At 39.4% G+C, this 57,671-nt stretch carries 48 protein-coding genes (1 of these 48 running past the window's edge); 23 read left to right on the top strand and 25 right to left on the bottom strand.

Going from position 1 to position 57,671, the window contains the following annotated elements; genetic code table 11:
• On the bottom strand, positions 1–663 hold the 5' portion of the coding sequence (locus H5120_RS18270; protein ID WP_182675695.1) for a class 1 fructose-bisphosphatase. The gene continues 306 nt to the left of window position 1, outside the view; the window shows 663 of its 969 coding nt (coding positions 1–663); the start codon lies at positions 661–663; its stop codon lies beyond the left edge, outside the window.
• Positions 664–817: 154 nt separating this feature from the next.
• On the opposite strand from H5120_RS18270, the gene H5120_RS18265 reads away from it, so the two are divergent.
• Complete coding sequence (locus tag H5120_RS18265; protein ID WP_182675694.1) at positions 818–3,247, top strand: zinc-dependent metalloprotease; 2,430 nt, start codon at positions 818–820, stop codon at positions 3,245–3,247.
• Positions 3,248–3,345: 98 nt separating this feature from the next.
• Here H5120_RS18265 and H5120_RS18260 read toward each other — a convergent pair whose 3' ends face one another.
• Complete coding sequence (locus tag H5120_RS18260) at positions 3,346–4,119, bottom strand: YggN family protein (RefSeq protein ID WP_024595182.1); 774 nt, start codon at positions 4,117–4,119, stop codon at positions 3,346–3,348.
• A 319-nt stretch (positions 4,120–4,438) separates the two neighbouring features.
• Positions 4,439–7,333, bottom strand: a complete 2,895-nt coding sequence (gene rapA / locus H5120_RS18255; protein WP_024595181.1) for an RNA polymerase-associated protein RapA — start codon at positions 7,331–7,333, stop codon at positions 4,439–4,441.
• 305 nt (positions 7,334–7,638) lie between these two features.
• Between rapA and H5120_RS18250 the strand changes: the two genes are divergently transcribed.
• Genes H5120_RS18250 through H5120_RS18240 form a run of 3 tightly spaced genes read left to right on the top strand, consistent with a single transcriptional unit; the run spans position 7,639 to position 13,780 of the window.
• A complete protein-coding gene (locus H5120_RS18250) occupies positions 7,639–9,036 on the top strand; it encodes a PhoH family protein (RefSeq protein ID WP_149603232.1) in 1,398 nt (465 codons plus the stop codon).
• 51 nt (positions 9,037–9,087) lie between these two features.
• On the top strand, positions 9,088–12,897 hold the full coding sequence (locus tag H5120_RS18245; RefSeq protein ID WP_182675693.1) for a PAS domain-containing hybrid sensor histidine kinase/response regulator: 3,810 nt from the start codon (positions 9,088–9,090) through the stop codon (positions 12,895–12,897).
• Entirely contained in the window at positions 12,881–13,780 is a 900-nt protein-coding gene (locus H5120_RS18240; protein WP_039488304.1) for a diguanylate cyclase, read from the top strand. Before H5120_RS18245 ends, H5120_RS18240 begins: the two co-directional genes overlap by 17 nt.
• Before the next feature lie 67 nt (positions 13,781–13,847).
• Here H5120_RS18240 and H5120_RS18235 read toward each other — a convergent pair whose 3' ends face one another.
• Together H5120_RS18235 and H5120_RS18230 are read right to left on the bottom strand one after the other, a co-directional pair.
• Positions 13,848–14,228 carry a DUF3192 domain-containing protein gene (locus H5120_RS18235; protein WP_024596200.1) on the bottom strand — a complete coding sequence of 127 codons (381 nt, stop codon included), beginning with the start codon at positions 14,226–14,228 and terminating at the stop codon, positions 13,848–13,850.
• Positions 14,229–14,413: 185 nt separating this feature from the next.
• Positions 14,414–15,358 (bottom strand): D-2-hydroxyacid dehydrogenase, encoded by a 945-nt coding sequence (locus tag H5120_RS18230; RefSeq protein ID WP_182675692.1) that lies wholly within the window; start codon positions 15,356–15,358, stop codon positions 14,414–14,416.
• Positions 15,359–15,747: 389 nt separating this feature from the next.
• Here H5120_RS18230 and H5120_RS18225 point away from each other — a divergent pair, with 389 nt between their 5' ends.
• Positions 15,748–16,881 carry a 1-acyl-sn-glycerol-3-phosphate acyltransferase gene (locus H5120_RS18225; RefSeq protein ID WP_039488367.1) on the top strand — a complete coding sequence of 378 codons (1,134 nt, stop codon included), beginning with the start codon at positions 15,748–15,750 and terminating at the stop codon, positions 16,879–16,881.
• Between the two features lie 105 nt (positions 16,882–16,986).
• Entirely contained in the window at positions 16,987–17,232 is a 246-nt protein-coding gene (locus H5120_RS18220; RefSeq protein ID WP_182675691.1) for a DUF1289 domain-containing protein, read from the top strand.
• Here H5120_RS18220 and H5120_RS18215 read toward each other — a convergent pair.
• A complete protein-coding gene (locus tag H5120_RS18215) occupies positions 17,229–17,927 on the bottom strand; it encodes an ABC transporter substrate-binding protein (RefSeq protein WP_182675690.1) in 699 nt (232 codons plus the stop codon). The genes H5120_RS18220 and H5120_RS18215 overlap by 4 nt on opposite strands.
• A 119-nt stretch (positions 17,928–18,046) precedes the next feature.
• Between H5120_RS18215 and H5120_RS18210 the strand changes: the two genes are divergently transcribed.
• Genes H5120_RS18210 through H5120_RS18200 form a run of 3 tightly spaced genes read left to right on the top strand, consistent with a single transcriptional unit; the run spans position 18,047 to position 23,194 of the window.
• Positions 18,047–18,250 carry a DUF3283 family protein gene (locus H5120_RS18210; RefSeq protein WP_024596204.1) on the top strand — a complete coding sequence of 68 codons (204 nt, stop codon included), beginning with the start codon at positions 18,047–18,049 and terminating at the stop codon, positions 18,248–18,250.
• Positions 18,251–18,264: 14 nt separating this feature from the next.
• Positions 18,265–18,666: a GNAT family N-acetyltransferase gene (locus H5120_RS18205; RefSeq protein WP_024596205.1), complete on the top strand. Its 402-nt coding sequence runs from the start codon at positions 18,265–18,267 to the stop codon at positions 18,664–18,666.
• Between the two features lie 25 nt (positions 18,667–18,691).
• Positions 18,692–23,194, top strand: a complete 4,503-nt coding sequence (locus H5120_RS18200) for an EAL domain-containing protein (RefSeq protein ID WP_182675689.1) — start codon at positions 18,692–18,694, stop codon at positions 23,192–23,194.
• 16 nt (positions 23,195–23,210) lie between these two features.
• On the opposite strand, the gene H5120_RS18195 is transcribed toward H5120_RS18200, so the two are convergent.
• Entirely contained in the window at positions 23,211–24,164 is a 954-nt protein-coding gene (locus tag H5120_RS18195; protein ID WP_182675688.1) for an ion transporter, read from the bottom strand.
• The gene (locus H5120_RS18190) at positions 24,164–26,833 is read right to left on the bottom strand and encodes a bifunctional acetate--CoA ligase family protein/GNAT family N-acetyltransferase (protein ID WP_182671394.1); all 2,670 of its coding nucleotides are present in this window, start codon (positions 26,831–26,833) and stop codon (positions 24,164–24,166) included. Before H5120_RS18190 ends, H5120_RS18195 begins: the two co-directional genes overlap by 1 nt.
• 114 nt (positions 26,834–26,947) lie before the next feature.
• On the opposite strand from H5120_RS18190, the gene H5120_RS18185 reads away from it, so the two are divergent.
• Both H5120_RS18185 and H5120_RS18180 read left to right on the top strand, forming a co-directional pair.
• Positions 26,948–27,664 carry an SIMPL domain-containing protein gene (locus tag H5120_RS18185; RefSeq protein ID WP_182671393.1) on the top strand — a complete coding sequence of 239 codons (717 nt, stop codon included), beginning with the start codon at positions 26,948–26,950 and terminating at the stop codon, positions 27,662–27,664.
• An 8-nt stretch (positions 27,665–27,672) separates the two neighbouring features.
• Complete coding sequence (locus H5120_RS18180; RefSeq protein WP_182671392.1) at positions 27,673–28,116, top strand: hypothetical protein; 444 nt, start codon at positions 27,673–27,675, stop codon at positions 28,114–28,116.
• On the opposite strand, the gene H5120_RS18175 is transcribed toward H5120_RS18180, so the two are convergent.
• The 8 genes from H5120_RS18175 to H5120_RS18140 form a co-directional block, all read right to left on the bottom strand.
• Complete coding sequence (locus H5120_RS18175) at positions 28,099–28,767, bottom strand: hypothetical protein (protein WP_002962577.1); 669 nt, start codon at positions 28,765–28,767, stop codon at positions 28,099–28,101. The two genes, H5120_RS18180 and H5120_RS18175, sit on opposite strands and share 18 nt — an antisense overlap.
• Before the next feature lie 90 nt (positions 28,768–28,857).
• Positions 28,858–30,693: a DUF885 family protein gene (locus tag H5120_RS18170; protein WP_182675687.1), complete on the bottom strand. Its 1,836-nt coding sequence runs from the start codon at positions 30,691–30,693 to the stop codon at positions 28,858–28,860.
• A gap of 79 nt (positions 30,694–30,772) precedes the next feature.
• Positions 30,773–31,909: a radical SAM family heme chaperone HemW gene (gene hemW / locus H5120_RS18165; RefSeq protein ID WP_002962575.1), complete on the bottom strand. Its 1,137-nt coding sequence runs from the start codon at positions 31,907–31,909 to the stop codon at positions 30,773–30,775.
• On the bottom strand, positions 31,906–32,505 hold the full coding sequence (locus tag H5120_RS18160) for an XTP/dITP diphosphatase (RefSeq protein ID WP_182675686.1): 600 nt from the start codon (positions 32,503–32,505) through the stop codon (positions 31,906–31,908). Before H5120_RS18160 ends, hemW begins: the two co-directional genes overlap by 4 nt.
• A gap of 4 nt (positions 32,506–32,509) precedes the next feature.
• A complete protein-coding gene (locus H5120_RS18155; RefSeq protein ID WP_165723835.1) occupies positions 32,510–32,953 on the bottom strand; it encodes a DUF4426 domain-containing protein in 444 nt (147 codons plus the stop codon).
• Positions 32,954–33,013: 60 nt separating this feature from the next.
• Positions 33,014–33,547 carry a YggT family protein gene (locus H5120_RS18150; RefSeq protein ID WP_002962568.1) on the bottom strand — a complete coding sequence of 178 codons (534 nt, stop codon included), beginning with the start codon at positions 33,545–33,547 and terminating at the stop codon, positions 33,014–33,016.
• Positions 33,548–33,573: 26 nt separating this feature from the next.
• Positions 33,574–34,395, bottom strand: coding sequence for a pyrroline-5-carboxylate reductase (gene proC / locus H5120_RS18145; protein ID WP_182675685.1), 822 nt, complete (start codon positions 34,393–34,395; stop codon positions 33,574–33,576).
• Between the two features lie 17 nt (positions 34,396–34,412).
• Positions 34,413–35,126: a YggS family pyridoxal phosphate-dependent enzyme gene (locus H5120_RS18140; protein WP_182671387.1), complete on the bottom strand. Its 714-nt coding sequence runs from the start codon at positions 35,124–35,126 to the stop codon at positions 34,413–34,415.
• Between the two features lie 2 nt (positions 35,127–35,128).
• On the opposite strand from H5120_RS18140, the gene H5120_RS18135 reads away from it, so the two are divergent.
• Both H5120_RS18135 and H5120_RS18130 read left to right on the top strand, forming a co-directional pair.
• Positions 35,129–36,169, top strand: a complete 1,041-nt coding sequence (locus H5120_RS18135; RefSeq protein ID WP_039488318.1) for a type IV pilus twitching motility protein PilT — start codon at positions 35,129–35,131, stop codon at positions 36,167–36,169.
• 9 nt (positions 36,170–36,178) lie between these two features.
• Complete coding sequence (locus H5120_RS18130) at positions 36,179–37,315, top strand: PilT/PilU family type 4a pilus ATPase (protein WP_002961946.1); 1,137 nt, start codon at positions 36,179–36,181, stop codon at positions 37,313–37,315.
• 74 nt (positions 37,316–37,389) lie between these two features.
• Here the strand turns inward: H5120_RS18130 and ruvX are convergent, their stop codons facing one another.
• The 6 genes from ruvX to H5120_RS18100 all read right to left on the bottom strand — a co-directional run bounded on the left by ruvX (position 37,390) and on the right by H5120_RS18100 (position 41,817).
• Complete coding sequence (ruvX, locus tag H5120_RS18125) at positions 37,390–37,839, bottom strand: Holliday junction resolvase RuvX (protein WP_002961947.1); 450 nt, start codon at positions 37,837–37,839, stop codon at positions 37,390–37,392.
• A 37-nt stretch (positions 37,840–37,876) separates the two neighbouring features.
• On the bottom strand, positions 37,877–38,434 hold the full coding sequence (locus H5120_RS18120; RefSeq protein ID WP_002961948.1) for a YqgE/AlgH family protein: 558 nt from the start codon (positions 38,432–38,434) through the stop codon (positions 37,877–37,879).
• Between the two features lie 115 nt (positions 38,435–38,549).
• Entirely contained in the window at positions 38,550–39,500 is a 951-nt protein-coding gene (gene gshB, locus H5120_RS18115) for a glutathione synthase (RefSeq protein WP_154903711.1), read from the bottom strand.
• A gap of 54 nt (positions 39,501–39,554) precedes the next feature.
• Positions 39,555–40,289 carry a 16S rRNA (uracil(1498)-N(3))-methyltransferase gene (rsmE, locus tag H5120_RS18110; RefSeq protein WP_002961950.1) on the bottom strand — a complete coding sequence of 245 codons (735 nt, stop codon included), beginning with the start codon at positions 40,287–40,289 and terminating at the stop codon, positions 39,555–39,557.
• 69 nt (positions 40,290–40,358) lie between these two features.
• Entirely contained in the window at positions 40,359–40,859 is a 501-nt protein-coding gene (locus tag H5120_RS18105; RefSeq protein WP_182675684.1) for a hypothetical protein, read from the bottom strand.
• A gap of 64 nt (positions 40,860–40,923) precedes the next feature.
• The gene (locus tag H5120_RS18100) at positions 40,924–41,817 is read right to left on the bottom strand and encodes a hypothetical protein (protein ID WP_039488320.1); all 894 of its coding nucleotides are present in this window, start codon (positions 41,815–41,817) and stop codon (positions 40,924–40,926) included.
• A gap of 77 nt (positions 41,818–41,894) precedes the next feature.
• On the opposite strand from H5120_RS18100, the gene glnE reads away from it, so the two are divergent.
• On the top strand, positions 41,895–44,690 hold the full coding sequence (glnE, locus tag H5120_RS18095) for a bifunctional [glutamate--ammonia ligase]-adenylyl-L-tyrosine phosphorylase/[glutamate--ammonia-ligase] adenylyltransferase (RefSeq protein WP_138489655.1): 2,796 nt from the start codon (positions 41,895–41,897) through the stop codon (positions 44,688–44,690).
• A gap of 51 nt (positions 44,691–44,741) precedes the next feature.
• Here the strand turns inward: glnE and H5120_RS18090 are convergent, their stop codons facing one another.
• The 3 genes from H5120_RS18090 to tolC form a co-directional block, all read right to left on the bottom strand.
• Positions 44,742–45,314, bottom strand: a complete 573-nt coding sequence (locus H5120_RS18090; protein ID WP_024596226.1) for a toxin co-regulated pilus biosynthesis Q family protein — start codon at positions 45,312–45,314, stop codon at positions 44,742–44,744.
• 41 nt (positions 45,315–45,355) lie between these two features.
• A complete protein-coding gene (gene lpxL, locus H5120_RS18085; protein ID WP_154903706.1) occupies positions 45,356–46,285 on the bottom strand; it encodes an LpxL/LpxP family Kdo(2)-lipid IV(A) lauroyl/palmitoleoyl acyltransferase in 930 nt (309 codons plus the stop codon).
• Between the two features lie 110 nt (positions 46,286–46,395).
• Entirely contained in the window at positions 46,396–47,763 is a 1,368-nt protein-coding gene (tolC, locus tag H5120_RS18080; protein ID WP_182675683.1) for an outer membrane channel protein TolC, read from the bottom strand.
• A gap of 151 nt (positions 47,764–47,914) precedes the next feature.
• Between tolC and H5120_RS18075 the strand changes: the two genes are divergently transcribed.
• The 9 genes from H5120_RS18075 to rraB all read left to right on the top strand — a co-directional run bounded on the left by H5120_RS18075 (position 47,915) and on the right by rraB (position 56,980).
• A complete protein-coding gene (locus tag H5120_RS18075) occupies positions 47,915–48,541 on the top strand; it encodes an NUDIX domain-containing protein (RefSeq protein ID WP_182675682.1) in 627 nt (208 codons plus the stop codon).
• A 26-nt stretch (positions 48,542–48,567) separates the two neighbouring features.
• Entirely contained in the window at positions 48,568–49,026 is a 459-nt protein-coding gene (locus H5120_RS18070; protein WP_182675681.1) for a DUF1249 domain-containing protein, read from the top strand.
• Positions 49,013–49,798, top strand: coding sequence for a metallophosphoesterase (locus tag H5120_RS18065; protein ID WP_182675680.1), 786 nt, complete (start codon positions 49,013–49,015; stop codon positions 49,796–49,798). Before H5120_RS18070 ends, H5120_RS18065 begins: the two co-directional genes overlap by 14 nt.
• On the top strand, positions 49,783–50,343 hold the full coding sequence (locus tag H5120_RS18060) for a YqiA/YcfP family alpha/beta fold hydrolase (RefSeq protein WP_002961960.1): 561 nt from the start codon (positions 49,783–49,785) through the stop codon (positions 50,341–50,343). Before H5120_RS18065 ends, H5120_RS18060 begins: the two co-directional genes overlap by 16 nt.
• 107 nt (positions 50,344–50,450) lie before the next feature.
• Positions 50,451–52,340, top strand: coding sequence for a DNA topoisomerase IV subunit B (gene parE / locus H5120_RS18055; protein WP_002961961.1), 1,890 nt, complete (start codon positions 50,451–50,453; stop codon positions 52,338–52,340).
• Between the two features lie 29 nt (positions 52,341–52,369).
• Positions 52,370–53,464, top strand: a complete 1,095-nt coding sequence (locus H5120_RS18050) for a sorbosone dehydrogenase family protein (RefSeq protein WP_024605067.1) — start codon at positions 52,370–52,372, stop codon at positions 53,462–53,464.
• 10 nt (positions 53,465–53,474) lie between these two features.
• Positions 53,475–55,769 (top strand): DNA topoisomerase IV subunit A, encoded by a 2,295-nt coding sequence (gene parC / locus H5120_RS18045; protein ID WP_182675679.1) that lies wholly within the window; start codon positions 53,475–53,477, stop codon positions 55,767–55,769.
• A 162-nt stretch (positions 55,770–55,931) separates the two neighbouring features.
• Entirely contained in the window at positions 55,932–56,645 is a 714-nt protein-coding gene (locus H5120_RS18040; RefSeq protein WP_182671483.1) for a 1-acylglycerol-3-phosphate O-acyltransferase, read from the top strand.
• Positions 56,645–56,980: a ribonuclease E inhibitor RraB gene (gene rraB, locus H5120_RS18035; RefSeq protein ID WP_002961968.1), complete on the top strand. Its 336-nt coding sequence runs from the start codon at positions 56,645–56,647 to the stop codon at positions 56,978–56,980. Before H5120_RS18040 ends, rraB begins: the two co-directional genes overlap by 1 nt.
• The last annotated feature ends 691 nt before the right edge of the window (positions 56,981–57,671 follow it).

Here is a 57,671-nt window from a genome sequence, read left to right as displayed (position 1 = left end):
TGTATCGCCTGCTAGCAAATCATCGATGTAGTTTTGCATAGCTGGCTGCCAATGGCGTTGGTTAGACGTATTAATGGCAAATTCGTTTGTATCAGCAGGAATTTCGGCAAAATCTTGTGTAAGTAAAAAGCTGCCTTGTGTTTTATCAAGGGTAAACATGCGCGTGCCTTTACCTGTAGTCAGTGCAAGCATTGTTGATGGCCCGTAAAGTACGTAACCTGCTGCAACTTGCTTATGGCCGGGCTGCATAAATATACTTTGATCAGCAGCGTCAGAGCCTTCTGGTGCTTCCATTATAGAAAATATAGTACCCACAAGTGAGTTAATATCGGTATTTGACGAGCCATCGAGTGGGTCAAATGCCACTATAAATTTAGCGTCTGGGTTACCTGCTACTGTGTAGTCTTCTTCTTCAGACGCGATTGCTTTAACCGTACCTGATTCCAGTAAAATATCTTTTAACAGCTGATTAGATAATACATCGAGCTTTTTTTGAGTTTCGCCTTGAATGTTTTCATCAAGGGTTGAGCCTAATACGCCAGAAAGTGCACCTTGACCAACGCGAAACGAAATTTCTTTACATGCCGCTAGAACTGTTCGAATTAATGATAAAAGTTCTCTTGAACAACCGTCTTCTAGTAATACTGGAGGGAGTCTACGCATTCTATTTTCCTGATAACGTGTTAAAACCAATCATAATGTGAGAGAGATTAGCTTATAGCGCTGAAATTCGTCTTAAATAACTGTATTGTTTAAATAGCACCCTATAATGGGACCACCTAATCGTACTTAAAACACAAATAACAAAGATAAGATTATGAAAAAAATACCACTACTAAGTTACATATTCTTTACTGTGCTGTGCTCTATCATAACTCAAGCGCACGCAGCAATTAAGTCAATTGATGAATTTACTACGCAAATGAATCATTTTCCGGGCTACTATTCGTTTTTTTACGATACCCAAAACGGAAAAGTATATTTAAAGGTTGATAAGTTTGAACAGCAATTTTTACTGCAACAAAGCTTGCCTTACGGTATTGGCTCTAACGATATAGGCCTTGATAGAGGTCAGCTTGGTAATACTCACCTTGTGCAGTTTGAGCGTTTTGGCGACAAAGTAATGCTGCGGGCTGTAAATACTTACTATCGTGCTAATACAAGTAACAAGGCTGAACAGCAAAGTATTAAAGAAGCGTTTGCATCAAGTATACTTGCTGGTTTTAAAGTGGTTGCAGAAGATAAAGCTACAGCACTTATTGATTACACGCCTTATTTATTAAGTGATGTACATGGCGTAAGTCGCAAGCTTGCTGCACGTAAGCAAGGGAGCTTTAGCCTTGATGAATCACGTAGCGCCGTTTATATGAATCGCTCAAAAGCATTTGTAAAAAACACCGAGCTTGAAGCTGTACTTACATTTAAAGGCACAAAACCAGGTGAATTTGTTCGCCAAGTAAGTGCTGACCCTTATGCGCTTACTGTTCATATGCATCATTCACTTATTCAATTACCAGATGATAACTACACACCTCGTAAGTTTAATCCGCAATCAGGTTTTTGGAGTATAGAACATAAAGATTACGCAGCGCCACTTGGTGACTCTATGTACGTGCGTTATATACCGCGCCATCGTTTAACTAAAAAGGATTCAAGCTTACCTATTAGTGAGCCTGTTAAACCAATTGTTTATTACCTAGATCCTGGCGTTCCAGAGCCCGTTAAAAGCGCTTTGCTTGAAGGTGGAAAGTGGTGGAACGACGCATTTACGGCTGCAGGATATAAAAATGCATTTACAGTAAAAGTGCTGCCAAGTAGTGCCGACCCTATGGATATTCGTTACAACGTCATTCAATGGGTACACCGTGCAACGCGTGGTTGGTCATACGGAAGTTCTGTAATCGACCCACGTACAGGTGAAATACTTAAAGGGCATGTAACACTCGGCTCATTGCGTGTTCGCCAAGATATTTTAATAGCTGAAGCACTCGCTGCTCCTTATTTAAAAGGTAATGAAGTTGCTAAAAACTTACAAGCAATGGCGCTTGATCGCATTCGCCAATTAAGCGCGCATGAAATTGGTCACACGTTAGGTATTTCTCATAACTTTGCTGCATCGGTAGGTGATAGAGCTTCTGTAATGGACTACCCACATCCGCTACTTAGTTTTAATGAACAAGGTAAGCTTGATGTAACGCGCGGCTATGCAACAGGCATGGGCGTGTGGGATACCCAGGTAATTAAATATGGCTATAGCGATTTTACTAACCAAGATGAAAGCGCAGAACTCGCTGCTATTTTAAAAGAAAATAAAGCCAAAGGCCTTGAGTTTATATCAGATAGCGACGCTCGTGCTAAAGGTGGCGCGCATCCAACAGCTCATTTATGGGATAACGGCACTAATCCTTCTCAGGAACTTTTAAGAGTACTCGACGTACGTAAAAAAGCGCTTTCGCAGTTTGGTATTAATAATATTAAAACGGGCGATTCATTATCGCAATTAGAGGAAAAACTAGTTCCGCTTTATCTGTTTCACCGTTTTCAGGTTGAGGCTGCGGTTAAGCTTATAGCCGGTGTTGATTACGAATACGAAACACGTGGTGATTCACCCATAAAAGGTGCACAAGTCGTTAATAAAAAAACACAGCAAGAAGCGGTAAACGCTATTTTTGCAACGCTTAAGCCCAGTAACTTATTACTTCCTGAATCTGTGTTATCGCTAATTCCGCCAAAAGCATATGGCGAGTCTAAATCGCGCGAGAGCATAGTTGGGCGCACAGGGTTAACGCTCGATGCAATGGCATTACCCGAGGTTGCAGTGCAGCACAGCTTGTCGCTTTTATTAAATGCACAGCGTTTAAATCGCTTAGCGCAGCAACAAGCGCGTAGTAATGACTTTTATAGTTTAGATGAGTTACTTGAGGAGCTATATAGCCAAGTGTTTAACGTGTCATCACCTAATACAATGACAGGTAAAATCACTCAGCGCGTGCAATTTTTAACAGCAAAAGCTATGGCTGATTTAGTAGCAAGCGATAGTGCAAGCCCTGAAGTGCAAGCGCAGTTACGTTACTACTTAGTTAAGTTGAGTGAAGACTTTAACCAAAACTCAATGCTGAGCCATACAAGTACTGGCGAGAGTGCGTTTAAGCAATATTTAGCTGAGCAAGTAAATCAGTTTTTAATTAAAGGACAATGGCCAAACAACTTTAAAGTGCTGCCAATCCCACCGGGCTCACCAATTTAGAATAAAAAGTAGAAGCGCTTAGTTTTAATCAATTACAAAGCAAAACACCGAGTATATTTATACTCGGTGTTATTTTATTCTAAAACCGAATACGTACTCTAAGACTTTATTTGCACTAAATCGTAATCGGCCATACCAGGTACTATTGCCTGTAAGCGAGATTCGGTTACATCGAGTGCATTTAAACATTCGCAATACTCAGAAGCCTTAAGCTCTAATTGATGTGCCTTTTTTTGTAGCGATTTATCAATTTCTCTTGAGATAATATCCATGCGTTGCCCCATGTCGTTAATGCGATCTTCTATATTACCTTCACGCGATTTAAACGCATCTCCAAGTGATACCAAAATAGCACCTAACGATCCATGCACAGCAGAGTGAATTTGCTGGCTGATCTCTTTAGTAAAAAAGTCATCTATTTGCGAAAGTGATTGAGGGGCTATAAAAAAGAAGTCATCTCCGCGCTTAAACTTATCCATTAGCGCGCGCTCTACATACTGCAATTGTGTTTTAAGTACTTCAGGTTCTTTGTCTGACATACCTTCAACTACGTGTTCAATAGCGCTTAAACCTAAGTTAACACCATCGGTAGCAAGGTTTACTAATTCGGGGACTGTGTGGCGAATACCATTACTAAACTGTTCGAGTACTTTGCTTTCGTCATCGCTTAAATCAACCCAATAACCGCGAATAAACAGTTGGTTATTGTTATTAATTTGGACACGAGTTTGGCCTTTATCTAATATGCGAATTGCATCGTCAGTAATAATTAAACCATGACGTAATTCAACATCGCATTGGGCTTGAGCAAAGACACTAGTGCTTGAGAGCGCCATGGACAACGCCAATATCGAACGAGATAGAAACGCCATAAACACCTCAAAAAGACTAAAATGGAAGTCGAGTAGGTTAACAAAAAAACAACTTTATGCAAGGGAAAATAAACCTATCAACTATCTCACAGAATAGTTGTATAGAGTGCAGCTTGAGTTTTTAGATACGGTTATGTTGGGCAAAATCAACAGTCCAACAAAGGGCTTAATATATAGCTGGAGAGGGTAGAATTGGCTCATAGTAAAATAAGAACACGTCGTTTTTAAATGAAGTTTAAAAAGGTACAGTTATTTATATCAATTAAGCTTAATAGCCGACTCTAAATTCACTCTGGAGTCGGCTCAAAAAACTAAATATTTAGTGTGAAACCACTATTAAGCGAATTGCATCAAGTTGTAACTGCGTTTTTTCAATATACGTAGTTAGGTCGTTACGTTGCTTATCGTAGAAGGTAATTTCTTCTTGGCGAATATTCGGATTAATTTGCTTAAGGGCAACAAGTCGTTCTTGCTCTTCACTGAGTGACGTTTGCATTTTAGCAAGTGACGCTGCGCGAATAACTTCAAGTTTTTCTTGTGCCATATCTTTAGCGGTAGTGATCATCGGGTGAACAGCGCTTTGTAGTGCACCGGCAAGTTTACTTGCTGTTTGGCGGCCTACGGCTGATAACTGCTGATTAAAGCCTTCAAATGCCACGTTTTCACCTAGGTTATTACCTGCTTTATCGAGCAATATACGAATTGGTGTAGGCGGTAAAAAGCGACCAACTTGTAATACTTTTGGTGCCATTGCTTCTGCAACAAAAATAAGCTCAACAAAAAAGGTACCAGGCGGTAACTTTTTGTTTTTAAGTAAAGCCACCGATGCGCTACCAAAGTCGTCGTCACAAATCATATCCATGGTGCCTTGCACCATAGGGTGATCCCAGCTGATAAAGTGTACATCTTCTTGCGAAAGTGCCGTATCGCGATCAAAGGTAACGGTCATACCGTCTTCTTTAAGCGATGGGAACGATGCATTTAACATATGTTCCGTTGGCTTTAAGATAATGGTGTTTTCGCCTTTATCTTCTTGGCTTACGCCAAATGTGTCAAACACATTGATCATGTAGCTTGGCAATTCAAACTGGTTATCGAGTTTTTCGATATCAGTCACAAGCGAGTCAGCAGCACCTTGACCCGATGAATGTAGCTCTAGTAAACGATCTCGTCCGCTTTCCATTTTTTTACGCAGTACCGCATTTTGTTGTGCTACTTGCTCAAGTAATGGATCGAGTTCGTCTTCATCGCAGTTATGCGCAGAAATATATTCAAGTAGGTCATCACGGAACTCTTTATAAAGCATTTGCCCAGTTGTTGATGTAGATTCGAATGCATCTAGACCTTCGTTATACCAACGTAGCAGTACTTCTTGAGCGGTGTTTTCAAAATATGGCACATGAATGTTCACATCTTGTGTTTGGCCTATACGGTCTAATCGACCAATACGTTGCTCGAGCAAATCTGGGTTTAGTGGTAAATCAAACAACACTAAGTGATGCGAGAACTGGAAGTTACGACCTTCTGAGCCAATTTCTGAACACAGTAATATTTGTGCATTATCGTACTCGTCTGCAAAAAATGCAGCAGCGCGGTCACGCTCAATAATAGACATGCCTTCGTGAAATACCGACGCTTTAATTGCTTCGCGTTCACGCAGTATTTGCTCAAGGCTGATAGCTGTTTCAGCTTTAGCACATATAAGCAGTACTTTTTCGCGCTTAAGTGTTTTAAGGGTGTCGATTAACCAATCTACACGTGGATCGAATAAACCCCAGCTTGCGCTTTCGCCTTCAAATTCTTGAAATATTTTTTCAGGAAACAGAGCACGGTGTGCACTTAGTTCAGGGTTTTGAATGCCGCCCATGTTACCAAGAACCGACATAGCCGTTTTATACTGTTTTGGCAGTGCCATTGGGTAGGCGTGTAATTTACGGCTTGGGTAGCCGTCAATGCCGCTGCGGCTATTTCTGAATAATATACGACCTGTGCCGTGGCGATCGAGTAGCATGTTAAGTATTTCTTTACGCGCTGGTAAATCACCTTGCTGTGCTTTTTCAAGAATATCAGTAATGTCGGTTTCTTTTAATAACTCAATTAGCGTGGCTTTGGCTGCGTCGTCCAGAGCTTGCTCTTGCAGTAATTGATTTGCCGCTTGCGCTACGTCTTTATAATTTGCTTCTTCTTCTTTAAACACGTCGTAGTCGTAAAAACGGTCAGGATCGAGTAATTGTAAACGCGCAAAGTGACTGCTGTGACCAAGTTGATCAGGCGTTGCTGTAAGCAAAATAAGGCCAGGAATATCTTGGCTAAGCTCTGCCATACGTTGGTACTCTGAGCTTGGTTTGCCGTTATTTATACTTAGGTGGTGGGCTTCATCTATTACTAAAAGGTCCCAATCAGCAAGCGTTGCTTGTTCAAACCAACGTTTTTTCTTGGTTAAAAACTCAAGGCTGGTAAGTACTAGTTGCTCTGTATCAAATACGTTTGGAGAATCTGCAAACGCTTCGTCGCAGCGCTCTTCATCAAAAATAGAAAAACGTAAGTTAAAGCGGCGTAGCATTTCTACTAACCATTGGTGCTGTAAGTTTTCAGGCACCACAATCAGTACGCGGCTTGCACGGCCACTAATAATTTGTTGATGGAGTATCATGCCCGCTTCAATTGTTTTACCAAGGCCTACTTCATCTGATAAAAGTACGCGTGGGGCAAAACGTTTACCCACTTCTTGGGCAATATAAAGTTGGTGCGGAATAAGATTAGCACGCTGACCAATTAAGCCTTTAATAGGCGATTGCTCACGTTCAAATTTATGTAACCACGTTTGGTAGCGAAGTGTGTAGCGATCAAAACGATCGACTTGGCCTGCAAATAAACGATCTTGTGGTTTATTAAACTTAATAAAATGATCTAAAAAGGTCTCTTTTAACTTGGCTGTTTCGCCATTATCAACACGGGTGCCGTGATAACAAAGTAACTCGCCTTGTACTTCAATAGACTCTACTTCTAATTCCCATTCTTCAACGCTTTTGATCACATCGCCAGGATTAAATGCCACACGGGTAACAGGTGCTTCTGCACTAGAATAAACACGGTTTTCACCACTGGCAGGAAATAATATGCTGACCTGACGGCCTTCAATGGCAACAACGGTGCCTAATCCTAAATCTGACTCTGTATCACTGATCCAACGCTGACCTAAGGAAAAATTCATGTATGTCTCGTCTATGATGAAAAAGGCGGCTATGTTACCTGTAAGCTAACACCACTGCAAGGCGCTATTTGGCTCACTTTTAATTAATTTTGAAAGTGTTAATTATTACTATTAAAACAGCTTGTTTATGACTCTTTTTTAGGTAAATCAAAACTAATTACAGTTTGTAATAAAACGGACTTTTATGACAAATAGACTAAACTTACATTATGCCTTAGCAATTAAGTATTGCAGGTTTAAGTTTTGCCCGTTTTACTTAGTTATTTTGGTATAGCATAAAAATCATAAAACGTAAGGAAAGTGCTATGGAAAAAGCTTCGAACCTTGAAAGTAAAATGTATGTGCTAGATACCAACGTACTACTTCACGAACCACTCGCTTATTTGTCTTTTCAAGAGCATGACGTTGTAATTCCGATGACGGTGCTTGAAGAACTTGACCATATAAAAGATAGGAAACACGACGTAAGCCGTGATGCGCGCGTCGCTATTCGTGGATTAGATGAAGTTCTTAAAAATGCAACGCCCGAACAAATGCTACAAGGCGTGGCGCTGCCGAGTAACAAAAAGGCAAAAGCGAGCTCTGCCGGTACCCTCATTATTGTAAACGACCATTTATTTGCCGACTCCATTTCTGGTTTGCCTGGTAACGAAAACGACCATCGTATTATCAATTGCGCCGTGTACTTACAAAAGCAGCACAGTGATTCAAAAGTAATACTTGTTACAAAAGATATAAACATGCGTTTAAAAGCCAAAGGCGCCGGGCTTAAATATGTTGAGGATTATCGTACCGACCAACTTATTGACGATATAAGCCTACTCACTAGTGGTTATAAAAAAATTGAAGGGGATTTTTGGGATCATGTAGGGGAGTGTAATACGCAGCAGCACGGACGCGATACGTTTCATCATGTGCCTAAAAACTTAATACCAGATGTATTTTGTAATGAATATTTACTTGATGGAGGGGAGCATTTTGCGGCGCGCGTTAAATCGTACGATGACGAGCACATAACGCTCAAAGATATTGGTGTTGAGCGTTTAATGCATCAACAAGCATGGGGCGTTAAGCCCAAAAATATTTATCAAGGGATGGCATTAGATGCATTACTGGATACAGGTATTGAACTTGTTATTTTAACAGGACCAGCAGGGTGTGGTAAAACCTTGTTAGCACTTGCCAGCGCCCTTGAAATGGTCATCGAAAAAGGTATTTACGATAAAGTAATAGTTACTCGTAATACGCCAGAAATAGCAGAGTCTATTGGGTTTCTACCAGGCACGGAGGAGGAAAAAATGGCGCCATGGCTTGCAGCTATCACTGATACGCTGGAGGTATTGCACAAAGGCGACGAAAATCCAATATCGAGTCGAAATTACATAATGGAGAAGGCTAATGTACAGTTTAAATCGGTTAACTTTATGCGCGGGCGTAGCATTCAAAATGCGGTGGTAATTTTAGATGAGAGCCAAAATTTAACGGCATCTCAGCTTAAGACGATTATTACTCGCTGCGGCGAAGGTACTAAATTAATTTGTACAGGTAACTTGGCGCAAATTGATAGTAACTATTTAACGCCAGTAACATCGGGCTTGACGTACATAGTAGAGCGCTTTAAAAACTTTGAAGGCAGCGCAACAATAAACCTCAACGGTGTTGTGCGTAGTCGCTTAGCGTCATTTGCAGAAGAAAATTTATAACTTGCGCTTAACAAATTGGCTCGATAGTCTATCGATTGATTTTCGAGCCAAATGGCAGGCAGTACATTGAATTTTTTACCTCTGAAGCATTATTATCGTTCATTATTTATTGCGCTGTTAGTGCCATTGATTGTCGCTTTTTTACTGTGCTTGCACTTATATAATATAAAGCTTGAGCGGACGGTTGAAAAACGCCAAGCTGATTTTACAAATGTTTCAGCACAGGTTACTCACGGGATGGACTCGGTGAGTAATCTACTTACCACCATGTTTAACTTATACGAGCAAGCGACTTATCCCAAAATAAACCAAGATTTGCTCGAAGGCATAAATCAATATGATGGTTACTATTATCGTCATTTTATTGATCAAAGTACTGAAATAGTGGGTAAAGGTGAGTTTGCGTTATCTGCTAAGGCATTAATGCAGTGGCAGCAAGCTATTACATTAGGGCCTTCGTTTAATACAACGCTTGCGTTAATGCAGTCGTTATCTGCTGTAGCGTATGTTGATGATAATGGTTTTGCTTATGTAAGCAGGCACAACAAAAGCCAAAGTTTAATGCTTACTGAAATTTTAAATGGAAAATTTAAGCCAAAATTTGCGCAGAACAAACTTACTTCAAGTCCTATTGTTAAAGTGAATGACAATTCGTATTTTGCTATTGGTCGACAACGAAGCACTGGCTCAGCCGATTACATTATTTTAATTTATGATGTTCAAGCAATTTCTGGATGGTTAAAAAAGGTGTCACCGAACAGTGGTGAATACGTTTTTATGAACCAATCGCATCAAATTATCGCCAGCTCTAAACAGATAATAGAGCAAGCGACTGCGTTAAAAAATTATTGGCCAGACTTGGCCAATTATCAGAGTCAAAAAACAGTATTAACTAGTGATAGTAATTACTTTATGCAGCCTATGGATGAGTTACCTATTCACGCCGCATTTTACGAGCACAAACCCCAATTAATAAGCTCAATTAAGTATGAGATATTACTAGAGTTTACTTTTTTAACGCTATTTTTAAGTATTATGTTTGGCGTGTTTTTTTGGTTAAGTCAGCGCATTTTTATAAAGCCGATGACTCACTTAATGTCATACCTTGAGAGTAACGGTACACAGCAAGAAGAGCAGCTAAATTACAAAGTACCACTGAGCTGGCAACCTTGGTTTTCTAAAGTGAAGCGTGTATTTACTAAAAACAAACAGTTAGTTGATTCATTACAAAGTGCAAATAAAGCTCTGGACGACCAAGTTCAGCTGCAATCAGAAAAACTAAGCCGCAGTTACGAAGCGAAAGAGCGCCACTTAGCTTTGCTCAACACTATGCTAAACAGTGTGCCAGACCTTATTTACTTTAAAAATATTGATGGTTCATTCTTAGGATGTAATAAAGCATTTGAGGCGTATATTGGTAAAGATCAAACTGCATTAGTTGGTAAATATGTAGATGATTTAGGTGACAATGATCAGCAAATAAATGCGCTTGAAAAACAAGTATTACAAAACAGAAATAGTGTTGAACAGCGAATAGAAACCGATACAAAATCGTATCAACTTACTATTGCACCTTTTTATAACGAGCACCAACACCTGTTAGGAACCATGGGTATTGGCCGCGATATTACCGAGCAGCAACAAACATTATTGGCCTTAAAGTCATCTGAATCTAAATTTAGAAGTGCCATTGAATTTGCGGCTAACTGCGTGGTTTTACTCTCGCTTGAGCACACCATATTGCAAGTAAATAAAGCAGCAAGAAAGCAGTTTTCTGATCAGCCAGTACTAGTTGGGGAGCAGTTAAAAGCATTATTTGATGACTCCCAATGGCAGCAAATAAAAAGCACTTTAGCGCAATTGCTAGATGACAAAAAACGCGTTTACCATTTAACGCTTTCTCAAGGGGGCTTAACAAGCTGGTTGCAACTAAGTGTATCGCTTGTCTGGGATGAAAACCGCGATCCAGCTTATTATGTTATCCACATTCAGGATGTAAGTGCCTTAACTAAATCAAAACTAGATGCCGAACGAGCAACCCTAGCTAAAAGCCGCTTTATAGCCAATTTAAGTCATGAAATACGTACCCCTTTGAACGCTGTTTTAGGGTTGCTTGATATGTTAATTGAGCAAGGCTTAACGCAAAAGCAATTACAACAAACGGATCAAGCTAAGCATGCAGCACAAAGCTTGTTATTAATGCTTAATAGAATGCTTGATTTTGCACGTATTGAAGGTTCGCAAACCGATTTAAAACAAGCGTCTTTTAGCATGGTTGAGCTGGTGGATATTTGTGAAAGCTTAACGGCTCCATTGTGCGAAGGAAAAGGTATTGAATTTGTTATTGATATTGACCCGCTAATAGCACCTGATTTGATATGCGACAGTATACGTTTGCAGCAAATATTAGGTAACTTATTAACTAATGCCGTTAAGTTTACAAAAACAGGTTCCATTACTTTAAAAATGGAACTTATTGAAAGCGATAGCCTAGAGCAACAGCATATTTGCTTTAAAGTAATAGATACTGGCATGGGTATAGATGAAGCCGATCAAAGTCGCTTATTCGACGCTTTTACTCAAGGTGATGAATCTTCAACCCGCATACACCAAGGGGTTGGGCTAGGTTTAGCTATTGTTAAACATGCAGTATCGTTAATGGGTGGGGAGATAGCTTTAAAGAGTAAAAAAGGCCACGGCAGCGAATTTTATTTCAGTATTAGTTTTTTAGTTGATACCACTAAAAACACAGTGTTACCGACTAATACATTGGCTATTTTATCTGATCAAAGTAAAGAGCTTAAGCAGGTGACAAATGCATATAACGAACTTGCTAATATTAATTTAGATGAAGTACTAAAATACCCAATTAAGCTCTCTAATACTCAAAAAATAATAATTGATGCAGCTGACTTACCTGCACTTTTAAATGTTGAAGCGATTAATGATTCGTTATCAGCTAAAGAAACATCGGTAATTATTATTAATCATCAGCACACACTTAATTTACCGACAAGCGAGCACTTAGCTGCGCATCACGTTAAAGCATCGGCATTAGGGCAAAGGCTATTTAGTTTGAACTCTCAGCAAAAGCCCATAGTCAATACAAGTGCCGCAGTACACAGTGCAACTGAAAGTAAAGCTGATATATCGGGTCTACTTGTATTAGCAATTGATGATAATCAGCTTAACTTAGAAATAATTAGCAGTGTTCTGCGCCAAGCAAACGTAAATGTTGTTACGGCTTTAAGCGCATCAATTGGCATGGAATTATTGCAAGTTTTGAAGCCTGACTTAATATTGATGGATGTGCAAATGCCGAAAATAGATGGCTGTCAAGCAACCGCTTTGATTCGTCAACAGTTTGACGCAAAGCAACTGCCTATTTTTGCTTTAACGGCTCATTGCGAGCCTGCTGATGTAGAACGTTCTTTAAAGTGCGGCATGAATAAACATTTAACTAAACCGGTTGTTGCTAAAGTACTTATTGATGCAATTGCTGATTTAAACTTAGTTAAACCAAGCTTTTTTGAAAAATCATTTGCTTTAACGCAGTTTAGTATGGATGAAAAACTACTTAATACGATGATTGATAAGTTTGCTAGCTTGTGTGAAACCCAGCTATCGCAACTAGAAGAAACAACCAATAAGGATGATTTGGTACGTTTAGTGCATAGTATCAAGGGGGTAGCAGGTAATTTAGGTTTTAGACGATTATCACATTGTGCTTTATTGTGTGAAAGAACGCTTAAAACAACTAATAAGCCTATTGAGATTACACTACAAGAGCTTATCATACAGCTAGAACAGGTAATTGTTTTTATAAAAGGGCTAGGGGTTAGGGATGTCGAAAAGAGCTAAAGTACTTATTGTGGATGATGATCCAATCAACAGATTAGTACTTGAAAAAACACTTAAAGCAGAACACGACGTGTTCTTGGTTGAAAGTGGTGAAAAAGCACTGACCTTTGTAAAAACAGCGCAAGTTGATTTAATAATCCTTGATGTAATTATGCCTGGAATTGACGGCTATCAAGTACTTGTGGAGCTTAAAGAAAACCCAATAACTCAGTCTATTCCTATTATATTTATATCAGCCAATCGTAGCCATGATGATGAAGCAAAGGGCTTAGAGCTCGGTGCAATGGACTACATAACCAAGCCATTTAGTCCTTCTATTGTTCGCGTTAGAGTGCGCAACCAACTCCTCATAAAGCAAAAAAATGATTTGCTAGAAATGCTAGCTTCGATAGATGGCTTAACTGAGATACCAAATAGACGCTACCTTGATGAAAACTTATCTCGAGAATGGCGCCGCAGCAAGCGAAGTGGAACACCGCTATCGGTGTTACTTATGGATATAGACCACTTTAAACGTTACAACGATTGCTACGGACACCGTGCTGGCGATGAGTGTTTAAAGAATGTTGCGCAAGCACTTGCGGCTCAATGTGAACGTGGCAGTGACTTTATTGCTCGTTATGGCGGAGAAGAATTTGCTGCTGTGCTACCAGGAATTGATAGGCATGAAGCAATGGAGTTTGCTAATAAATTACGCAATGCTGTAAATGCTTTGAATATAGAACATAAAGCTTCATTAAATGCAGACCACATCACTATAAGTATAGGTATTGCCACTACACAAAGTGGTAAAGTGTATGCTGAGCAAGCATTGTTAGAAGAGGCCGATTTAGGCTTATATGCCGCTAAAGATGCAGGGCGAGATAGAATAGTCGCACGCTAAAAACTTAATATACAAAAAACGCCAATATTTATATATTGGCGTTTTTGTATCAAACATTTTTTATTGGTTACTGCGTGATCATACCTAAAGCGGTGTCACCAATGCCCACTAACTTATCATTTTTGAATACAAGTGGCGTACATTCATCTTTCGTTGTTTTGGAATCTGAATGCTTGCTATGCGTTACATAAAAAAGTACTTGGTATACATCATCATCTTTTTTTAATAGCTCTGTGAAATTAGGCGTTTTTAATTGCGTTAAAACAGACTGATAGCTGCTATCCATTTTTAGCTCTGATATAACTTCGCGATTATTTTTATGCTGTGCTTGCCAGCTTGATGAGTTTTTCCCTGCCCAATGAGTCTCAGCTTCGCCATCTGACACGGCAATAACACAGCCTGTTAAAAATGGAGCGATTAAAGCGGCTGCTAAAAGTGATTTTTTCATTTTTATTTACCTTAATAAGATTTTTAATTGGTTATTAACTGTATTAAAGCAAAGAGTAGACCATATTAATAAGTTGTTATGAATCAGTTTGTTAAGTGAGTTAAGCTGTTTTTATCTAATAAAATATTAAATATATTAGTAAAAACAGCCATTTTTTAGCTTATTTGATTACTACAATAAAATGATTAAACCAAGCGGTTGCGTGATTCACCTTTAGTAAATGCCGCAATATTTAAACTTACTTCATTAATTAAACGCACAATAGATTCAGTACTTGCCCATGCAATATGTGGAGTAAGTAATAAGTTATTGCCTGTGTAATTAGCAAGTGGATTTGAAGCTTCAGCAGGTTCTTTAGTTAGTACATCAACACCCGCTCCAGCAATTAGGTTTTGCTTAAGCGCTGTTGCTAAGTCGGCTTCGTTAATAATACCACCACGTGCTGTATTAATAATTATAGCGCTTGGCTTCATCATTTTAAGCTCATTAAGTGCGATTAAATCACGTGTTTCATCTGTAAGCGGGCAGTGTACGCTGATTATATCGGCTGTTTTAATGACGTCTTCAAAAGGCGTACGACCATCACGACATTTAACCCCTTTACGCTCTGCAACAATAACATTAGCGCCAAATGCCTCAGCCACTTTAGCAACGCCTTTGCCTAGTGTACCGCCGCCTATAATGGCAAATGTTTTACCTTGTAAGTCGTTAAAGCTGTAATCGAGTATGCAAAACATTTCACTTTTTTGCCATGCGCCTTGCTGGCAATCTGCCTGATAGCGGTGGGTGTTACCCAGTAAGTTAGTAATTAAAGAAAATGTATGTTGAACAACTGAAGGGGTTGAGTAGCCAGCTACATTAGTTACGGCAATGCCAAATTCTTTAGCGGCTTCTAAATCAACATTATTAGTACCGGTTGCACTTACGCAAATTAATTTCAGCTGTGTTAGCTGACTAATTGTATCGCGATTCAAAACTGCTTTATTAGTGATTAATACATCAGCGCCTTGGCAATGCTCAATAACTTGCTCTGGGCTGGTAAGTTCATAAGTCGTTAATTTACCAAGTTGTTCTATACACGAAAGAGATGTTTTAGCTAACGTTGCGTTATCAAGAATAGTAATGTTCATTATGAGCCCTAAAATAAGTGGATCTGAAAGAGTTAAAATCGTAAAAAAGAGGCTTACGATCCATCAAAAATCTAAAATATGGGCTTAAGGTACTACGAAAGAAAGGCTTTGTTAATGGTATTACTACCAAATGATTAGAGGGCTATGTAGTAGTGGTCTGCCCACTAGCAGATTGAGAACATGGTATTTTGCTAGACTGATCAGTTTTATTGCACTTATAAGCAAGCCTATGGTCATAGAAGGTAATTAAACTCGGCTTTAAAGCAAGTTGCTAAAATAAAAAATCGTTTTTTTGGTTATTTCGCATTTTAGATTGGCTGAGTTATAATCGGATATAGACATAAACGGTGCGCTTTAGCGTGCCGTTTTTTAACATTGTAGATGTAGTAATGAGTGAATTAGAAGATAAATACGCAGATATACGCCCATACAACGACGACGAAGTTGCGGCGTCGCTTACACGTTTGATTAACGATGATGCGTTTATTGATGTAATAGCAAAGTATAATTTACCGCGCTTTTTATCGGCAGTGCCTTTTATTGCACGTCCAATGGTAAGAAGTCAGTTACGCAAAAAATGGGGCAAAGTAAGCACCGTTGAAGATGTGCAAAATGAAGTGGCGCAATACTTAGATAAACTAGTGAAGCGCACCACATCAAAAGTTACCTTTTCTGGGCTAGAGCAGTTAGACGCTAATCAGGCCTATTTATTTATTTCAAACCACAGAGACATAGTGCTTGATCCTGCATTAGTTAATTGGGGTTTATATCAGCATAAAATGAAAACAGTGCGTATTGCTATTGGCGATAATTTATTGCAAATACCTTACATTACTGAGCTTATGCGTTTAAATAAAAGTTTTATTGTTAAGCGCTCTGCTAAAGCACCAAAAGAAATGTTAAAAGCATTAACCCAGTTATCGTCATATATCTATGACTCTTTAATCGGTGGAAATTCTATTTGGATTGCACAAAAAGAAGGGCGTGCAAAAGACGGTTTTGATCAAACAGATCCTGCCCTTTTAAAAATGTTGCAATTAAATGGACGTAAACAAAAGAAAGAATTTGGCGATTATATTAAAGAGTTAAAAATAGTGCCTGTTTCTATTTCTTATCAATATGAACCGTGTGCAATTGCTAAGGCTAAAGAGCTTTATCATAAACAGCATCATGGTGAATATATTAAGTCAGCGGGTGAAGATATTGCCAGTATTGTTGAAGGTTTTAGTTCAGCTAAAGGGCATGTGCATTTAGCATTTGGACAACCAATCGAATCTAAATGTGATAGTGCTGAAGAGCTTGCTAAAACAATTGATAGGCAAATTGTAGATTCGTTTTATTTGCACCCAGGTAATTACATTGCTGGTGGCTGTAAAGAGGCGGTAATAGACTCTCCAGATACAGCGACGTTTGAACAGCGTTTAGCCTGTGTACCAGAAGAGTTAAAACCGTTAGTGCTGGCCATGTACGCTAAGCCATTTCACCGTAAAACAGAGATAAATACCAATAGCTGTGAGTATTAATACTCCCAGCTCAACAAAACTAAGCAGCAATTAAATTGCTGCTTTTTTTTTGCTCAAAAATAACGCTATACTAATACCTCCTCTTCAACTGGGCGGTACTTATACGTGCAACAAATTGAAATATTTGATATTCCAAGTCCTTGCAAAAGTATTTGCTTAGTTAACAACAGAGGGTATTGCAAAGGGTGTTATCGTAGTCGCGATGAGCGCTTTTCGTGGAATACCTTATCGAACGACCAAAAAAAGAAGGTGCTTAGTTTGTGCCAGCAGCGCTACAAGCGCTACCTTCAAAAAAAGCAGCAAAATGCAGTGCCAAGCACGCAGTCGCAGCAGCAAGGGTTCGACTTTTAAAAGCTTAATCCATATTTGGCTCTTAGTGCGTACACAGTGCCATTGTTAGTTAGGTTAATTAATGACATTTTAAGCTTTTCTACTAAGTTTGCATTACGTTTATTTAAATAATGATAAAGCGGATAAGTATTCAACACTTCTTTTACAAAACAGCCTTGAGGTGACGGGGGCTCATTATTTTGCATTATAAAGTTAATCATTAAGGCTCCCTGTACTTTTTTCTGAGCAAGCAAATTAAGTTGGGTATTCATGCTTTTAACTTTAATAATATTCCCTGCAAACTGTGTGCGTGCTAAATAATGTTCTTGCACAGGGTAGCCATCAACGATTGCGACGCTATCGAGCTGTTCTAAACTGTTAGGTAAACAGTTTTTATATAATACTAAGTCAAACTTAAATAGCTCATAATCGACTCTAATTAAGTTTTCGTAATTTTCTTCAACGCTTGCATCTCTTCCTAACTGGCCATCAAGTACGCCATTATTTGCAGCGAGCAAAGCATTTTGGTGACTAAAATCGATTATATGTATTTTAAAACCGATATCTGCGTATGCTAACTTTAATAGCTCTAAGGCATAATCAGCTTGAGGTGTACTTTGCGGACGATTAAAAGTGAGGTTGTATTGATGACTAAAACAAGAGGCACTAAAAAATAAATTTACCAATAATAACAAGATACTAAAATGTCTATTCATTATCAGTTCCAATTACTACAGAAATAAATAAAATAAGACGCGTATAATAACAAGGAGATTACCTCTTGCCCAGTTTAGAGGGGGAATCAAATAATCTTAAAAGCGAATGAGGAAGTATTGTGAGTTTTAATTTATGCCTATTACCACGTGAAGAAAAATATCAAATTCAGTTAGATTATGAAGCGTCTTTTTGGGCGTATCAAATTAAGCGTAATAAAAAAACGAGAGAGCAAGTTTACAACACAATCCACAGCCGCCCAGTGGCAGAGCAAATGGTTTTGAAACAAAAATTTGAACAGTATTTAGCGCTAATGCTTAGCTAAATATCGATATAAAAATGTATAAAGTTGAAGTGTTAAATGAACTAAAAACCCCACTTGTGAATAAATTCTACAAAAAGCACAGCGTAAGAGGGCGTGCTAATAAACAAGATAAGGTATGGGTTACTTACTATAATAATGAAATAGTGGCAGCATGTAGGTTACAAGATAAAACAGAGTTTTTATTTTTATCTACCATGTTTGTTGCGCTGGAACATCGCGGTAAAGGGATTGCAAAACAATTGCTTTCAACACTCTTAAAGTCGCAAAATAGAGAGATAAAGACCTTCGCATATGAAAACGTAGCTGATTTATATTGTGCTATTGGTTTTAACCAGGTGTTAACATATACTCTTGCTTTACAAGTACTTTTTGATACTTACAAACATCGAAATATAGTCGCTCTAGAGTACCCATAATAATAAATAATAATATGGAATAAGCATGAGTAAATACGTTAATGGGATCATTAGTTGCTTTGTAGTTTTAATAACTATTCTAAGTTGCCAAGTAGGGGCACAAGTAAAACGTTTATCTCCTAGCGAAGGCTTATCGCAAAGCTACGTTAATACAATGCTTATAGACACTAACGGTTACCTTTGGCTTTCGACAGAGGCCGGGCTTAATCGTTATGATGGCTATCAAGTTATTCCAATAAACGGCCCTAATGGTGAGTTAGAAGAGGCGATCATCGATCGTATTTACCAAGACCCTCAAGGGCACATTTGGATAGCCTCTTTACTTGCAGGCCTATTTAGATACGACCCCGTAACAGATTCATATCAGCAATTTCTAGAAAAACCGACCAGTGAAGAAGAAATTATCAATCAGTCTGTTTTTAGTATGGTGGCCGTTGATAAAAAAACACTTTGGATTGGGCGAGGCCGCGATTTTGCAAAGCTTGATATAGCAACCGGAAAAATAACAACTATTTTTGAGCTTCCGGCTAAATATAAAAATACTCTTGTGAGAAAGCTGTTTGCCTACAATGGTTATATATTTATAGGTACAAGCCATGGTGCATACGTATTTGATATTGCCACCGAGCAAGTTAGACCTCTACAGCATTTAAAAGGTGAAGCTGAACATATTTACCAAAATAATGTGAAGTCTTTCGCATTAGGTGAAAATAAACAGTTGTTAGTAGGGGCGGTACAAGGCTTATACGAAGTTGATATTAGTAACTTATCAAAAATGTTTGAACGCCCAGATTTACCTTTTAAAAGTAAAGTATTACTAAGTGACTTAAATGTTTGGAGCATAGTAAACGAACACGGAACAATAGATTTAGCTACCGACAAAGGCTTGTTTAAATTTGATTTAAACACAAAAGAGATGATTAAAAATACTCGAATAGCCAAAAGTAAGTACACACTTGCCGATACCAGTATTATTGATATGGCTAAAGATAAATCGGGTGGTACATGGGTTGCGACTAAGACTGATGGAGCGTTTTACTTATCTCACGACAGCTATCATTTTAATAATGTCGATGGCACTTTGCTCGGAGGGGATGGTTTATCACATCACTCTATCTGGGGGATTACCGAATATAAAGACAAGCTTTGGCTTGCAACGCATAACGGTATTACCGAGGTTGATTTAAAAACAAATATTGGTAAAGCTTATTTAAAAGACTACAAAGTCGACTTACTCACCACTGAGTTTACCGTATATGAAATAACGCCCTATAAAGATAATTTATGGCTTTATACAAACCGTGGTTTATTTATTTTTGACCCTGTAACGCATCAAGTTAGCGAACCAAAAGTGCATAACCCTGCTGATCAAGAGCTGATTACTGGTAGAGTGCATGGCGTTACACTCATGCCAAATGGCGATCTATACTTTGTGCACTCAGATCATGGGGTATTTATATACAATATTGATTCTCAAGTAATAACGCGTCTGGGTGGCCAGTTTGACCAGTTTGAACCCTTTTTAGCTCATGGCTTTTTACCCGCGTTGAGCAATAAGCCAGACTCGCCACTATTTTTTAATGCTGGAATTTTATATCAAGTAAACCCAAGTGATTTAGCACTTAAAATGATTTACAAAGTGCCAAAGCAGCACGAAAACGTAGCCATTAGCGTGCTTTCTTATTTAATTGATAACAACAATATATTGTGGATATCACTCTCTAATTTTGGCTTGATAGGCCTTGACGCATCTACTTATCAATTAGTACATACAATCGATTTAGAGAAGAATAAATTAGGCACATTGCTTTACGATATGGTGCTAGATGATGATGGCATGATCTGGATGAGTAGCCATAAAGGCATTTGGCGATTAAACCCAGAAACACTTCATTTTCAACAATTTTCTACGTCAGAAGGGCTACTCTCTGCTGAGTTTAATAGTAACGCCATGGCACAGCTTAAAGATGGCCATATTGCGTATGGTAGCTTAAAAGGTTTTACTTATTTTCACCCAATGGAAAACCAAAATTATCAATCACTTATTGATCACGTAAATATTACGCGAGTTGATTTAATGTCACGAGATCTATCGCTTGATTTAAAACAGCCTCTTAACGAGGTTGTGTTAAACCATGATGATATTGGGCTTGAAGTGGCATTTTCGGCTATGGCATTTAGTAACCAAGAACGCATCATTTATGAGTATCAACTCGATAACGGACAAAAAAGTTATACTCGAAATAACAACCGCGTATTGTTTCCAAAATTGAATCCAGGTAATTACCAATTAAAAGTTTGGGCTAAAGACCCCCTGACTGGCGAATATACCTCGCCTGCTATTTTAAAAATAAAAGTAAAGTATCCGCTTTGGCGTGCACCTTATTTTATGGTGCTTTACGCCATGCTGTTTATTGGTTTTGTTGCTATGTGGGTTATGCGCCGTAATAAAATTCAGCGTATTTTATTGGCAGCAAATAAAGAAAGTAAAGAAAGCGAAGCGCGTTTAAAATTAGCACTTGAAGGCAGCGAATCGGGTGTCTGGGATTGGGAGTCGAGCAACCCAAGCATTTACCAACCCCGCTTAGCCAGTGAGTTAAGCTACGAAAATGAAACTGTAAGCCTTGATGAATATTTATCTAAAATTCATCCGCAGGACAAACAGCTATTTCGCTTAGAGTGGCTTGAGTTTTTATCTACCGATAAAGGTTACTTTAATTGTACCTACCGCCTGCGCCATGCAAAAGGCTATTGGCGCTGGTATAAGGACTTTGGAAAAGTAGTTGAGTGGGATGATAAAACTCCACAAAAAGTAGCGGGTACTTATACAAATATGACCCGTGAGATGGTGTTTGAAGAACACGCTTTACTATTTACGGCAGCATTTGAGCAAACACGTGATTGGGTGTTTATACTCGATAAAAACTTAAATATTCGGGCTTCTAATAAATCACTGCAAACCGCCTTTAATTTCTCCGCAGAGTCGTTATCTAGCCGGACTTTAAATTTAGGTATATCGCGCAGCAATCGTTTTGATTATTTACGTATTATGCAAAAGCTATCTGTTGGGGAGCATTTTTCGTGTGAAGACAGTGTGGTTCTAGCTAATGGTGAATCGCGTCATGTACTTGTGAAAATAAGTGCAGTGGCCGATAACGAGCAGCGCCTTAATAGTTATGTCATTATTTTAACCGATATAAACGCACAAAAATCAGCTGAAAATGAGCTGCACTTATTGGCCAACTATGATGCCTTAACTGGGCTGCCAAATCGTACATTATTTAATGACCGCGTTGAACATGCCCTTGAACAAGCAAAACTGCATGGATGCAAAGTGGCTTTGTTACATATCAATATTAAACGTTTTAAATACTTTAATGACTCATTAGGGCACGAAGCGGCTGATGAGCTAATTAAAGAAGTTGCTGAGCGCTTAAAGTGCTCTTTGCGACCATCGGATAGTGTTGCGCGATTTGGTGGCGATGAGTTTGTTGTGTTAGTAGAGGATATTCATCAGATAGAGCAAGTACTTATAATATGTACTAAGTTGATGGATTGCGTGAATCAAAATATTGCGATTAATGGTCAAGTTGTAAACGTTAATTTAAGTATTGGTGTGTCGATATCGCCAGATGACGCAGAGCAAGGCCCCGCACTTTTAAAAGCTGCGAGCATAGCGTTATATCATGCAAAAGACTCTTTAGAAGGGCGCTACCAGTTTTATAAGCAAGAGATGAACCAGCATGTTCAAAGAGCGCTGCATCTTGAATCTCAGCTTACTAGAGCGTATCGAGAAGAAGAGTTTTGTAATTACTATCAGCCTATTATTAATGCTAAGAGCCAAAAAACAGAAGGCTTTGAAGTGCTGCTGCGTTGGCCCGAAAATAAACTAGTACAAACTCAAGAGTTTTCGCTGGCTGCAGAGGGGATAGGCTTAATTACAAAAATTATGCTGCAGACCTTTGCGCGCGCTTTATTCGAGTTAAAAGAGTGGCGAAAAGCCTCACCTAACCTGTATTTATCTATTAACTTATCAGCACTAGATTTTGAGTTTAAAGACCTTGTTCCTGAAATTAGAAGAGCGTTAAGTAAAGCGGGTGTATCGTCTGAGGCAATTGTTTTTGAAATAACCGAATCAATATTAATGCGTGATTCAAAAGAAGCGCTGCATAGCATGGAACAACTTAAAAAGTTGGGTTGTAGATTGTACATGGATGATTTTGGTACAGGTTACGCATCACTTACCTATTTAAAACGTTTTCCTATTGATGTACTCAAAATAGATAGAAGCTTTGTACAAGACATAGGCATAGACTCTGATGATGAGGCCATTATCCAATCAACACTCGCGCTTGCAGATAGTTTAGGCAAAGAGTGTGTAGCTGAAGGCGTAGAAAGCTCGCATCAACTTGCTTTTTTAAAGGCGAGAGGGTGCAAGCATTTCCAAGGGTATTTATTTAGTAAACCGGTACCTAATACCGAAGTACTCGCGCTTATTAATCGCGATTGGAGTGATATATTCAATTGAGAATAGTCGCACGGATTTAGGGTCTTTTACCGCAGTGTCTGCAAAACAAATGGCTGTTATGCTCATTTAACTGCGTTTTAATGGCCTTATTAGCTTCAAGTTTACTCAAGCCTAGCTTATGGCGTAGCTCTTCTAGGTGTACTTGTTGGGTGTCATTAAGTGTGCCATCTTGAATTGACTCGTGCACAGCGTCTTCAAAAAACTGACGGCGTTTACGTATTTGTTCTGAAAAACTAGACGCCAGTAAACCGGTAGGTATTGCAACCATTCCCATGCTCAGTAGTGTAATAACCCCGCCGAAAAACTTACCCAATGGCGTTATAGGTACTACATCGCCATAACCAACGGTTGTTAGTGTTGCCATTGCCCACCACATAGCCGCAGGAATAGAGCCAAATTTATCGGGTTGTATGTCGTGCTCAATTAAGTAAATTCCGCATGAAGCTAAAATAAGCACGACGGCCATAATAAAAAAAGCAGCCATTAATGAACTACCTTCATCGTTAAAGGCTTTTAAAAGTAGCTGCATGGCGCGTGAGTAGCGAGTGAGTTTAAATACCCTTAATAGTCGGAGCACGCGTAAAAAACGTAAATCGAGAGGGAATAAAAACATCATTAAGCTTGGTAAAATCGCAATTAAATCAACAATTGCCAAAGGAGAGAAAAAATAGCTAAGCCGACGTTTGGTATGAGACCCTTCCATTGCTGCATATTGTGTTTTATCTACGCAAGCCCAAAGCCTGGCTAAGTACTCAATAGCAAAAATAGCGACCGAGACAATTTCTAAAACTAAGAATTCGTTGTAATACTGCTCTGCCACACTTGGGATTGACTCAATAACAATGGCTACAACGTTAATCATTATTAAGCTAATGAGTGCAATATCAAGAATATGTCCCGCTCGATGGTACTGACCTGTACCTTCAAACAGGCAAGCCATTTTTTGGCGTAAAGTTTGCGGTTCATTCATTATTTAAGTTTAAGTACCATGTTAATACTGCCTTCTTCAAAGTCGCGACTAATTTTAAAACCTAGCTTACGGGCAAGTTCAATCATCCCTGTATTCTCTGGTAAGGTTATGCCTTCAATCGACTCTACACCTTGGCGTTTGCAGTGATTAATTGCAGCGCTCATTAGTATACGACCAAGCCCTAAGCCTTGGCAGTCTGAGCGTACTACAATAGCAAACTCAGCATGTAGGTTATCGGGGTCCATAATGACGCGAGACACACCCAGTGTACGGGTTTTACCTTCAAAGCGTTGGCACACAATAAACGCCATTTCACGGTCGTAATCAATTTGCGTCATTTTAGCGAGTTGATCGTGGTTAAATTGTGGTAGTTCGCCAAAAAAGCGTTTATATCTGTCTTCTTTGTTAAGTGACTCGTCAAATACTTTATGAGCTTGTTCATCTTCCGGTTTTATCGGTCTGAGCGTAGCTTGAGTGTTATTTTTAAGTGTTACCACTTCAACAAGGTCAATAGGGTAAGGACGAATAGATAAGCGCTTACGATTGCTCTGAGCTTGATAGCGGTTAAGTGTCATAGTGGCATCGAGCACTAAAAACTGCCCATTGCTGGCAAGTATAGGATTTAGTTCCATTGAGCTTATATCGGGTTGATCAATAACTAACTGAGAAATACGCGTTAGCAGTGCACATAAACGATACTTATCAACTTTTTCGGGGAGTATGCGCTCCTTTAATACGCCTTTGTCGTGCGCTGCAGCAATTAAATACTTTGCCAAGTTCATATTCAGTGGAGGTAGAGCAACGGCGGCTTGTGCATATTCAAGGCCAGTGCCTGCTTCACCTAATAATATAACAGGGCCAAAATTAGGCTCGGTTTTAATAGCAATTCGCAGCTCATTAGCGCCTGCTCGCGGCGCCATTTTTTGTAATGAAAACCCTTCAATAACAGCATCCGGATAAGTGTTTTTAATACGGATAAGCATCGCAAAAGCAGTTTGTTCAACCTCGTTGGCGTCGTTTAAGTTAAGTACCACACCACCTACTTCAGACTTCGAAGCAATACTTGGGCTAATAAGTTTCAGCGCGACCGGAAAACCAAGCTCAATGGCTTGCTCTTTGGCTTCTGTTGGGGTGTAAGCGACCTCAGTTTGAATGCATTTAATACCATAGTGATTTAATACTTGGCTTGCCTGATGGGTAGGTAAGTAGCTTTGTCCATCATCTAAAAACTCATTAATAAGGGTTCTAGCTGCCACCTTATTTATTTTAGCGTCATCAGTGTTCGACTCAGGTGTTTGCGTTAAATGCTTTTGGTTACGACGATACGTTACCAAGTGCATAAATGCGCCAACAGCCCCTTCAGGCGTACGATAAGTGGGTATTGCGTTGTTTGAGCACACTTTTCTGGCAGCGTAAGATGCGTCTTCACCCATAAAGTTAGTTATAACGTAAGGGCGTGCCATTTTAGGTAATGTTTGTAAGGTTTCTACAATAATGTTGGCGTAGTCTTCGCTGGGCGCAAGCGCTGAGGGAGTATGGATAATCAGTAAGTTTTTAACTTCTTTTGCGTGCAGTAAAATTTCTAATGCTTGCTTATAACGCGCAGGTGCTGAGTCGCCAAAAATATCCACAGGGTTTGAGGTGGTTTCTGATTGCGGAATAACTTTATTTAGCGCATTTCGGGTTTCAATGCTTAGTTCTGCTAATTTACCGGAGCTTTGAATAAGCTCATCAACAGCCATAACACCCGGGCCGCCACCATTAGTTAAAATTGTCAGTTGTTCTACTTTTAATAATTTTGGATGCATGGCGAGTGTTTGTGTCGCTGCAAATAGCTCTCGTAAATCATTTACACGCAGCATACCCGCTCGTTGAAATAACGCATCGTAAACAGCGTCAGAGCTTTGCTTTCCGCCGGTGTGAATTTCGGCTGCAAGTGCGCCTGCAGTTGTTTTACCTGTTTTAATCGCAATTACAGGTTTACTAAAGGCCGCGGCTCTTGCTGCTGATATAAAGCCACGAATATCTTCAATGTTATCTATGTAGAGTAAAATAGCTTTTGTTTTAGCATCACGACCTAAAAAGTCGAGTAGCTCATTGAAGTTTATATCAAGGCAATCGCCTACTGATACAAAATATGAAAAGCCAATTTCTTTGTTTTTAGCCCAATCTAAAATGGTTGAGCATACTGCTGCTGATTGCGATACAAATGCTATTTTACCTGGGCTTGCCACGGTATGTGAAAAGCTCGCATTTAACCCAATATGAGGGATCAGCAAGCCTAAGCAATTGGGTCCAAGCAAAGTAACTTGCTTGGCTTGAGCGCATGCTTTAAGCGCGCTTTTTTGCTCCCCAGACAGCCCATCGGCAATAACAATAGCTGTTTTACAGCCAAGCTCTCCAAGCTGCTCAATAATATCAATTAAGGTGTTTTTGTTAGTACAAATAACAGCAAGGTCAGGTACTTTTGGTAAGTCAGCAATAGAGGGGTAAGCAAGTACGCCATGTACTGCGCTATGGCTTGGAGTAACAGGCATTATCGGCCCTTTAAAACCGCCCTGAAGTAAGTTGCGCATAACCACAAAACCAGCCCGAGTTGATATGTTAGAGGCGCCAATAATGGCCACTGAGCTTGGGTTAAAAAATTGGGTTATACGCTTAAGGCTCATGGTTTTTCCTAGGCTGATTAAATTTTGCGTTATTTATTGTCTCAATGTACCCTGTTTACTGTGTTATTTCGAGCGTCTCGATGCTTATTATTGATATCAATCAAGGAGATTATTGTGAATAAAAACCCCGGTTTTTACATTGTTATAGCGGCTATTTGTTTAAGTATAGGCTTAATTAGCTTAGGGTTTATTTTAAAAAGTACCGCTTTGAGTGTGAAAGGGATGGAACGTACTGTGCAGGTTAAGGGATTGGCCGAGCGAGAAGTAATAGCCGATACGGTAATTTGGCCTCTGCAATTTAGTGATGCCGACAATAACCTTGAAAAATTAGTAAGCCGAGTTGAGAAAAAAAATGATGCGGTAACTGCTTTTTTAAAACTCCATGGTTTTGACGACGATGAAATAACAATAGGTAGCCAGTCAGTTATTGATAAGCAAGCACGTGAATACAGTAATGAAAATCAACAATTTAGATACATAGTGCGCTCAAATATTATTGTTTATTCTGCTGCGCCAGATAAAGTGCAAAACGCGCTGAGTAAAGTAAGCCAGCTTGCTAAACAAGATATCGCAATAGTGCAAGATAGCTACGAAACAAAAGTTGAATACATCTTTACTGGCCTCAATGACGTAAAGCCTGCGATGGTGCAAGAAGCAACTGAAAAAGCGCGTGAAGTCGCTAATAAATTTGCTAAAGACTCTAATTCAAAATTAGGCAAAATAAAAACAGCTCGCCAAGGGCAATTTAGTATCAGTAATCGAGATTCAAACACACCGCAAATAAAAAATATAAGAGTGGTAACCAGTGTTGAATATTACTTAAATGACTAGGAAATAATATGTCAGAGTCTAAATATGGTCAGTTTGTGCTGGCGCCCCGTTCGTATTTTTTTACTGCTATAGCGAGCGTAGTATTTGCGTTTATAGGCTTTAGTTATAATGCATGGCGGATGGAGGCAAGTGAAGATAACAACAATACACGCATTGCTAGCTTTCAAATTTTACAAGAACTAGCCGAGCTTGAGCTTATTGTATTTGCAGCACATTACGATAATAACAAAATAGATGGCAGCCCCAGAAAAGGCTGGGTCAAAGTTAACTTAATTCATGACTTAAGCTACTTAGCCGTTGATAAAGCACATTTAAAAACAAAAGACTTACAAAAGGTCTGGCAAACAAATTGGCCAAATATGGTTGATCACGAAAGTGCTGCGCAATCTATTACACATGCCATAGACAGTGTGCGTACAGAAGTTGTGAGTGAATTAAAGCGCCTTGATTAAGTGAGCAACTTGCGCCGTTGAGCGTTGCAAGTAAGCGGCGCTCAGTAAAATTGTGGTCTCGTTAACTTTTTGCCCTTTTATTACGTTGGCAAGCTGTTGTTTTGCGTTAGGGTTTTGTTTTTGCTCTATTTCCATTAATGCTAACAAAGCTGAAAATTCATGCTTTACCGGTGTGCTAGGTTTATTTGCATAGGCTATGTAGCAGGCAACCGGTGTTAAGCCATGAGAGTTGGGCTGCGCCAGCGCTTTAGCTAACTCATCATTTGATTCAAACAACATCAAAGAGCGCACATAGTTAAATGGCAGCTTTGTCGCATCGGCATGCTTAAACACATTGTGCAGTACGTTATTTCCTTGTGTATCTTGTACTAAAAAGCCTTTATTTACTTTCAGCGCTGGGGTAAAAAAGCTCAATGCGTCAATATTAGTGAGTTGATTAATAAATGGAGAAGGCGCTGTGTTAGAGCTTAATATCCGCGTTGCTATGTTTTGCATAAAGTCATACTTAACACTCAATCGTTGGGCGCTGTCATATAAATGGTTAAGCTGCAAAGTTTGCTGAGCAGGGCTTAACTGCTTAAAGTCGTTATCGAGCTCATTTAACTGTTGCTTTGAAATACGCGCATTAAGTAGTTGTATGCTTAAATCCATTATTATTTCCAAAAATCTTTTTTACTACTATAAAACAAAAAAGGCCGCAAATGCGACCTTTCATATTTAAAGCAATTGTTTAAATTGGTTTTAAGCTTTTTTGCTTGCTACCCATTCATTAACAAAGTTCTCTAGTACATTTAGTGGTACAGGACCATTTTTAAGTACTACGTCGTGGAACTGGCGAATATCAAACTTATCACCCAGTTGCTTTTTAGCGTCTTCACGAAGCTCTAAAATCTTAAGCATACCCACTTTATAAGCCGTTGCTTGTGAAGGCATTACAATGTGACGCTCAACCATTTTAACACCGTCAGATGTTGCATTAGGCGTGTTATTTACGTAGTAATCAATACCTTCTTGACGAGTCCACTTCATCGCGTGAATACCCGTATCAACCACTAGACGACATGCGCGCCATAGCTCCATTGAAAGACGACCAAAATCTGAGTAAGGGTCTGAGTACATGCCCATTTCTTTAGGAATGAACTCTGAGTATAAACCCCAACCTTCAATATACGCTGTGTAACCACCAAATTTACGGAACTTAGGAACGCCTTCTAGTTCTTGCGAAATAGCGATTTGCATGTGGTGACCCGGAATACCTTCGTGGTAAGCAAGTGCTTCCATTTGATATGTTGGCATAGCTTCCATGTCATAAAGGTTAGCGTAGTAAATACCTGGGCGTGAACCATCTGGAGCTGGCTGTTGGTAAAATGCCTTGCCCGCTGCTTTTTCACGGAATGCTTCAACTGCTTTTACTTTTAAATCAGCTTTTGGTTTAACAATGAATAACTCATCTAAGCGTGTTTTCATTGTATCAATAAGTCCAGTGGCTTCATCAAGGTAGCGTTGCTTACCTTGTGCATCATTAGGGTAGTAAAATTGTTTGTCAGTTTTCATAAACTGCATAAACGCTTTTAAGTCGCCTTTAAAGCCTACTTTATCTTTAATTTCACGCATTTCATCATGAATACGTGTCACTTCAGATAAACCAATTGCATGAATTTCTTTAGCCGTTAAATCTGTTGTTGTAGTGCGCTTAAGTGCGTTGTTATAAAACGCTTCGCCATCTGGTAATTTCCATGCGCCATCGCGATCATCAGCACGTTTCTCAAGCTGCGCTAGGTAATTAATTAGCTTAGAGTAAGATGGTTTAACAGCCGATTTTAATGCATCTGATGCATCGCTGATTAACGAGTCTTTTTCGTCTTGGCTAATTTCAAGCGCTGTTACTTTGCGTTTAAAGTCAGCAAGCAATGTAGAATCATCGCCTTTTTCAAACGGTGCACCGTGAATAATGTTTTTGCTTGAATCAATAACATGCGGGAATACAAATTTAGGGGCTATGATGCCTTTTTCTGCACGTACAGTTAAATCAACGATAAGCTGATCAATAACACCAGTTACACCATTTAGGCGTGAAATGTAGTCTTTAGCTTCTTTTACATTACTAATTGAGTGCTGATTAATTAAAAACGCAGGGATCATAGAATGCGTACCAAACATCTGGTTCACAGGGTAATTATGGTAGCGCCATTTAAAGTCAGCAATTGAGCTTTCAAGATCCTGTTTTTTTAAGTCGTAGCTAACTTTTGTTGCATCATCTAATAGATCACGATTAATTGCTTTTAATGCAACTAGGTCAGCTTTTGTTTGTGCTAAATCTTTAAGCTTTCTTTCTTCGCTGCCATCGTCCCATTTATCGTAATCTTGCTTAACCCCCATGTATGTTTGATATACAGGGCTGCTCATTACATCGCGGTTAAATGTATCTTCAAAAAATGCATTGGCTTTGTCTATTTCACTTTGTTGTGATTGAACTGCTTGTGCAATAGGGGCTGAAGTAGATTGTTGTGTTGTTTGCTGGCAACCAGCAAGTAGTGCAACGCTTACTGCGGCCGCAATAAAAGTGAGTTTACGCATTGTTTTCCCTTTTGTTGTTAGAAACCCAGTAGGGTGATTTATATTTATTAGTTTTATATTGTTGTGCAGTGCCTTAGCGCTACACAAACAATTCTAGCAGGTCATTTAAAAAGCGATGACCTTTTAAGGTTACCTGCCAATGGCTGTCTGTTTGAGTCAATAAACCTTTATTTATTGCTTGGTTTAATGCACTTTGCTGACTTTGCAGCGGCAGTGTTGTTAGTTTATTAAAATCATTAATTGGGCAAGGCTCAACAAGGCGAAAGCGATTCATAAAAAATTCAAACGCTAAATCGTCTTGCTCTACATGCCAGCTTTTATACATATACGGTTTAATTAAATCCATATAGCCGCGTGGATGTTTAACCTTTTCGGTACGCGTTATAAGCCCTGTATTTGCATCAGTAACCTTACCATGTGCGCCGCAGCCAATACCGAGATAATCGCCAAAACGCCAATAATTTAAGTTATGTTGGCATTGATAGCCCGGTTTTGCATAGCCCGATATTTCGTATTGCACGTAACCTGCTTGCGCGAGTAACTCAACCCCTTGCTCTTGAATGTCCCACAGTGTTTCATCTTGTGGCAAGGTGGGGGGTTTTGAAGCAAACTGAGTATTGGGTTCAATAGTTAGTTGATACCAAGATATATGCGGTGGATCGAGCGCTATTATTTGTTTTAAATCACTCAGTGCATCATCAAGTGTTTGCCCAGGTAAGCCATGCATTAAATCAAGGTTAAAGCTATTTAAACCGGCTTCCTTAGCTTGTTGCGCTGCATAGTTTGCCTCGTCGCTGCCATGAATCCGACCAAGTGCTTTTAACTTGTCGTTTTGCATGCTTTGCACGCCAATAGAAATACGGTTAATGCCTGCTTTTACGTAATCTTTAAAGCGACCTGTTTCTACTGTACCAGGGTTGGCTTCAAGGGTTATTTCGCAGTGTTCTTCAAGCCCAATTAGGTTGTCGACTTCATTTAATAAACGGGTATAAGCTGCACCAGTTAATAGGCTCGGAGTGCCGCCACCAATAAAAATGCTATGAATTTTACGTCCTTGCACTAAGTGCAAATCTGCTTTTAAGTCATCAATTAAGTGTTGAACATATTCAGCTTCAGGTATTTCACCTTTTTGTCCGTGGCTATTAAAATCGCAGTACGGGCATTTTTGCACGCACCAAGGCACGTGCACATATAAGCTCAGTGGTGGAAGGTTCACAGGCCGCCTTTTTGCTGTAGTTCTAGTAATAATTTTTTCAGCGCTTGTCCGCGATGACTCACTGCATTTTTTTGCTCTTTTGTAAGCTCAGCACTCGTACAATTTTTCTCTGCTACAAAAAACACAGGATCGTAACCAAATCCACCATTGCCATTTTGAGTGAGCGTAATTTCGCCCTCCCAACTAGCACTACAAATAAGCGGAGTAGGGTCGTCTGCGTGGCGCATTAACACCAGTACACACCAAAAGCGTGCACTGCGAATAGGGTTATCACCTAAATCTACAAGTAACTTATCAATGTTATCTTGATCGCTGGCACCTGGGCCTGCAAAACGGGCTGAGTAAACACCGGGCGCGCCATTTAAGCCATCAACTTCTAAACCTGAGTCATCGGCAATAGCAGGCATACCAGTAATTTTAGCGGCATGGCGCGCTTTAATAATGGCATTTTCAACAAAGGTAGTGCCGGTTTCGGCAACTTCACCTACGTTAAAATCGCTCTGTGGAACTACATTAATATTCAGAGAGCTTAGCATGTTAGCTAGCTCTTTTACTTTGCCAGGGTTACCTGTAGCAAGTACTAAAGTTTTGGTCATGTTATTAATCTACGTAAAATTTTTGCTGAAACTGTAATTTTTGAAATTGATTATTTTGTTGTATCTCAATCTCAAAGCGTAAAATCTCTTCGTTGGTGTAATCAACTTGGGCAAGGTAATAAATTGACTCACCTTCTTTTACTTCTTTAAAAGTAAGTGTTTGTTTGTTGCCAAGTAGGTTTTTAGCTGTGCCTGTAAGCTTTGCCGTTTGTGCTGTTTTATCGGCATCATTTTTTAATATAGAAATGTTTACAACCCCTTTGTAGCCACTGCGCTCAAGGTTGTATGCTTTTGCTATTTTTGGCTGAATAAAAGTAGAAGGAAAGGCGATGTAATGGACTTGCCAAGGGCCAAGCTCCTTGTATTGTGCGCCCTGCATTTCTTCGCTTTGCGCGTTAAATGCAAATGCTAAACAAGCAATAAAACAAAACTTAATTAAACGGTTCATTATGTATTCCTCAAAACATATAAAAAAGAGGCCTTTGGGCCTCTAATTAAAAAATCCATATTAGACTAAAAAATCCATAAGCAGCATTTGCAAAAACTGAATACCAATAATAAGCACTAAAACTGATAAATCTAAGCCACCCATTGATGGCAATATTTTACGAATTGGTTTTAGCATTGGTTCAGTAAGCTGGTGGAAAACCGCTTCTATAGGGTTATAGCCTTGGCTAACCCAACTTAAAATAGCGCGAATAATAAGTACCCAAAATACTAAATTAAGGCCTTCTTTTAGTACCGTTATAAGTGCTTGAATAAGCACAGGCTGTATTGCCCACGCATTATATATAACAAGCATTAAAGTACTAATTTTGGCTACAGCCACTATAAATGCCAGCAACAGAGATGCTAGATCAAGTCCGCCAAACCCCGGAATGATTTTACGCAGTGGTTTTACCGCAAACGAAGTGGCTTTAACCACAAACTGGCTCATTGGATTGTAAAAGTCGGCTTTTGCCCACTGCAGCCAAAAGCGCAGTAATACCACCATTAAAAACAAATCAAACAGGGTACTGATTAAAAATTGCATGGCATTCATAGTGTAACCTTCAATAAAAAGTGGTTTTAAAGTTCTTTTTCCATCTGCTCTGCACGCGCAATACACGCATCCATTGCATCGCCAACGGTTTTAGTTAAGCCTTCATCTTTTAAGTGCTCAACAGCTGCGTGAGTAGTACCGCCTTTAGATGTTACGTTTGAACGTAGTTGCGAAATAGTAATATCAGGCTGGCTAAGTGCCATTTCGGCGGCGCCAAGGGCTGTTTGTTGTACTAGGCGACGAGCGTCTTCATCGTTAAAGCCCAGCGCTTTAGCTTTTTTTTCTATGGCTTCCATAAATAAGAAAAAGTAAGCAGGCGATGAGCCGGTCACAGCAATAATATCGTTAATTTGTGACTCTTTTTCCACCCATACAACAATGCCCGTGCATTCAAAAACTTGTTGTACAAATTCGTGTTCGCTTGGTGTTTCGCCCGCACCATATAAACCTGATACTCCGCGACCTAATAAAGATGGCGTGTTTGGCATACAACGTACCATTTTAACGTCTTGGCCTAGCATTTCACGTAAACGTTTTACAGTTAAGCCCGCAGCAACAGAAATAAACAGTTTATCGCTAAAATCTACGCCCGACTCTTGAAACGATTTACATAAATCGCCCATCATTTGTGGTTTAACAGACAAAACAATTACATCAGCATCGCGCAGGGCTTTGTTATTGTCACTGGTGGTTTGCACCTTGAAATCAAATGCTACCTTTTCAAGCTTTTCTTGGTTGCGGTTAGTCGCAATTATGTTACTTGCGTTAAAGCCGTTTTTTACCATGCCACCAATAATGGCGTAGCTCATATTACCTGTGCCTATAAATGCGATTTTTTTATCTGACATAAATCTGTTATCACCTTTTAAGTTCGTGTTCCAAAAATGTCTGTGCCGATCCTTACCATGGTTGAGCCTGCGCTAATGGCAGCTTCAACATCGTTACTCATACCCATCGACAAAGTATCTACTTGAGGATATTGGGTCTTTAGTTTATCAAAGCAAGTTTGTAATTGCTCAAAAGATTGAATTTGCGTATCCAGTCTGTCGCTTTTAGCGGGAATTGCCATTAAACCTCGAAGTGTTAAGTGCTCACATTGGTTAATAAAATTGGCAAGTTCATCTATTTCATCACGGCGGCAACCTGACTTTGCTTCCTCATTACTTATATTTACTTGAATAAGTATATTAAGAGGTGGTTTATCGTCTGGGCGCTGGGAATCTAATCGCTTTGCTATTTTTATGCGATCAACACTTTGCACCCAATCAAAGTTAGCAGCTACTAATGCACTTTTATTTGATTGAATAGGGCCAATGAAATGCCAAATGATGTCGCTATATGACTGTAGTTGAGCTATTTTATCTATAGCCTCTTGAACATAAGATTCACCAAATTCGCGCTGACCATGCTCATAAGCTGCAATAATATCTTCGCTTGGTTTAGTTTTAGACACTGCTAGTAGAGTAACTTCGTTAGTGTTTCGCTGTGTGTTTTTTGCCGCGTCTGCAATTCTAGCGTAGGCGGATGTGAGTCGTTCTGCTATTGTAACCATATATTTATCAGTTAGTTGTGGAGTCATAAATGGATATTACCGAATTATTAGCGTTTAGTGTGCAACACAAAGCATCCGATTTACATTTATCGTCGGGTGTTTCACCTATGATACGCGTAGACGGTGATGTTCGCCGCATTAATATACCAGCCCTTGCAGACAAAGACGTAAACAGTCTGGTTTACGATATTATGAACGATAATCAACGCAAGGACTACGAACAAAACCTCGAAGTGGATTTTTCGTTTGAAGTGCCTAATTTAGCACGTTTTCGTGTGAATGCGTTTAACTCTAATCGCGGGCCTGCTGCGGTATTTCGTACCATACCAAGTGAAGTGTTAACGCTTGATGATTTAGGTGCGCCAGATATTTTTAAAACAATCTCTGATACCCCACGTGGACTCGTGTTAGTAACAGGGCCAACGGGTTCTGGTAAATCAACAACACTTGCCGCTATGGTCGATTATATAAATCAAAATAAACATCACCATATTCTAACAATAGAAGATCCAATCGAGTTTGTTCACGATAATAAATTAAGTTTAATTAACCAACGTGAAGTTCACCGCGATACACATAGCTTTTCAAACGCGCTACGTAGTGCATTGCGTGAAGACCCTGATGTAATACTTGTGGGTGAGTTACGAGATTTAGAAACAATTCGTCTTGCAATGACCGCTGCCGAAACGGGTCACTTAGTGTTTGGCACGCTACATACAACATCTGCACCAAAAACTATTGACCGTATTATTGATGTATTCCCAGGTGAAGAAAAAGCCATGGTGCGCTCAATGTTATCTGAATCTTTACGTGCGGTAATTTCACAAACGCTGCTTAAAAAAATTGGTGGTGGGCGAGTTGCAGCACACGAAATTATGATTGCAGTTCCTGCTATTCGTAACTTAATTCGTGAAGATAAAATTGCACAAATGTATTCGTCTATTCAAACCGGTGCGTCTGTGGGCATGCAAACAATGGATCAGTGTTTAACTAATTTAGTTAATCACGGTATTGTTACAAATGCGGCAGCGAAAGAAAAAGCGCAAGACAAAACACAATTTGGTGGGTAAGAAATTATTATGGCTTTATCTTTAAACGACTTTTTACTCATAATGATTGAGAAAAAGGGTTCTGACCTATTTGTATCGAGTCAGTTACCTGTAAGTGCAAAAATAAACGGCGAGCTAATAGCTCTCAGTGACGATAGACTGACTGATGAGCAATCGCTTGAGTTAGTAGAATCTGCAATGAGCGAAAAGCAAAAAGCAGAGTTTCATACAACGAAAGAATGTAACTTTGCGATTGCTACCGACGAAGGGCGTTTTCGTATTTCTGCTTTTTGGCAGCGCGATAGAGCAGGTATGGTTATTCGCCGTATTGTGACGCAAATTCCTGATGTGAGTGATTTAGGTCTGCCGTCTACACTGACAGATGTAATTATGTCTAAACGCGGTCTTGTCTTATTTGTAGGTGGTACAGGTACGGGTAAATCGACCTCACTAGCTGCACTTATTGGTTATCGAAACCGTAATCAACGAGGTCATATACTGACCATTGAAGATCCGATTGAGTTCGTTCATGAGCATCGTAAAAGTATTATTACTCAGCGCGAAGTAGGGCTTGATACAGAAAGCTTTGAGTCGGCACTTAAAAGCTCATTACGCCAAGCTCCAGATGTTATTTTGATTGGTGAAATTCGATCGCAAGAAACCATGGAATACGCCCTAAGCTTTGCTGAAACCGGGCACCTATGTGTTGCGACACTACATGCTAATAATGCGAACCAAGCGATTGACCGTATTATGCATTTAGTACCAAAAGAAAAACACGATAAGCTTAAGTACGACTTAGCACTTAACTTACGCGCCATTGTTGCTCAGCAACTAGTGCCGACTGCTGATGGTGAAAGCCGTGTTGCAGCTATTGAAATATTGCTTAACTCACCAATGGTCGCTGAGCTGATTAAAAATGGTGATATTGGCGGAATTAAAGAGGCAATGGCTAAGTCGAAAGAAATGGGCATGCAAACCTTTGACCAAGCGTTATTTGAGTTGTACAGACAGCAGCGAATTAACTACGCTGATGCACTGCACCATGCTGACTCGCCAAATGATTTACGCTTAATGATAAAACTGCGCAATAACGAACAACAAGGTGCGGGCTTTTTACAGGGCGTTACTATTGATGGCCTTGATGATAAAAATAGCGATCAATAATTTAAAAGTAATCAATAAAAAAGCGCCAATTGGCGCTTTTTTTATTTGTATAAAGGGTTGTTTATATAGCCAGCTTATTCACCGTAACTAGATTCAAAAAAGCTTTCTAAAATAATAACCGCAGACATATTATCTACGTTACCTTTACCTAAGTTTTTATAGCCGCCACTTTCAAAAAGTCGCGCTTTAGCGTCCGCTGTCGTTAAGCGCTCATCCTGTGTTTGCACAGGAATGCCATAATGATTATGCAATCTGTTGGCAAACTTTTTTGCTTTAAAGGTAACCTCTTGTGATGTTCCATCCATATTTAGTGGTAAACCAACAACCATTAAGTCAGGCTGCCACTCGGCTACTTGTACGGCGATATGGTCCCAATTAGGAATACCATCTTGTGCTTTTACAGCCTTAAGGCTAGACGCACTGCCGGTTAACTCTTGCCCAATAGCAATACCAATACTTTTGGTGCCAAAGTCAAAGCCCATTACAGTGCGTTCGCCTTGCGGCTTAAGCGATTTTTTTGTCATGTGTATCTTGTTTAAGTTTGCTAAGGGTTAGTTACTATTATGCGTGACCAGCTTCAGGGCTGAGTTGGCTAATATCAAAGCCCAACATTGAAACTGCTTTTTCCCATCGTTTTTCAACGGGGGTATCAAAAATGATCTTCGGATCGGCTTCTATGATCAACCAGCTGTTATCAAGTAACTCTTGTTCGAGTTGTCCTTGCTCCCACCCTGAATAACCAAGTGTAATAATAAACTGCTCTGGTGCTTGTGCAGTGGTTAAGTTTGCTAAAACGTCTTTTGAGGTAGTGATCATAATATCGCTACTGAGTTTCTGACTTGCTGAATAACCCGATTGGGGAGAGTGCAGTACAAAACCACGGTCAGTTTTAACGGGCCCACCTGCAAACACACTTACTTTTGCTGCGTTTTGCGTTTTGTCGTTATCAATTTCTATTTTATCTAAAAGTTCGCCAACAGTAACATCAATAGGTTGGTTTATTACCAAGCCCATAGCCCCATCTTCATTGTGCTCACAAATATAGGTAACAGCACGTTTAAAAAAAGGGTCTTGCATTGACGGCATCGCGATTAAAAAATGATTTTCTAATGACTGCATAGATTTCACCCTTTTTAGTTAATGAACTTTGAGTATGGCATAGTTATTTAAATTGACATAAAAAGCTCATTAATTGCATGAAAGGCTTAAACTAATGGGCTTTTTATTGTGGTAATTACTTACCTAATTTACGCTCAATTGCATCAAATAAAATACCTGTGATAGAAATATCATAAGCAGCTTCAATTTCGCGTACGCACGTTGGTGCAGTTACGTTAATTTCAGTTAATTTATCGCCAATAATATCTAAACCTACAAATATTAAGCCTTTTTCTTTGAGCGTTGGTGCAACAGCTTGCGCTATTTTTAAATCTGATTCGCTAAGTGGACGGGCTTCACCTCGACCGCCTGCAGCCAAATTACCGCGTGTTTCACCATTTTGCGGTATACGCGCTAAACAATATGGAATAACTTCGCCATCAACTACTAGTACGCGCTTATCGCCTTGTTTGATCTCTGGAATGTAATTTTGCACCATTGCGAAGCGGCTGCCGTGCTCGGTTAACGTTTCACAAATTACACCAATGTTGGCATCGTCTTCTCTAATGCGAAAAATCGATGCGCCACCCATGCCATCAAGCGGTTTTAAAATAATGTCTTTATGCTGTGCTAAAAATTCACGAATTTGTTTTTGGCTACGTGTAACAAGTGTGTCTGGCGTATGTTCGCTAAACCATGCTGTAAATAGCTTTTCGTTAGCATCGCGAAGGCTTTGTGGCTTGTTAATTATTAACGTACCTTCTTGTTCAGCACGCTCTAAAATATACGTCGCGTAAATGTATTCAGTATCAAAAGGAGGGTCTTTGCGCATTAAAATTACGTCAAGATCGGCAAGGGCTATAGTGGCTTTTTCTTCAAGCTCATACCATTTTTCTGCATTATTAAACACTTGCGCTTTAGACGCTGTAGCGTACGACTTACCTTTACGAAGAGATAAATCGTCCATCTCCATATAATAAATTTCGTAGCCACGTTCTTGCGCTTGCATCATCATTGCAAAACCGGTGTCTTTTTTGATGTTAAATCCACTAATAGGATCTGAAATAATACCTAACTTAATTGCCATGCGCTGTGCCTTACTATAAATGTTACTGTTTATATGAGGGTGCTTTTAGTTATTTCAATTAGCTAAATCGCCAAATTGAAGTTGTAATGCACTTAAGACCGTTAAAGCAGCTGTTTCCGTTCGTAAAACGCGCGGGCCTAAGCGAATATCTACAAATTCTAGTTGTTTGGTTAGTGCCATTTCATCGTCGGTAAAGCCACCTTCGGGGCCTACTAAAAAGCGTACGCCATCTTTAGGTACCGTAATGGTTTTAATGCTGTGCTCAGCACGAGGGTGAAGAGTGAGCTTAATTGCATCGGTTTGTTGTGCAAGCCATTGTTTTAAATCTATAGGTGGGTGAATAATTGGCACAAAATTACGCCCTGACTGCTCAGCCGCAGCAATTGCAATTTTTTGCCATTGTTGGTGTTTTTTCTCAAGACGATCGCCCATTAGTTTCACACCACAGCGTTGACTAAAAATAGGGGTGATTTCGGTAATACCTAGTTCAACTGACTTTTGAATTGTAAAATCCATTTTATCACCACGGGATACACACTGACCTAAATGAATTTTAAGTGGAGATTCTACATCGTGAGGGTTAAGTTCTAATGGCATTACGACGACTGTTTTTTTTGTTACCTCAATTATTTCACTAAGGTATTCGCCACCTTCGCCATTAAAAATAGATACATGCTCGCCTACTTTCATGCGCAGCACTCTGCCAATATGCCCTGCAGCATCGTCATCTAAAGTTACAGGGGTGTTTAGGGCAATACTCGATGTTTGATAAATATGAGGAACTCGCATAGGGCGTCACTTACTACATAGCGTAAAAATATATATTGCTATGGTAAGTAAGCTGGGGGCTGTGCGCAATTATTTATTTTTATTAAGTTGTTCGGCGAGATCTATTAAATCTTGTGGGGTGTGCGCTATATCGTGATGATTTTGCGAAGGTTCCGTTAACGTCTCGTCGGTAACCCGGCTTAGTGTATAGCCTATATCATCAAGATTTATTAAAAAGCGTTCTTTATGCAAGGAGTTATAAATAAAGCGCTGCTTATCACTTGCGAGTAAATAATCGGTGCTATTGAAAAGGACTCCGTGTAAATCGTGATGATCTTTTAAATAATTAATTAACTCAGAAACGCTTATTTCGTTTCCAAGATCGCAATAACTATAGTCTTTAATAAGCTCGTCAAACATCATTTTTACTAATTGGCGGGTATTACTCCCTGCAGCAATAAGTGTACTCGCTTTTGTTATGCCATTACTATTTACATAGTATTCGGCAAATGCGCGGCTAAATTCGTTGTCTATGTCAATTAACAAATAGTTCGTTATTTCAGGTGGCATAGAGCTAGGACCTTGTTGCATCTAAGTAATTACCATTATTACTTAAATGCAGACGTTTCAATTGCTGTATTTTCAGTAAAAAGGTCTAAAGAGAAAACATACTAATAAGTAAATAACCTATAGCACAAAAAACAGCAAATTCTATGCATGCTACCCCAATATTATCTTGATGGTCTATTTCAAGAGCCGTATCAATATTTGGTAAAGAGATAATTTTTATCACATACGTTAAGCTGTAAAGTAGTATCCACATTACACCGCAATGCATTACAAGTGTAAATATGTTTTCAACCATTTTACCGTTTTGAAATGCTGCGCTAGATAAACCAGCATATACAGCCAACGCTAAGCCAATTGATTTTCCAGCATATCTTATACCAATAGATGTATTTTCTAGGTTAAAGTTACTTTGTAGTGACGCACCTTGGTTTGCTTTTGCAAAACGGTGTTCTCGTATTTTGCTATCAAGTGCAAACATCCCCTGAAGTGTAAAAAAGCTAACGCAAGCAATAAGTAAGTTGCTAAACCCTTGGGTGTGCGTCCACGTGTACAAGCCCAGAGCAATAATACAGTTAGCGATTAACATTCCTGAGTCTACCAATGCAGCACATACATTTTGTTTTAGTATGGCAGCTTCTTCATTAAATCTGTGGAGTATCCATTTTCTGTGAATTAAATGGCCCACTTTTATAAAAGTGAATAAGAGAACAATAATAATTAACACTTTTAACGGGTTTGACTGTGCAGTGCTTACGCTTATTTCGTCAAATAAAAAGGCTATAGTGGCTATAACAACCGATATTTCAGATGCAAAACTAATACCCATGGCAAAGTTGTCGTGTTGCGCTAACTCATCTTTAAGCGCTTGTTTTGCTTTGATTTGAGTGACAACTCGTAAACAAAAAATAGTTATGCAAATAACCGCAAAACTAATGGCAATCGCAATAAAACTAGTGTTAGATAAAGACAAATATGACATGGTGATCCTAATTAAGTTAACCTTTCTAGGTTTTAATCATTCTAGTACGGTTATTGATGATATAAAAGAGAGGATTGATGAGTAACGTAAAGCAACTTCCTATTCAATTACAAAAACTTGGCTTGATGCGCTTTGAACAGTTATACCCGCAGCAAAGTAAACAAAGTGAAGTTGTAAGGTTATTAGCATTAAGCGACTTTGCTTGGCGCAGTTTAGAGTCACAACCTGATTTAAATACCTGGCTATTATGCAAAGACGAAATACAAAATAGAGTAATAGATTCTCCTTTTAAAAACCTGAATTTAGCTGACCTTGATGAAGCACAGTGCCATAAAGTACTTCGTCAATATCGTGAAAAGTACTGGCTTAAAGTCGCCTTTTTAGATTTATGCTGTAACAACCCCATTGCCGATAGTATTAATTACATAAGCCAACTGGCTGACATGTTAATTAATAGCGCCAACCAATGGGCGCATGCACAGGTGGCAAAAGTAAATGGTGAACCGCTTGATGAGCAAAACCAAGCAATGCCGCTAATGGTATTGGGGATGGGGAAGCTTGGCGGACAGGAGCTAAATTATTCCTCTGATATTGATCTTATTTTTGCGTATCCGCGCAGCACAAAAACCCAAGGTGGCCGCAGAAGCCTTGAGGCCCAAGTGTTTTATACCAAAGTTGCACAAAAACTGATTGCAGCACTTAACCAAGCCACCGGTGATGGGCAGGTATTTAGAGTTGATATGCGCTTACGTCCGTTTGGCGAAAGCGGCCCTTTGGTTATGAGCTTTAATGCCATTGAAGATTACTACCAAGAACAAGGGCGCGACTGGGAACGCTACGCCATGTTAAAAGGGCGCTTAATTGGCACCCCTAATAAATATTGGGATGAATTTATTAAGCTTTTAAAGCCGTTTGTTTACCGCCGGTATATTGATTTTTCGGTGATTGAATCCTTGCGTAAAATGAAGTTAATGATTGCACAAGAGGTTCGCCGTAAACGCTTAACTAATAATATAAAACTAGGCGCTGGTGGTATTCGTGAAGTTGAATTTATAGTGCAAGCCCTGCAAATGGTAAGAGGTGGGCGAGAGGCTAATTTACAAACCCAATCTTTACTTACAGCATTAAATGAGTTGGCACTTAACCAAGTTATAGATGAGCAAGAAGCAAGCGAGCTGAGGCGCAATTACCTTTATTTACGTAAAGTTGAGCAGTACCTTCAAATATTTGACGATCAGCAAACGCAAACACTCCCCGATGATGAATTGAATCAGCAACGCTTAAATTTATTATTAGAACAAGCTGATTTTTCTGCCACTTTAAACACTATAGAAAAGGTGATGAAACAAGTTAACGGTGAGTTTGCACTTGTGATTGGCGAGGAAACCGTGCCACTTGATACCTGTGAAGGCGCATTTATTAGTGCTTGGGATCATGGTGATGTGAGCTTTTTAAAAGAGGCCAGAGATGAATGGCAAGCACCCCTTAACGATTTTAAATTAAGGCTGTCTAAGGTAAATATAGGTAACCGAGGGCGTGACACTCTTGATAAGTTAATGCCCGTTTTACTAAATCAATTAAATGACTTTAATGCCAGTGCAGCAGCTTTCACAATGGTTTGCCAAATTTTTAATAAGATAATTTCGCGTACTGCCTATTTAGAATTGCTTTACGAAAACCAAGGTGCATTAAAGCAACTTGTTTTACTGTGTTGTCATAGCAAATGGATAGGGGAGCATATTTCTCGCTACCCCATATTACTTGATGAACTAATAGACCCCGCAGTTCTTTATAAACCAACCCCGCTCACGTCGTATAAAGATGAAATAAGACAGTATTTTTTACGAATAGAGCATGACGATTTAGAACTGCAAATGGAGTCGCTTAGGCAATTTAAGCAAACGCATCAATTACGAATTGCTGCCGCCGATGCAACCGGTGTTCTTGACGTAATGAAAGTAAGCGATCATTTAACCGTACTGGCAGAGGCGATTGTTGACCAAGCTGTTAATATTGCATGGCATAACACTGTTAAGCGCTTTGGTATGCCCCCTGGCACAGATGATGAAAATAAAGGTTTTGCTGTTATTGCATATGGTAAAACAGGTGGTTTAGAAGTCGGGTACGACTCAGATCTAGATTTGGTGTTTGTGCATAATCATGATGGCTCAAGCCTAACTAATGGTGAAAAACCGATAGATTCTCGTCAGTTTTATTTAAAGCTCGCTCAGCGCTTAATGCATTTATTTAATACCCGTACTGCATCGGGCATTTTATACGAGCTTGATACGCGATTACGTCCTGAAGGAGCCTCTGGTTTATTGGCTATCAATTTAGAGAGCTTTAATCACTATCAGCAAACTCAAGCATGGACGTGGGAGCATCAAGCACTTGTTCGGGCTCGATTAATTTTAGGTCAAAACGATCTGATAGATCGTTTTTCACAAATTCGTAAAAACATACTTTGCCAGCAGCGCGATGATACCGTGCTAAAAGCTGATGTAATAAAAATGCGCGAAAAAATGCGCGACCATCTAGCGAAGGGAAATATTGATCAATTTGATTTAAAACAAGATGTTGGTGGCATGGCTGATATTGAGTTTATTACGCAATATTTAGTACTTAAACACGCAAACGAGTTTGAACAGCTTACAGTTTACTCAGATAACGTAAGAATATTAACGGATGCGGCAAATATAGGTTGTATTACTAAAGAGCAAAAACAGCAGTTGATAAAAGCGTATATTGATTATCGCTCGTGTTATCACGTGTTAAGCTTGGAGCAAAAAGGCAAATTGATCCCGCGAGAAACGTTTTTACAAGATATTACTAACGTAACTAATATTTGGAATAGTATTTTTGAATTGAATTGAATTGAATTGAAAAACCCAAGCGCTTGCTTGGGTTTTTGTACGTGTAAACCCTTAAACCTTTAGTTTTAAACAGTTTGTACGTACAAATTCTGATGGTAATTCGGTAATAACCGCTGCTCTTTGTTTATGGCAAAAGTAAGTATAAACCTCATGCTCAAAGTCATCATTTATAGCGCGTCCAATTTGGTACAGTGCTGAAGTAAAGTTACTGTCTACTCTAAAATGATCTTTAACTACGTAATCTTTACTTAAGTACCAGTAAAGCTCAATCCCCTCGTTTTTAGCATATTGATTAAGTACATCTTTAAGAGTTGTGCCATTTTCAAAGCGCCTAGGTTCAACCTCTCCAGTCCAAGTGGTCGGCATTGGATCTACTGTTCGCGCACGTTCAGCCAATACTCTATCCAAGGTTTGTTCTGGTGTTTTAAGTTTTAAAACAAATTGATCTCGTTCTTTATTACTTTTTACTTGGTTACGAATGGAGGAGTAAAAGCGTGATAATCCTTCGGCGGCTGCATTTTTAGATTTTTTAATATCAAATACAGAACCATCACCCACTAAGAAGTATACGGCGAGTGCTATTAGCACGGCTGCAAATGATAAATGTCTAATCCAAAACCACATGATTATTACCCACCTTATTTGTTCCTATTATTGTTATACCATTACTTTTTGTAAAAAGAAGGGGTATTTTTATCCGGTCGAGTTTTAAAGCGACGGTGTAGCCACATGTATTGCTCTGGAGCGGCATTAACAGATTGTTCCATGCGTTGATTTACACGTGTTACATCAGCCTTATCATCACCACTTGGGAAGTTTTCAAGCTCAGGTACTACCTCTAAATGATACTTACCATTTTCGTCGCGACGCGAGATTAAGCTCATAGTTTCGCAGTTTTTACTGCCAGCAAACATAAGAGTACCTGTTGTCGTTGCTGTGTCAGGGACGGCGTAAAATGGCACAAATTCACAGCGGTTACGGCCGTAATCTTGGTCAGGTAAGTAATAGCATACTTTTTTGTTTTTTAATGATTTTAGTAAGCCTTTTACATCTTTTCGGCCAATTAGGTATTCGTTAGAACGAAGGCGGCCATTCGTTGTAAAGTATTCCATTAGAGCGTTGTTATGAGGGCGGTAAAAGCCTAAACCTTGGCATTTTAATCCCATTACACGACTCGCCATTTCAAGATGCAGAATATGAGGTACAAGTAATAAAACACCTTTACCAGATGCCTGTACGCGCTCAAAATGCTCCAAACCTTTGATTGAGCCATATACACTTTTTACTCGCCACTGCGGCCACCACCAAGCCATGCCGGTTTCAACCATTGCAATGCCGGTGTTTTCCATATTTTTGAGTACAAGTTTTTTTTGATCTGCTTCGCTCATATCAGGAAAGCACAGCTTAATGTTTACTTCTGCAATATGGCGACGGCGCTTCATAAATTTATGGACTAAGCGGCCAAGTTGCTTACCCATTGCCAGCTGTAGCTTTTGTGGTAGCCAAGAAATTAAGTATAAAAATAAAACGCCAACCCACGTTAGCCAGTATCGAGGGCCTAAAAAAGATGCTTTAAAAGGAGATGAGGTGACCACAAAAATCTCTCTGAGAATAAAAACGATAGTTTAACGCTAAGCGCTATAAAATACAAAAAGCCAGCTACATGCTGGCTTTGAATAAATTTATATTATGTTTAGCTGTAAAGTTAAGCTGATTTTAAACCTTGGTTTATAGCAACTAAATCTTCACTTGTTAATGTACCCGCTGCTTGTTTTAAGCGAAGGGTAGATAACACATAACGGTAACGCACATCAGCAAGGTTACGTTTTGCATCGTATAAATTTTGCGTACTCACGAGTACGTCAACAATGGTACGAGTACCTACTTCAAAACCGGCTTCAGTTGCTTTAAGGGCACTTTGAGCTGAAACAACCGCTTGCTCTAGCGCTTTATAAGTCGCAATATCTGAAACAACTTGATTATAAGATGTAATTACTGTGCGAGTGACTGCGCGGTAATTTGTTTCATAATCTTGGCTCGCTGATACGTAAAACGCACGCGCTTGGTTTGTTGCAGCAACCGTTGCGCCACCTGAATATAAAGGTACGCTAAAGTTAAGCCCAACAGAACTAGAGTCTGAACGCGGTTGGTCATAAAAATTAGCGCCATTTATTTGAGTGTCTGTATGAGTGTCTGTAAGAGAGTCACCATAACTTGCACTTAGAGTTAGTTTTGGATAATGACCCGCTTTTGCTAATTCAATTTGATCTTTTGCAATATCAACCGTTACTTTAGAGACTTGTAAGTTGATATTTTTATCTTCAGCTACTTTAACAAAGTCGCTTGAGCGCTTCGTTGGCTTAGTTGTTGAGAAAGTATCTGTATTTAAAAAGTCTAATTTTTCGTGATATTTACCAGTTATCTCACGAAGTTGCTCGCGTGCAGTTTCTACAGCATTACTGGCAATAATTTCTTGGGCTACTGAGTTATCAAACTGAGCTTGTGCTTCGTGTACGTCTGTTATAGCTGTTAAACCTACTGCATAACGTTGTTTTGTTTGCTCAAGTTGACGTGCAATGGCACGTTTTTCAGCTTCGACAAATTCAAGGTTATCACTGGCACTTAATACGTTAAAATAACCTTCAGCAACGCGTACAATTAAATTTTGTTTAGCTGCATCATATAGGCCGCTTGCTTGTAGAGCTTGCTTATCGGCAATATCTAAAGTGTTCCAAGCACCTAAATCAAATAATGTTTGGCTTAAACTTACACCACGAGAGAATTGGTCTGTGTCACTTTCAACTTTAACTTGGTTAGATAAGTCGCCAACGCTTTGGTACGACGTTGCATCGCTTTTTGTATAACCCATAGTTAAACCAATTTGAGGTAATAGTGCACTCATCGCCAAATCGCTTTGGTAAGACTGCGCATCGGCTTGGGCTTTTGCTTTTAAAACAGTAGGATCGTTAGCTGTTGCTATTTCAAAAACTTGTAGTAAATCTTCAGCTTTCACTGCTGTTGCACTTAGTGCGCATGATAAACTAACTAGCGCCGCAAGAATGTTCTTTTTCATGTGGGGTTCGGTCCTTAGACAATTTTTGTACTAAAAGCATGTTAACCTGTTTTACTACATAACAAAAAAAATAATTAGTAAAACAGTATGTTCAAGTGTAACAGAATATATTAACGCATTTTAAAGCTTTAGATAAGTAGGAGGTAGGTACGTGGTTGATAAAAAGCTCGTTCAATTTACACATAAAGATGTAAATTTAAAGCCAATAAAAAACCTTTATAAAGGTTTTTTTCAGGTTGATTTATACCAGTTTGAACATGCTCTTTTTGCGGGTGGAAAATCAGAGCTAATTAGCCGAGAAATATTAGAACGTGGCGATGCAATTGCAGTACTTCCTTACGACCCAATATCAGATACTGTTCTTTTAATTGAGCAAATACGTATTGGCGCCATTAAAAGTAAGCATTCGCCGTGGCTACTAGAATGTATAGCCGGAATGACAGACGGCAGTACGGATTACGAATCTGTTGTAAAAAAAGAAGCGTATGAAGAAGCAGGGCTTGAATTAATCGAGCTTGAATTTATGCTTTCATACCTATCAAGCCCAGGTGGAACAACTGAGCGCTTACACTTATATTTAGCACGTGCTGATTTAAGCCAAGTGAAATCAGGTGTATATGGTCTTGAAACTGAAGGAGAGGATATAAAAACTCATATTTTATCGGTTGATGATGCGCTAATGCGCCTCAATAACGGTGAAATGGATAATGCGGCAACGGTTATTTGTATGCAGTGGCTTGCGCTAAATCGCGAAAAAATGGCAAGCAAATGGGCATAAACTCTTACTAATATTATGGCGGAACTTTGACAGCACAATTAGCAACAAATCGATATATTCAAAGCCTCCCAAAGTATTTAACACTTTGTGAGCATAACTATGTGCGACTATTAAAGTTGTTACCGAGCGAGCGCAATATAGGAAGCATTCGTGAAGTAAAACTTGGCAACAGTGAATTTGCTACAAAAATTGATGGCAGCGCAAAATACACTATGGATATTTCAATTAAGCAGCTAACAGGAATGGTTAAAGGGATAGCGCCGCTGTATTTAACGGTGCGTTTGTATCACGATGCGAAAGTAGCTGAAATTATTCATCACGATTACCATCAACGCATAAAACCATCGTACGGATACCCCAACCCTAAAATGCATCAAAAAGATGAAAAGTATCAACTTAATGCTTTTTTATTCGACTGGTTAGTGGCCTGTGTAGAGCACGGGCAAGCAACATTAAATTGGGATGTAAATAATGGCTTGGTTTGATGATACATATACATTTGATAAATCATCTTTGTGCATTGCGCATATTACCGACAGCCATTTATTTGCAGATAAAAATGGTGAATATTTTAATGTAAATACTGCAGCTCATTTTGAACAAGCTTTGGCACACATCGCTGAGCAGCCAGTAGATTGCGTAATTTTTGGTGGTGATTTAACACAAGACCATAGTTTTGAATCGTACTTATTATTTAGTGAACTTATAAATGCCAGTGACATCACTTGCCCTGTATTTTGGGTACCAGGTAATCATGATGAACTAGTAATGCTTAATCGCATAAGTGGCGGAAAAATAAATTCGGCTAAACATATTATTGCTAACGGGGTTGAGCTGCTTCTTATTAATTCTAAAGGACCCACGCCCGCAGGATGGGTTACTGGCGCGCATTTAGATGAAATAACTGATACTTTAGTCAACTCGAATAATAGTAAAGTTATCTTTTGCCATCATAATCCGCTGCCAATAAATGGCTATCTTGATAAGCACTTATTAGAAAATGGTCCACAGCTTTTAAATATTTTAGTTAATAGTAATAATGTATCTGCGCTTTTTCATGGTCATGTACACAACGATTATGAACAAAATTTTAGAGGCTTGCCTATATATGCAAGTCCTGCCAGTTCAGTCCAGTTTGTAAAATACACTCCAAAGTGGGAGCAAAAAAATGCAGGGCCTGCTTACAGAATGCTAAATATAAAGAGTAAAAAAGATAAAGTTGAAGTAAAAACGGAAGTGGTATGGCTAAGCGCGTAATTTATATTCATGGCTTTAATAGTTCACAAAAATCATATAAAGCTGTGCGCTTTGGTGAGCTTATGGCAAACTATGACGTTGATTATTGTGTACCGAACTTAAACCACGAGCCCCTACAAGCTATAATTGAGCTTGAACAATTACTAACGCCAGATACCGTTTTATTAGGTAGCTCGTTAGGTGGTTTTTTTGCCACGTATTTATCGCAGCGTTATCAAATTCCTGCAGTGGTCATTAATCCCGCGGTCGCACCTTATAATTTATTACAGTCGTTACTTGGGCCTAATTATAATCCGTATCAAGATTATCATTACGATTTAAATAACAGTCATATTGAGGCGCTGAAATTACTCGCTGTAGATAAATTAGCACATCCTGAGTTACTGTATTTATTACAGCAAACAGGCGATGAAGTGTTGAACTTTCAACACGCAGTAAAATATTATTCGCAATGCAAGCAATTGATAGAGTTTGGTGGCGATCATAGCTACGTTGAATTTGAACGCACCTTTGCAAGTATTGTAGATTTTCTTAAAATCACGTAAAACTAGTTAGCCTGAACTGAGGTTAGTTACTATATTAACGCTTTAGCGCATATAACAATAAAACTAGTAAACGTATTAGAGCCTTAGCGGATATAAAGACAAAAACTATGAGTGATCAAAATTATAACGCCGAAGCCATTGAAGTACTTAATGGATTAGATCCGGTAAAACGACGCCCAGGGATGTACACCGATACCGTACGCCCAAACCATTTAGGCCAAGAGGTTATCGATAACAGTGTCGATGAAGCTATGGCGGGTCATGCTACTCGTATCGACGTAATTCTCCACGAAGATAACTCGCTCGAAGTGAGCGATGACGGACGTGGTATGCCTATTGATATTCATCCTGAGGAAGGTATCCCAGGGGTTGAACTAATTTTCACTAAGTTACACGCCGGTGGTAAGTTTTCTAATAAAAACTATCAATTTTCGGGTGGTTTACACGGTGTCGGTATTTCTGTAGTAAATGCGTTATCTACCCGTGTAGAAGTAACCGTAAGGCGCGACGCTCAACAATACAGAATGGCCTTTGAAAATGGCGATAAAGTAGAAGATTTGAGCGTAATTGGTACTGTTGGTAAGCGCAATACAGGTACCACCGTTCGTTTTTGGGCTGATGTTAGCTACTTTGATTCACCAAACTACTCAATTACCAAGCTTAATCATTTATTAAAAGCCAAAGCGGTTTTATGCCCAGGACTGCGTATTAAATTTGTTAATAAGCAAACAAAAGAAACCAAAGAATGGTTTTACGAAACGGGCTTAAAAGATTACCTAATTGAAGCCGTTAAAGGGTTTGAAACATTACCGCAAGACCCATTTGTTGGTGAATTTAAAAGCTCAATTGAAGGCGCTGATTGGGCTGTTGTATGGCTACCTGAAGGTGGCGAATCAATAGCGGAAAGCTACGTAAACTTAATTCCTACCGCGCAAGGTGGTACACATGTAAATGGTCTGCGCCAAGGCTTGCTTGAAGCAATGCGAGAGTTTTGTGAGTTTAGAAATTTACTACCTCGTGGCGTAAAGCTAACACCGGATGATATTTGGGAACGCTGTAGTTACGTATTGTCGGTTAAAATGCAAGATCCACAATTTGCAGGGCAAACCAAAGAAAAACTTTCATCACGTTCATGTGCCGCATTTGTATCGGGTGTTGTAAAAGATTCGTTTAGTTTATGGCTAAATGAACATACCGATACCGCAGAATTATTAGCTGAGTTATGTATTTCAAACGCGCAAAGCCGTTTGCGTGCAGCTAAAAAAGTTGTACGTAAACGAGTTACTGCAGGGCCTGCATTACCAGGTAAATTGACCGATTGTAGTGCTGCCGATAATGACCGAACCGAGCTGTTTTTAGTGGAAGGTGATTCTGCTGGTGGTTCTGCGAAACAAGCGCGAGACCGTGAATTTCAGGCAATTATGCCGCTACGTGGTAAAATTTTAAATACTTGGGAAGTAGAGTCGGGGCAAATACTAGCATCACAAGAAGTACATGATATTTCAGTGGCACTGGGTATTGATCCAGAATCAACAGATATGTCGGGACTGCGTTACAATAAAATTTGTATACTGGCCGATGCTGACTCGGATGGACTACACATCGCAACATTGTTATGTGCACTGTTTGTTCGTCATTTTCCAGAGTTAGTAAAAACAGGGCATGTGTATGTTGCAATGCCGCCATTATTTAGAATAGATATTGGTAAAGAAGTTTATTACGCCCTAGATGAAGAAGAGAAAACCGCTATTTTGGCGCGCATAGAAGCCGAGAAAAAACGCGGAAAAGTAAACGTACAACGATTCAAAGGTCTGGGTGAAATGAATCCGTTACAGCTTCGTGAAACCACTATGGATCCTAATACACGACGCTTAGTGCAGCTTACGCTTGATGAAGAAGTAGAAACCATGGAAATGATGGATATGCTACTTGCTAAAAAACGATCGCCTGATCGTCGTCAATGGTTAGAAGATCATGGTAACAAGGCACTCGTTTAATTGCTTGTGCCTAACACTAGGAGAGACGAATGAAAAAATTACTAGGAAGTTTGCTGTTACTTGGGCTGACTAGCGCTCCTGCAATGGCTAAAAATATACTTGATAAGCTCACCGTAGCACCTGGGTTTGAAATTAGTTTATTTGCAAATGATGTAGAAAATGCACGTCAAATAGCCGTTTCAAAAAAAGGTATTGTGTATGTTGGCTCTCGTAAAGCAGGCAACGTATATGCGCTTATTGATCACAATAGCGACGGCGTAGCAGATAAAAAAATTGTTGTGGCTAAAGGCTTAAACATGCCCTCTGGCATAGCAATTAAAGATGGCGATTTATATGTAGGCGAAGTGCATCGTATTATCCGCTTTAAAAATATTGATACCCAATTAAAAGATCCAAAGTTTGATGTGGTCTATAACAAACTACCGAGTGAGCGTCATCATGGTTGGAAATTTTTACGTTTTGCACCAACGGGAGAATTAATCATTCCGGTGGGTGTACCGTGTAATATTTGTGCTGAGGATGAACGTTTTGGTCGTATTTTTGCCCTTAATGTAGAAACAAAACAAATAAAAACAATAGCTAAAGGCGTTAGAAACACAGTGGGTTTTGATTTTCATCCTGCAACTCAAGCTTTATGGTTTAGTGATAACGGTCGCGACATGATGGGCGATGATATTCCGCCTGATGAGTTAAACCGTGCAACGCAAGAAGGTGAGCATTTTGGCTTTCCGTATGTTCATGCCGGTGCAATTATTGACCCTGAGTTTGGTGAAGGTAAAAACATTGCCGATTACACATCGCCAGCACTTGCACTTCCAGCGCATGTAGCGCCACTAGGTATTCATTTTTATAACGGTAAGCAATTTCCAGCAAGTTATAAGCAACAATTATTTGTTGCTGAACATGGCTCATGGAACCGTTCTAAAAAGTCAGGCTATAAAGTAGGCCTTGCAACAATCGAAGTAGGTCGGGTAACTAAATATACGCCATTTATTACTGGCTTTATGAAAGACGAAACAACATTTGGACGCCCTGTTGCATTTGCAGAATTAGGTGACGGCAGTCTGTTAGTAAGCGATGATTACGCCAATGTAATCTACCGTGTAAGCTATAAGAAAAACTAGGTAAGCTTTAATGAGTGATACAGATACCTTGCTAATGCAAGGAATTGAGCAACAAACAATGGGGCGTTTTACCGAAGACGCCTATTTAAATTATTCCATGTACGTAATCATGGATCGTGCCCTACCGCATGTAGGTGATGGCTTAAAACCAGTGCAGCGTCGTATTATTTATGCGATGAGTGAACTGGGCTTGTCGGCTAACGCTAAGTACAAAAAATCAGCCCGTACAGTGGGTGACGTACTCGGTAAGTACCATCCACACGGCGACAGTGCCTGTTACGAAGCTATGGTATTAATGGCTCAGCCGTTTTCTTATCGCTACCCTTTGGTAGATGGACAAGGAAACTGGGGGGCGGCAGATGACCCTAAATCGTTTGCAGCAATGCGTTATACCGAAGCGCGTTTATCTAAGTTTTCTGAAGTACTGCTAAAAGAGCTTGGCCAAGGCACTGTTGATTGGACGCCAAACTTTGATGGCACCATGGATGAACCTGTAGTATTGCCTTCTCGTTTACCGCATATTTTACTCAATGGTATAACGGGTATCGCCGTAGGTATGGCAACAGATATTCCGCCACATAACGTACGTGAAGTGGCTAGCGCATGTTGTTTATTACTTGATAAACCAAAAACAGAGCTTGAAGAATTACTTGAGCTTGTACATGCACCAGATTACCCAACAGATGCTGAAATAATTACCCCAAAAGCCGATATTCATAAAATATATAAAACCGGTCGTGGGTCAATCAAAATGCGTGCGGTTTACACCGAAGAGCATGGCGATATTGTTATTACAGCGCTGCCGCATCAGTGTTCAGGTGGTAAAGTACTTGAGCAAATTGCAGCGCAAATGAACGCTAAAAAATTACCTATGATTGCTGATTTACGTGACGAGTCAGATCATGAAAATCCAACGCGCATTGTAATTATTCCGCGCTCAAACCGCATTAAAGCTGAGCCATTAATGGCTCACTTATTTGCAACCACCGATCTTGAAAAAAATTACCGCGTAAACTTAAACATGCTAGGCCTAGATGGTCGCCCGCAAGTTAAAGACTTGCGCTGTATTTTAAGTGAGTGGCTAACATTTAGACGCGAAACAGTGCGTCGTCGTTTGCAGTATCGTTTAGATAAAGTATTAGCACGTTTGCATATTTTAGAAGGTTTATTAGCCGCCTTTTTAAATATCGATGAAGTGATTGAAATCATTCGCAGCGAAGACAAACCAAAGCCTGTATTAATGGAGCGCTTTGATTTATCTGATACTCAAGCAGAAGCAATTTTAGAATTAAAACTTCGTCATTTAGCAAAACTTGAAGAGTTTAAAATTCGCGGTGAGCAAGATGAACTATCCAAAGAGCGTGATAAATTAGCGCAAATTTTGGGCTCAGAACGTCGTATGTCGACACTGCTTAAAAAAGAAATTCAAGAAGCCGCTGAAATGTACGGTGACGATCGTCGCTCGCCAGTGATTGAGCGTTCAGAAGCGAAAGCACTTAACGAAAAAGATTTAATTCCATCAGAGTCAGTCACTGTTGTGCTATCTGATAAAGGCTGGGCACGCGTTGGTAAAGGCCATGATTTAGATGTACAAGGCTTAAATTACCGTTCAGGTGATGGCTTTAGAGCCTCGGCTCGGGGTAAGAGCAATCAACCTGCTGTATTTTTAGATTCAGCAGGGCGGGCATTTGCAACCGATGCGCACAGTCTGCCTTCGGCGCGTAGCCAAGGTGAACCAATGACAGGTCGTTTTAACTTAACACCAGGTGCTAATTTTGAGCACGTGGTAATGAGTGAAGACGAGCAAGTATTGCTTATGGCGTCAGATGCAGGTTACGGCTTTATTACTGACTTTAAAGACTTAGTGAGTAAAAATAAAAATGGTAAAGCGCTGGTAAGTGTCCCTAAGGGTGGAATATTACTTTCTCCTATTAGGGTGAACGATGTTGCTAGTGATTACTGTATGGCTATTTCTAACGAAGGTCGCATGCTTTTATTCCCGCTACGTGACTTACCAAAACTTAGCAAAGGTAAAGGGAATAAGATTATTTCTATTCCTGGAGCTAAAGTACAAGCCCGTGAAGAGTTTGTAAAAGTGCTTGCTGTTGTGCCACAAGGAAGCAGTGTTACGCTTCATGCTGGTAAGCGTAAACTAACGCTTAAACCATCTGATTTAGAGCATTATCATGGTGAGCGAGGGCGTAGGGGTAATAAACTACCGCGCGGCTTACAGCGTGTTGACGAAGCCGTTGTTGAGCTAACCCCACAAGATGATGAACCAATAGAAGCCATTAACGAAGAGTAACCAATTACTTTTTTGTATAAATAAAAACGGTCTGCATTTGCAGGCCGTTTTTGTTTTAAAGTAAAGAGCTTGCATACTTCAGCGTACACTTGTGCGCTATTGACTCGTCTGTGTCACAAATTAACGCTATAATAATCATAATTGATTTTTGGAGAAACTCATTTGCTAGCTGTTATACGCGTTTTTATTATGCTGATGTTTATATTATTCAGTTGTATTTTTGGTTTATTACTTTCGATTGTAAGACCATTTCATCCCAATAATGTACATATTATAGCGGGCTGGTTTGGCTCAATGGCTAAAATGATTGGCGTTAAATTAGTTTTAACACGTCATGAAGATGCAATTGATGCAGGCCCTGCAGTTTATGTTGCTAATCATCAAAATAGCTACGACTTATTTACAGTGCCTGCAATGGTGCCTAAAAACTGCGTAAGTTTGGGGAAAAAGAGCTTAAAGTGGATCCCATTTTTCGGTCAGCTTTATTGGTTGTCGGGTAATATATTAATAGACAGATCGAATCGCTCCAAAGCAGCGGGAACTATCTCCAAAGCAGCCGAAAAAATTAAAAATAATGGCTTATCTGTATGGATGTTTCCAGAAGGCACACGAAGCTATGGAAGAGGGTTGCTACCGTTCAAAACAGGTGCTTTTCACACCGCAATGAGCGCAGATGTACCCATAATTCCGGTATGTATGAATACAACACATAAAACCATTAAGCTAAATCGTTGGGATAATGGTACAATTTACATCGAAATGTTAGCGCCTATACCGCTTGATAAAGAAATTAGCGCGCGTGAGCATGCTAAAAGCGTGCATAGCATTATGGCTGCTAAAATAACTGAATTAGATGCTCAAGTGAGAGAAAAATAATGGAAAACTGGCGTGAAATAAGTGAAGACATCGTAAGTTCACTACTTGAAGATGGATCAGATCCTGAAATACTTTATGAAGTAGAACACCATTTTGTGTGTGAAGACTTCCCTAAACTAGAGCAAGCTGCATTGGCTGCTTTTAAATTAGGCTACGATGTTGAAGAGCCAGCAGAGCTTGAACTTGAAGATGGCAGTAAAATTTGGAGCTTTGACATTGTAGTTGAAGCTGAGCTAGACGTAGACGTTATTATGGAAGACGTTGATAAGCTAGCGCAACTAGCCGTTGAGTGCGATGTTGAATACGACGGCTGGGGCACTTACTTTCAAGAGTAATTAGCTGACTGTTATATAAAAAGGCGATCATTGCAAAGTGCTCGTCTTTTTTAATGCCTGTAAAAGCGTGCTAGCAAACATGCGCTGCCCTTTAGATAGTAACTCTTTGTTGCCTAAATCGATGTGGTAAGGGGCGTGAACAGGACGCGGAAGCTTTGCTCTGTTTTTACATACTTTCACATAAAGGTAAGCCAGTCGCATAACGTAGGAATAGCTACCTGGCTGGCTAGGTTATAAACCTCGCGCCGCGATTTAACAGCCCCTAGATTAAACTAATTTCAATCCACAAAAAAACACGCCGAGTTCTGCTAAAAAATCTAATATGAGCTAAATTAAATTAACCATCTAGGTATTTTTAATACTTTATTTAAAACTTATTGGTATTTTTTGTATAAATATCATTAATAAAATTATCTACAAAAAAGAATTCCTCCCACTGAGCTCAAATACCTCTTAAGTTTTTTAAGCTAGCTTTCACTAATATTTAATTTTTAAATTCTTATTTCAAATGCATCTTGTACTGCCATGCTTAAATTTTATTTATACAAATAGTACGAGGTAATTGGTTAACCAATGGTGTTTTAGTGCATTAAACTGAACGTAAGCTTTACTACGTAAAATAAAAACTAATAAATTTTATTATTACAAAAGTATGATTTTTTGGTTGTTTAATAAATTACCAATCAAATTG

Origin of the sequence: Pseudoalteromonas sp. SR43-2, assembly GCF_014163885.1 — a bacterium.
Lineage (GTDB): Bacteria > Pseudomonadota > Gammaproteobacteria > Enterobacterales > Alteromonadaceae > Pseudoalteromonas > Pseudoalteromonas distincta.
Note: the sequence above shows the minus strand (reverse complement) of the source record. Positions and strands in the feature narration are given on the sequence as shown.

Coding starts and splice junctions, on each gene's coding strand:
- H5120_RS18265 (WP_182675694.1), top strand. CDS start 818: ATGAAAAAAATACCACTACTAAGTTACATATTCTTTACTGTGCTGTGC.
- H5120_RS18260 (WP_024595182.1), bottom strand. CDS start 4,119: ATGGCGTTTCTATCTCGTTCGATATTGGCGTTGTCCATGGCGCTCTCA.
- rapA (WP_024595181.1), bottom strand. CDS start 7,333: ATGAATTTTTCCTTAGGTCAGCGTTGGATCAGTGATACAGAGTCAGAT.
- H5120_RS18250 (WP_149603232.1), top strand. CDS start 7,639: ATGGAAAAAGCTTCGAACCTTGAAAGTAAAATGTATGTGCTAGATACC.
- H5120_RS18245 (WP_182675693.1), top strand. CDS start 9,088: ATGGCAGGCAGTACATTGAATTTTTTACCTCTGAAGCATTATTATCGT.
- H5120_RS18240 (WP_039488304.1), top strand. CDS start 12,881: ATGTCGAAAAGAGCTAAAGTACTTATTGTGGATGATGATCCAATCAAC.
- H5120_RS18235 (WP_024596200.1), bottom strand. CDS start 14,228: ATGAAAAAATCACTTTTAGCAGCCGCTTTAATCGCTCCATTTTTAACA.
- H5120_RS18230 (WP_182675692.1), bottom strand. CDS start 15,358: ATGAACATTACTATTCTTGATAACGCAACGTTAGCTAAAACATCTCTT.
- H5120_RS18225 (WP_039488367.1), top strand. CDS start 15,748: ATGAGTGAATTAGAAGATAAATACGCAGATATACGCCCATACAACGAC.
- H5120_RS18215 (WP_182675690.1), bottom strand. CDS start 17,927: ATGAATAGACATTTTAGTATCTTGTTATTATTGGTAAATTTATTTTTT.
- H5120_RS18205 (WP_024596205.1), top strand. CDS start 18,265: ATGTATAAAGTTGAAGTGTTAAATGAACTAAAAACCCCACTTGTGAAT.
- H5120_RS18200 (WP_182675689.1), top strand. CDS start 18,692: ATGAGTAAATACGTTAATGGGATCATTAGTTGCTTTGTAGTTTTAATA.
- H5120_RS18195 (WP_182675688.1), bottom strand. CDS start 24,164: ATGAATGAACCGCAAACTTTACGCCAAAAAATGGCTTGCCTGTTTGAA.
- H5120_RS18190 (WP_182671394.1), bottom strand. CDS start 26,833: ATGAGCCTTAAGCGTATAACCCAATTTTTTAACCCAAGCTCAGTGGCC.
- H5120_RS18180 (WP_182671392.1), top strand. CDS start 27,673: ATGTCAGAGTCTAAATATGGTCAGTTTGTGCTGGCGCCCCGTTCGTAT.
- H5120_RS18175 (WP_002962577.1), bottom strand. CDS start 28,767: ATGGATTTAAGCATACAACTACTTAATGCGCGTATTTCAAAGCAACAG.
- H5120_RS18170 (WP_182675687.1), bottom strand. CDS start 30,693: ATGCGTAAACTCACTTTTATTGCGGCCGCAGTAAGCGTTGCACTACTT.
- H5120_RS18160 (WP_182675686.1), bottom strand. CDS start 32,505: ATGACCAAAACTTTAGTACTTGCTACAGGTAACCCTGGCAAAGTAAAA.
- H5120_RS18155 (WP_165723835.1), bottom strand. CDS start 32,953: ATGAACCGTTTAATTAAGTTTTGTTTTATTGCTTGTTTAGCATTTGCA.
- H5120_RS18150 (WP_002962568.1), bottom strand. CDS start 33,547: ATGAATGCCATGCAATTTTTAATCAGTACCCTGTTTGATTTGTTTTTA.
- proC (WP_182675685.1), bottom strand. CDS start 34,395: ATGTCAGATAAAAAAATCGCATTTATAGGCACAGGTAATATGAGCTAC.
- H5120_RS18140 (WP_182671387.1), bottom strand. CDS start 35,126: ATGACTCCACAACTAACTGATAAATATATGGTTACAATAGCAGAACGA.
- H5120_RS18135 (WP_039488318.1), top strand. CDS start 35,129: ATGGATATTACCGAATTATTAGCGTTTAGTGTGCAACACAAAGCATCC.
- H5120_RS18130 (WP_002961946.1), top strand. CDS start 36,179: ATGGCTTTATCTTTAAACGACTTTTTACTCATAATGATTGAGAAAAAG.
- ruvX (WP_002961947.1), bottom strand. CDS start 37,839: ATGACAAAAAAATCGCTTAAGCCGCAAGGCGAACGCACTGTAATGGGC.
- H5120_RS18120 (WP_002961948.1), bottom strand. CDS start 38,434: ATGCAGTCATTAGAAAATCATTTTTTAATCGCGATGCCGTCAATGCAA.
- gshB (WP_154903711.1), bottom strand. CDS start 39,500: ATGGCAATTAAGTTAGGTATTATTTCAGATCCTATTAGTGGATTTAAC.
- rsmE (WP_002961950.1), bottom strand. CDS start 40,289: ATGCGAGTTCCTCATATTTATCAAACATCGAGTATTGCCCTAAACACC.
- H5120_RS18105 (WP_182675684.1), bottom strand. CDS start 40,859: ATGCAACAAGGTCCTAGCTCTATGCCACCTGAAATAACGAACTATTTG.
- H5120_RS18100 (WP_039488320.1), bottom strand. CDS start 41,817: ATGTCATATTTGTCTTTATCTAACACTAGTTTTATTGCGATTGCCATT.
- glnE (WP_138489655.1), top strand. CDS start 41,895: ATGAGTAACGTAAAGCAACTTCCTATTCAATTACAAAAACTTGGCTTG.
- H5120_RS18090 (WP_024596226.1), bottom strand. CDS start 45,314: ATGTGGTTTTGGATTAGACATTTATCATTTGCAGCCGTGCTAATAGCA.
- tolC (WP_182675683.1), bottom strand. CDS start 47,763: ATGAAAAAGAACATTCTTGCGGCGCTAGTTAGTTTATCATGCGCACTA.
- H5120_RS18065 (WP_182675680.1), top strand. CDS start 49,013: ATGGCTTGGTTTGATGATACATATACATTTGATAAATCATCTTTGTGC.
- H5120_RS18060 (WP_002961960.1), top strand. CDS start 49,783: ATGGCTAAGCGCGTAATTTATATTCATGGCTTTAATAGTTCACAAAAA.
- parE (WP_002961961.1), top strand. CDS start 50,451: ATGAGTGATCAAAATTATAACGCCGAAGCCATTGAAGTACTTAATGGA.
- H5120_RS18050 (WP_024605067.1), top strand. CDS start 52,370: ATGAAAAAATTACTAGGAAGTTTGCTGTTACTTGGGCTGACTAGCGCT.
- parC (WP_182675679.1), top strand. CDS start 53,475: ATGAGTGATACAGATACCTTGCTAATGCAAGGAATTGAGCAACAAACA.
- rraB (WP_002961968.1), top strand. CDS start 56,645: ATGGAAAACTGGCGTGAAATAAGTGAAGACATCGTAAGTTCACTACTT.